This window comes from Microbacterium sp. NPDC055665, assembly GCF_053618035.1.
The window spans coordinates 675903-732659 of the sequence record NZ_JBSHGY010000001.1 but is presented as its reverse complement, the minus strand read 5'-3'; the positions used below and the strand labels follow the sequence as shown (position 1 = coordinate 732659).

The following is a 56757-nucleotide window of genomic DNA, read 5'->3' as shown; positions in this document are numbered from 1 at the left end:
TCACCTGCTACGGAGGTCCCGCTCGCGCGCGACAACCGCGTGCCCGCGCCGGCAGGGATGAGGAGCCGAAGGCCCCGACGGGTCTGCGGGACATGACCGCGATCCGCGACCGGTGGGAGAGTGCCTCCGCCACGGCGGACGCCCCGATCCGCCGCAGTTGGGACCTTCCTGCCCTCATCGCGCTCGGTGTGATCGTCGTCTGGGCCGTGCTGGCCGTGCTCGTCGCGAACGCGGGCTGACCGCGAACCTTCGGCTCAGCCGGGGAGCCCGAACAGGTCGGGCCACATCGCCGCCGCCCACGGGTAGCCCACGAACGCGGCGGCATCGATCAGGAAGTGCGCCACCAGGAACGGCATCAGGCGTCCTGATCGCTGATACAGCCAGCCGAACAGCAGCCCCATGGCGAGATTCCCGAAGAACGCTGGATAGCCCTGGTAGAGGTGGTAGCTGGCGCGCAGAACAGATGTGCCGACGATGATCGACCACGGTCCCCAGCCGAGCTGCTTCAGCCGGGTGAAGAGATAGCCGAGCAGGACGAACTCCTCCTGCAGGGAGGCGCGCGCCGCGGCGAGCAGCAGCACGGGCACCGTCCACCAGTACGCGTCGATGCCGGCGGGGTCGATCGCGACGGTCATCCCGAGCGCGCGGCCGGCGAGGTAGAGACCGATTCCGGGCACACCGATCGCCAGGACCAGCAGGATGCCGCGGCCGACATCGCGCCCCGTCCGGGTGCCGTCGAGCCCCAGCTGCTCCAGATGCGGGCGGCGCGACTGCCAGAGCAGGAAGCACACCAGCAGCACGGGGACGAGGGAGAACCCGATCGCGAGCACCTGGTAGATGAGGTCGAAGACCTCCCGGTCGCTGCGGGAGGGATTCAGCTTCGCGACCTGATCGGCGATCGGGATCTCGTCCGTGAGGCGGTAGGCGAGCTGCACGATCGCGTACACGGCGGACTGGCCGAGCCCGAGCGCCAGGACGATCGCGATCTCCCACCACAGCCGTGCGCGGGAGGGCGCGGGGGAGAGGTCGGGGAGTTCTCCGGAGGCCTGCGGTCGGGTCACGATCTCGATGCTACGACCTGTTTTCAGGAACACGCCCTGAGCTTGCGTTATCCTGGAACGTCGGCTTCCCGGCGAAACCCCACACTCTTTTAGGACACCTGCATGGCGCACGCCCTTCGCTCTGACCTCCGCAACGTCGCAATCGTCGCCCACGTCGACCACGGCAAGACGACTCTCGTCGACGCCATGCTGCGTCAGACGGGCTCCTTCGGCGAGCACGCCCACGTCGATGAGCGCGCCATGGACTCCAACGACCTGGAGCGTGAGAAGGGCATCACGATCCTCGCCAAGAACACGGCGATCACGTACAAGGGCAAGCACGCCGGCGGCAAGGAGATCACGATCAACGTGATCGACACCCCCGGCCACGCCGACTTCGGTGGCGAGGTCGAGCGCGGCCTGTCCATGGTCGACGGTGTCGTGCTGCTGGTCGACGCCAGTGAGGGCCCGCTGCCGCAGACGCGCTTCGTGCTGCGCAAGGCGCTCGAGTCGAAGCTGCCTGTCATCCTGCTGGTCAACAAGACCGACCGTCCCGACGCGCGCATCGCCGAGGTCGAGGAGGAGGCGCACGACCTGCTGCTGGGTCTCGCCTCCGACCTGGTCGACGACGTGCCCGACCTCGACGTCGACGCACTTCTCGACGTGCCGGTGGTCTACGCCTCCGGTCGTGCCGGCGCCGCATCGCAGAACCGTCCTGCGGACGGCTCGCTGCCCGACAACGACGACCTCGAGCCGCTGTTCGAGGCGATCCTCGAGCACGTGCCCGCTCCGGCCTACGACGACGAGCACCCGCTGCAGGCCTGGGTCACGAACCTCGACTCCAGCCCGTTCCTCGGCCGTCTCGCACTGCTGCGCGTCTTCAACGGCACGCTCAAGAAGGGCCAGACCGTGGCCTGGGTCCGCGCCGACGGCACGCACCAGAACGCGCGCATCACCGAACTCCTGAAGACCCGTGCCCTGGAGCGCTACCCGGCCGACTCCGCCGGCCCCGGCGACATCGTCGCCATCGCCGGCTTCGAGAACATCACGATCGGCGAGACCATCGCCGACCCCGAGGACGTGCGTCCGCTGCCGGCCATCACGGTCGACGACCCCGCCATCTCGATGACGATCGGTACCAACACCTCGCCGCTGATGGGCAAGGTCAAGGGCCACAAGCTCACGGCTCGAATGGTGAAGGACCGCCTCGACAAGGAGCTCATCGGCAACGTCTCGCTCAAGGTCGTCGACATCGGACGCCCGGATGCTTGGGAGGTGCAGGGCCGCGGAGAGCTCGCCCTCGCCATCCTCGTCGAGAACATGCGCCGCGAGGGCTTCGAGCTCACCGTCGGCAAGCCGCAGGTGGTCACGAAGAAGATCGACGGCAAGACCTACGAGCCGTTCGAGCACCTCACGATCGACACGCCGGAGGAGCACCTCGGCGCGATCACCCAGCTGCTGGCGAACCGCAAGGGCCGCATGGAGAACATGACGAACCACGGCACCGGCTGGGTCCGCATGGAGTTCATCGTGCCGTCGCGCGGCCTGATCGGCTTCCGCAGCGAGTTCCTCACCACCACCCGCGGCACCGGAATCGCGAACGCGATCTCCCACGGCTACGAGCCGTGGGCCGGCTCCATCACGACGCGTCAGAACGGCTCGATCGTGGCTGACCGTCAGGGTGTCGTCACCCCGTTCGCCATGATCGCCCTGCAGGAGCGCATGTCGTTCTTCGTGCAGCCCACGCAGGAGGTCTACGAGGGCATGGTCATCGGCGAGAACTCCCGCGCCGACGACATGGACGTGAACATCACCAAGGAGAAGAAGCTCACCAACATGCGTGCGGCGAGCTCCGACACCTTCGAGTCGATGACGCCTCCGCGCCAGCTGACGCTGGAGGAGAGCCTCGAGTTCGCGCGTGACGACGAATGCGTCGAGGTCACGCCCGAGGTCGTCCGCATCCGCAAGGTCAACCTCGACGCGAACACCCGCGCCCGCGAGACCGCGCGTCTGAAGCGCCAGGACGCCAGCGCCTGAGTCTGGGCCTGCTCCGAGAAGAGGGCCTCGTGTCGCCGAAAGGCGTGCACGAGGCCCTCTTCTCATGTAAATCCCAGGTCAGGGATTGTTTTCACTCAGGTTGATGGTGCAGACTCGTTGGCTTGCGCCCGGGACGAGCTCCCGATGAGTCTCCTGCAAGGGCGTACGACAACCCGAAAGTCGAACCCGATGCTTCAGAAAACCCGTGCGCTTCGGCGCGCCTCGGACGCGGCGTCCGCCCGCGCCGCCGTCACCGCCCGCCGCCCGATGACCATCCTCGGAGTGACCGCCGCCACCCTGGTCGGTATCACGCTCAGCGTGGGCCTGGCATCCACCTCTGCTGCGGCCGCCATGAGTCCGGCCATCGCCGTCGCCGCGCCCGCACTGTCGGGTGCCGAGCCCCTGGCGCAGATCACCCGAGACGCCTCGTCCACGCGCGTGGAGGCTCGGAGCGCTGTCGCGGCAGCCGAGGCGGTGACTGCCGACGTCGCGGCATCCGGCCTCGACGTCGGCGCCTCGACCTCGGTGGAAACGGCCGAGCTGGAGCGCGGCATCGACAAGCTCGCCGACAGCGAGGTGACGCCGTTGCTCCTCGTAGGCATCGTCACCGACGACGTGGAGACGGAACTGGCGAAGGTCGTCTCGGACACGGAGGATCTCCGCAGCGCGCTGACCGCGGCACAGGAGAAGCGAGCAGCGGAGGAAGCAGCCGCAGCGGCAGCCAAAGCTGCGGCAGAGCATGCGGCCGCCGAGCGCGCAGCCGCCGCGGCGCTCGCGTCCGCGAACACCGTCGAGGGTGCGAAGGCCTCCGCTCAGCAGCAAATGTCGAGTCGGTACGGCTGGGGCGGGGATCAGTTCTCGTGCCTGGACTCGCTGTGGACCAAGGAATCCGGCTGGAACTACCAGGCGTACAACGCCGACGGCGGGGCCACCGGCATTCCGCAGGCTCTTCCCGGCAGCAAGATGGCATCGGCTGGCGCCGACTGGCAGACCAGCGCCGCCACGCAGATCGCCTGGGGACTCGAGTACATCTCGGCGGCCTATGGAACCCCGTGCAGCGCCTGGTCGCACTCGCAGGCGATGAACTGGTACTGACGACGGTCGAGCATCCGAGGATCCTCTAGGCAGCGGTGATGTCGAGCGCTACGGTGACTCTGACGGCTGGGGGCGTCACCGATCCGTGGAGGAAGATGTGCTCGACCCGACCGCATGGCGAGATGTCCCGCAGATCGCCTCGACCGGCACCCTGCCGGCGTGGGATCGCGTGGAGGAGATCGTGCGGGACGCGCACTCCCGTTACGAGCAGGAGCGTGGGGGTCGAGTCGCCGACTACATCCCCGTGCTCGCGGAGGTCGACCCCGAGCTCTTCGGCCTGGCGGTGATCGAAGTCGGCGGCGGGTTGCACGATGCCGGCGACGCCCTGCACCCCTTCTCCATCCAGTCGATCTCGAAGATGTTCGTCTACGCTCTCGCGATCCAGGAACACGGACACGAGCGTGTGCGCGAGATCGTCGGCGTGAACAACACCGGGCTCCCCTTCAACTCCGTGATGGCGTTGGAGCTCAACGACGGCCACCCGATGAACCCGATGGTCAATGCGGGAGCAATCGCCACCACCGCGCTCGTGCCGGGGAGCACTTCGGTCGAGCAGTGGGAACGTGTCCGGGAGGGACTGTCGGCGTTCGCAGGTCGTCCGCTGAGGCTCGACGGCGTCGTGTACGCGTCGGAAGCGGAGACGAACGACCGCAATCGTGCGCTCGGTCGTCTGCTGCGAAGCTACGGGCGGCTGACGGGCGACCCGGACGAGGTGGTCGATGTCTACACCCGCCAATGCGCCCTCAGCGTGACCGCCCATGACCTGGCGGTGATGGGAGCGACGCTCGCCGACGGGGGAGTGAACCCGGTCACCGGGGAGCGCGTGGTCTCGGCGGAGGTGTGCCGCGACACGCTCGCGGTCGTCGCATCGACAGGCCTGTACGAACGCTCCGGCGACTGGCTGTTCGAGATCGGGCTGCCCGCGAAGTCCGGCGTCTCCGGAGGCATCGTCGCCGTCGCCCCGGGCAAGGGCGCTGCGGCTGGATTCTCCCCGCGTCTCGACGAGGCCGGCAACTCCATCCGATCCCAGATGGCCATCGGCTACCTGTCGCGTGTGCTCGGGCTCAACCTGTTCGCCTCCGCACCGGCTCAGAGCAACCCCGCCACGATCGCACCCTCATCCGCAACCCGGGAGCAGCCATGACCCAGACGCAGCAGAGCCCGACCAAGACCTCGTGGTTGCCGATGGTCAGCCTGTTCCTCGCGCAGGTGCTGATGTCGTTCAACGTCGCGGCGCTGCCGATCTCGCTCGGCGGCATGGTGAGCGAGTTCGGCGTGCCGCCGACCGTGGCGAGCACCACCATCGTCATGTACGGTCTCGCCGTCGCCGCGCTCGTGATGACCGGCGCGAAACTCGGACAGCGAATCGGCTGGGTCGTCATCTTCCGGATCGTGATCGCGCTGTTCGCGGCCTCGTCCGTCATGATGATCCTCGCACCCACGGTGTGGTGGGCCATCGCCGGGCAGGCGGTCGCGGGAGCCGCGGCGGCGATCATCGTCCCGTCGATCGTCGCGCTCATCGCCGAGAACTACCGCGGCGCGCAGCAGGCGACGGCCATCGGGGCGATCGGCTCGGCGCGCGCGATCTCCGGTGTCAGCGCCTTCCTGATCGGCGGCACTCTGGGAACGTTGGTGGGCTGGCGGCCGATGTTCTTCATCGTGTTCGGGATCGCCGTCGTCGTGTTCGCACTGAGCTTCACCCTGCGCGGAGACCGTGGCGACGCGTCGATCCGGATCGATCTGGTGGCGTCGCTGCTCATCGGCGCCGGCATCGTCCTGCTGACCCTCGGATTCAACAACCTGAATTCCTGGGGTGCGGTCGCGGCGACCGCCGACGCCCCGTTCTCCGTGCTGGGGCTCTCTCCGGCGCCGATCTTCATCGTGGTGGGACTGGTCCTCGGACAGGCGTTCTTCCTCTGGACCAGGAAGCGGATGGCAGAGGGGAAGGTGCCGCTCATCGACCTGAGCGTCCTCGGCTCCTCGCGGGAACGGGCAGCCGTGTACGCGATGTTCATCGTGGTCGCGCTGGAAGCGTGCGTGAACTTCACGATCCCGCTCTACATCCAGATCGTGCAGGGACGCACTCCGTTCGACACCTCCATCGCGATGATGCCGTTCAATCTCACGGTCTTCGTCACGGCCACGCTCGTGGTGCGGCTGTACAAGCGCTTCCCGCCCCGCACGATCGGCGTCGCCGGCTTCATCCTCACCACGATGGCACTCGTGTGGCTGTCGTTCGTCGTGACCAACAACTGGGAGACGGTCCCCACGATCGCAGGCCTCATCGTCTTCGGCATCGGACAGGGCGCACTCGTCACGCTGGTCTTCAACGTGCTCGTGACCGCAGCGCCCGCCGAACTCGCCGGTGACGTCGGATCGCTGCGCGGCACCACACAGAACCTCGCGTCGGCAGTCGGCACGGCCCTCGCCGGCGCGCTTCTGGTCTCGCTCCTCGGGCTCAGCATCGGCCGGGCCGTGGTGGAGCACCCCGAGCTGCCGCCGTCGCTCGTCGCCCAGGTCGACATGGACAACCTCAACTTCGTCAGCAACGACGACCTCCGCGCCGCCCTCGAGGACACCGATGCGACACCGGCTCAGGTCGACGCGGCCGTCGCCATCAACGAGGAGTCTCGGTTGGGGACGCTCAAGCTCGGCCTGCTCCTCCTCGCCGGGATCAGTGCGCTGGCGATCCTCCCGGCCTCGCGGCTGCCGCAGTACCGACCGCACGAGATCCCCGACCCGTCGCCTGCGGCCGGCGGGGAGTGAGACTCAGCGGAGTTCGGAGATGAGCACGGCGCTCGTGCCGGGGGCGGCCGCCTCGAAGATGTGCGGTGCGTCGCCGGCGTACGTCAGGTAGTCGCCGGGGTTGAGGAGTACCGGCTCGTCGACCGGTCCGATCCGGGCCTGGCCGGAGATCAGGATGACGTGCTCGATCGTCCCGGCGTGGTGCGGGTCGGAGCGTCTTGCGTCGCCCGGTTCGGCCCGGATGAGGTAGACGTCGCGGCGGGCGCCGGGAGGGCTGGCCGACAGCAGCGTGGCGCTGTACGCGGCTGCGGAGGAGGGGACGCCGGCGAGGTCGTCGGCGCGGATCAGAGTGGGAGCGTTCGTCTGCTGGTCGACGAGCACCGCGAACGGTACTCCGAGCGCGACGCCGAGCGCCCACAGAGTCTCGACGCTCGGATTGCCTGCGCCGCTCTCGAGCTGCGACACCGTCGCCTTGGATACGTCGGCGCGGCGCGCGAGCTCGGAGATAGACAGGCCGACGGCCTCTCGTTCTCGGCGCAGAGTGCGGGCGATGCGCGTGCGGAGGTCTTCCATGCGTTCATCATGTCAAACGTTCGTTCGCTTGACTATCCGTACCTCGGTGTTCAGAATTATCATCATGTGTTCAGCGAAGCGAACAAGGGCGCGCCGGGTGAGCGATGACCGCCGAGCGTGAGGTCTGGCGCGAGGCGCTCGGCGTGGTGCTCGCGACCAGCGCTTATGGCGTCTCGTTCGGCGCGTTGGCCGTGGCGTCCGGGCTCGATGTCTGGCAGACCTGCGTCCTCAGCCTTTTGATGTTCACCGGGGGATCCCAGTTCGCCTTCGTCGGCGTCTTCACCGCCGGCGGTCTGGCCGCGCTGCCATCCGCAGTCGCATCCGCCGCCCTGCTCGGGGTGCGCAACGTCGCCTACGGAATGCGCATGTCGCCGATCGTGGGCGGGGGACCGGTGCGCAAGGCCGCCGCTGCGCACTTAACGATCGACGAGTCGACAGCTGTGGCGATCTCGCAAGGGAACCCGCGACTGCGGCAGGTGGGCTTCTGGGTGACCGGCATCGGCATCTTCGTGGGCTGGAACATCACGACGCTCGTCGGCGCGCTCGTCGGTGACGTGCTCGGCGATCCCCGGACCTGGGGATTGGATGCCGCGGCCGCAGCCGCCTTCCTCGCGCTGCTGTGGCCGCGGCTCCGGCAGCGGCAGGCCATCGCGGTGGGGGTGGCGGCCGCCGTGGTCGCCGCGGCGTTCACTCCGCTCCTCATGCCCGGCCTGCCGGTGTTGGTCGCGGCCGTCGTCGCGATCGCCGTCGGCTGGTTCAACTGGCTAGGCGGGCGCGGGACGACGCCGGATGATCGCGCCCGGGGCGCATCGGAGGGAGCATCATGAGCCTCTGGAGTGCGATCCTCCTCGCGGCCCTCATCTGCGTCGCGCTCAAAGCCGCCGGGTACCTGGTGCCGCCCAAGGTCCTCGAAGCACCTCGTACTGCTCGCATCTCCGACCTGCTGACCGTCGCGCTGCTGGCAGCGCTCGTCGCGGTGCAGACCCTCGGCGACGGTCAGGCGATCACGGTGGACGCGCGCGTGCCCGCCCTGCTGGTCGCGGGAGGGCTCCTGTGGCTCCGGCAATCGTTCCTCGTGGTCGTGGCAGCGGCCGCACTGGTCGCGGCGCTTCTGCGGCTCTTCGGCCTCGCCTCGTGACGGACTGCTCCGTCACAGGGGGCGCCGGTAGGATCGACGGGTGCGCGTGAGCTGGGTGTCGAGAGTGTTGTCGTGGGTCGCTGCGGCCCTGGTGGGCGGCGTCTACGGCATCGCCGGCACGATCGCGCACAGCGTGATGTGGGGGCCGATCCCGGTCGGTCTCATCGTGGCCGCCATCGCCTGCGCGGCGATCCTCGTCGCGGTGCGCGCTCTCACCCACGACCGGGGAGCGGCAGTCGCAGCCGGCCTCGGCATGATCGGCATGCTGGTGCTGATCTCGGGTGTGGGGCCCGGCGGATCCGTCGTCGTCCCGGACTCTCTCAGCGGACAGATCTGGACCTACCTGGTCGCGGGAATCGTCCTGCTCGTGATCGCCTGGCCCTCCTTTTCACGCGTCCCCGTGCGCACGGTCGCGCCTGCCGCGCAGGAACCCGAGCGCCACGAGTCGTAGACTGGAGGGGTGACGTATGTGATCGCCCTCCCGTGCGTCGATGTCAAGGATCGCGCCTGCATCGACGAGTGCCCCGTTGACTGCATCTACGAGGGTGAACGCTCGTTGTACATCCACCCCGATGAGTGTGTGGACTGCGGTGCCTGCGAACCGGTGTGCCCGGTCGAGGCCATCTACTACGAGGATGATCTGCCCGACGAGTGGCAGGACTACTACAAGGCGAACGTCGAGTTCTTCGACGAGATCGGCTCGCCCGGCGGCGCCGCCAAGGTCGGCGTCTACGACTTCGATCACCCGATCATCGCCGCCCTCCCGCCCCAGGGCGAGTAGGCGTCTTCTGTGAGCGTCCGCGACCTCGCCGACTACCCGTGGGATGCCGTCGTCCCGTTCCGTGAGCGCGCCGCGCAGCATCCGGAGGGTCTCGTGGATCTCTCCGTGGGGTCGCCGGTGGATCCGACGCCGGAACTCATCCGCCGTGCTCTGGCCGAGGCCACCGACGCACACGCCTATCCGCAGACGGTCGGCACGCCGACGCTGCGGGAGGCCATCGTCGACTGGTACGCGCGGCGCAGGGGAGTGCCCGATCTCCGGGTCGACAACGTCCTGCCGACGATCGGCTCCAAGGAGCTCGTCGCCCTGCTGCCCACGCTCCTCGGCCTCGGCGACGGCGACATCGTCGTGCACCCGCGAGTGGCCTACCCGACCTACGAGGTCGGCGCGCGAGTGGTCGGCGCGACGCCCCTGCCGGCCGACGACCCCGCGGAGTGGCCGGAGGGCACCAAGCTCATCTGGATCAACACTCCGGGCAATCCGGACGGCCGCACCTGGACGGTCGATGAGCTCGCTGCAGCCGTGCGCCGTGCGCGTGAGCTGGGGGCCGTCCTCGCGAGCGACGAGTGTTACGCCGAGCTGGGATGGGACGGAATCTGGGCGACCGAGCCGATTCCCTCGATCCTCGACCCTCGGGTGACCGGCGGCAGCAGGGCGAACCTGCTCAGCGTGTACTCGCTGAGCAAGCAGTCGAATCTCGCCGGCTATCGCGCCGCGTTCGTCGCCGGCTGCGCGCGCGTCGTCGGAGAACTGCTCACCGCGCGCAAGCACCTCGGACTCATGCCGCCCGCCCCCGTGCAGCACGCCATGGCGGTCGCGCTCGGCGACGACGAGCACGTCGCCGTCCAGAAGGAGCTGTACCGCACCAGGCGCGAAGCGCTGCGTCCCGCGCTCGAGGCCGCCGGCTTCCGCATCGACGGTTCGGAGGCCGGGCTGTACCTCTGGGCGACGGAAGGGCGCGATGCCTGGGAGTCGATGGGCCGCCTCGCAGACCTCGGCATCCTCGCCGGTCCCGGTCCGTTCTACGGTGCGAATTCCTCGCAGCATGTGCGCCTCGCGCTGACCGCTCCCACCGAGCGGGTGCGAGAAGGCGCGCGCCGGCTCAACGCCGCGGCTCTGTAGGTTTTCTCCGTGAAGAGGGCATCTGTTTGGCGGATGTCACAGTAGGCCTGTGTGCCTACTAGGCTGTAAAGGCGATTCGGTCGTGTCTCGACCTGGTGCCACAGCGCCGTGAGATCGCCAGTTCCGACTTGATCAAGATCTTGTCCGATACCACCGCGACCAGCGGGGTCGGACGCCAGGAGGAGGACCGCGTGAGCGCAGCGGCAGAGCAGACGGCGAAGCTGACGATCGGCGATACGACCGCCGAATTCCCGGTACTGCGCGGCACGGCAGGGCACGACAGCATCGACTTCTCGACGCTGACCCGGCAGACCGGCTACACGGGCCTCGACTACGGCTTCGTCAACACCGCGTCCACCAAGTCCGACATCACCTTCATCGACGGTGACAAGGGAATCCTGCGCTACCGCGGATATCCGATCGAGCAGCTGGCAGGGTCCACGAGCTACCTCGAGGTCGCGTGGCTCCTGATCTACGGCGAACTGCCCTCGGCCTCCGAGCTCGCGGAGTTCGACGAGAAGATCCGTCGCCACACGCTGCTGCACGAAGACCTCAAGCGCTTCTTCTCGGCGCTGCCGCACACCGCACACCCCATGTCGGTGCTCTCGTCGGCGGTCGCCGCCCTCTCGACGTACTACGAGGGGCAGACAGACCCGCACAACCCCGAGCACGTCGAGCTCAACATGGTGCGTATGCTCGCCAAGCTGCCCGTGATCGCGGCGTACGCGCACAAGAAGAGCGTCGGCCAGGCCTTCCTGTACCCCGACAACTCGCTGAGCTTCGTCGACAACTTCCTCAAGCTCAACTTCGGTGTGCACAGCGAGGAGTACGAGGTCAACCCGGTCATGTCGAAGGCGCTCGAGCTGCTCCTCATCCTCCACGAGGACCACGAGCAGAACGCCTCCACCTCGACCGTCCGCCTCGTGGGCTCCACCGGTGCGAACCAGTTCGCCTCGGTCTCCGCCGGTATCCAGGCACTCTCCGGCCCTCTGCACGGTGGCGCCAACGAGGCCGTCCTCACGATGCTGGGACAGATCCGCGACTCCGGCCAGAGCGTCTCGCGTTTCGTGGAGCGGGTGAAGAACAAGGAAGAGGGCGTGAAGCTCATGGGCTTCGGGCACCGCGTCTACAAGAACTACGACCCGCGCGCCAAGCTGGTCAAGGACGCAGCCGATGAGGTGCTCTCGTCGCTGGGCGTCACCGACCCGCTGCTCGACCTCGCGAAGGAGCTCGAGGAGCTCGCCCTCGCCGACGACTACTTCCGCGAGCGACGCCTGTACCCCAACGTCGACTTCTACACGGGCGTCATCTACAAGGCGATGGGCTTCCCGACCCGGATGTTCACGGTGCTGTTCGCCATCGGTCGTCTGCCCGGCTGGCTGGCGCAGTGGCGCGAGCTGCAGCTCGACCCGCAGACCAAGATCGGGCGCCCGCAGCAGCTCTACACGGGCTCTCCCGAGCGGTCGTTCCCGACTCGCTGAGCGCTGAACGAGAAAGCGCCCCTTCCGCCGAAGCGGAAGGGGCGCTTTTCTGTCTAGTGGAGTCCGCGGGTCAGCGACCCTGCGAGGTCCGGCCGCCACCCTGACGGGACTGACCGCTCTGCGTGGAGTAGCCACTGCCCTGGTAGCCGCCGCCCTGGCCGCCGGAGCCACCGGCGCGGGGACGGCGACGACGACGTGCGGGCGGGTTCGCCGCACCGCTCTTCTCGCCGCCGGCGGGACGCTGCTTGGACGACTGGCGCTGCTGCTGCTGCTGCGGAGCCTGCACCGGGGCCGGGCGCACGTGCGGTGCGCGCTCGGGAACCAGTGCGGTGATCGCCGCCGTGGTGACGTCTTCGAGGGGAGCGGTGATCGCGGCCTTGCGGAGCAGGTCCTTCACATCGCGGCGCTGCTCGGGCAGCACGACGGTCACGACGGTGCCGGCCGCACCGGCACGGGCCGTACGTCCGGAACGGTGCAGGTACGCCTTGTGCTCGACGGGCGGGTCGACATGGACGACCAGGTCGACGTTGTCGACGTGCACGCCGCGGGCTGCGACGTCGGTCGCGACGAGGACGCGCACGCCACCGTCTTCCGGGGCGGCCGAGAAGGCGCCGAGGTTGCGCTCACGCGCGTTCTGCGAGAGGTTGCCGTGCAGGTCGACGGCCGGGATCCCGGCTGCCGTGAGCTGCTTCGCGAGCTTCTTCGCCTGGTGCTTGGTGCGGGTGAAGAGGATGCGGCGACCGGTGCCGGAGGCGAGCTCCTTCACGAGAGCGGTCTTGTTGTCGGTGGAGTCGACGACCAGCACGCGGTGGGTCATCTCGCCGACGGGCACGCTCTCCTCGTCGACCTCGTGGCTGACCGCGTTCGAGAGGAAGCGGCGGGCGAGGGTGTCGATGCCGCGGTCCAGCGTCGCGCTGAACAGGAGGCGCTGGCCACCGGCCGGCGTCGCTGTGAGGATGCGGGTGACACCGGGGAGGAAGCCGAGGTCGGCCATGTGGTCGGCCTCGTCGAGCACCGTGACCTCGATCGCGCTGAGGCGCACGACCTGCTGCTTCATGAGGTCTTCGAGTCGACCGGGGCAGGCCACGACGATGTCGACGCCGCCGCGCAGCGCCTGCTCCTGCGGACGCTGGCTGACGCCGCCGAAGACGGTCGTGACGCGCAGGCCGGCGGCCTCGGCGAGCGGGGCGATGGTCGCGGCGATCTGCGTCGCGAGCTCGCGGGTCGGGGCGAGGACGAGTCCGCGCGGGAGGCCGGCGCGGCGCTGTCCGCCGGAAGCGGCGAGGCGCGCCACGAGCGGCAGGGCGAAGGCGATGGTCTTGCCGCTGCCCGTGCGTCCGCGACCGAGGAGGTCGCGTCCTGCGAGGGAGTCGGGAAGGGTGTCGCGCTGGATCGCGAAGGCCTCGGTCTTGCCGGAATCGGCGAGAACGGCGGCGAGCTCGGCGGGAACGCCGAGTTCAAGGAAAGTAGACATGCAGAAACTCCGTCAGCGCACGAGTGATCGGCGCGAGATAAGGGGTGAGGTGGGCGACGGCGCAGGAATTGCGCATCGGTTCGCCGTTCGAAATGCCAGCTCATGCTGGTGGTGGGAGCAGCTTCTGCTCGCTTTGGTCCTCGGAGACCCCATGACGACGACGATGTTGCAGCACCGGCGGTGCAGACAACGGTGTCAGTCTAACAGTGCGCGTATGTGATCAGCTGCATGTCGACTGCGGACGCGGGTCGAGCCTGCCGGCTGAGGCGACTCTCAGGCGTGGAGAGCCTCGTTGAGCGTCACGCCCACGCCGGCGCGGCGCACGGCCTCGACGGCGCCGCTGAGGGAGTTCCGGCGGAAGAGCAACCCGTCCTGGCCGGAGAGATCTCCGCCCTTCACGGTCTTCCGCCCGCCGTCCGGAGTCACCGGGCCGTCGACCAGCACGACCTTCGTCCCGGCGGTCACGTAGAGGCCGGCTTCCACGACGCAGTCGTCGCCGAGCGAGATGCCGATGCCCGCGTTGGCCCCGAGCAGGGTGCGCGCGCCGATCGACACCCGATGCGTGCCTCCGCCCGACAGCGTGCCCATGATCGAGGAACCGCCGCCGATGTCGCTGCCGTCGCCGACGACGACCCCCTGCGAGATGCGGCCCTCGACCATCGAGGAGCCGAGCGTCCCGGCGTTGAAGTTGACGAAACCCTCGTGCATGACGGTGGTGCCGGGGGAGAGGTGTGCGCCGAGCCGCACGCGCGAGGCGTCGGCGATCCGGACGCCCGCGGGCTGGACGTAGTCGGTGAGGCGGGGGAACTTGTCCAGGCCCTGCACCTGGATGCCGGCGCGCTGGAGGTGCGGTCGCAGACGGGCGGCGTCGGCGGGGAGCACCGGGCCGGCGTTCGTCCAGGCGACGTTCGGCAGGTGGCCGAAGATGCCGTCCAGGTTCAACTCGTTGGGGCGCACGACGAGGTGCGAGAGAGCGTGCAGGCGGAGGTACGCGTCGGCCGTGGAAGCGGGAGCTTCGTCGAGGTCGATCTGGAGCTGGATGATCTCGACGGTCACGTTCCGTCGTTCATCGGCACCGACGAGGGGCTCGAGGGCGGAGACGGCGGCATCGTCTGCCGTGAGGATTCCCGCGCGCACGTCCGGGAACCACGCATCGAGAACCGTGCCATCGCCGGCGATCGTGGTCAGGCCGATACCCCATACAGTGCGTGCGTCGCTCATGCCTCCACGCTATCGCGCCGTGGGGTGGGGGACTTCACGCATGACGGGGTAAGTAGGCTTGACCCATGGTGCTCGATCTGACCGCGTCCTCCGTCGACCTCACTCGTGCGATCTGCGACATCCCGAGCGTGTCCGGCGACGAGAAGACGCTCGCCGACGCAATCGAGGCGGCGATCACCCCGCTGTCCCACCTCGAGGTGTTCCGTCACGGGAACACGATCGTCGCCCGCACCGATCTCGGTCGTGCCCAGCGCGTCGCCATCGCCGGACACATCGACACCGTGCCGATCAACGCGAACCTGCCGACCAGGGACATGGAGATCGACGGCGTGCCCTACCTCTGGGGGCGCGGAACCGTCGACATGAAGGCGGGCACGGCCGTGCAGCTCAAGCTCGCGGCAGAGCTCACCGATCCCGCGATCGACATCACCTGGATGTGGTACGACAACGAAGAGATCGAGGCGTCCAAGAACGGTCTCGGCCTGCTCGCCGCCGTACGACCCGACCTGTTCCAGGCGGACTTCGCGATCCTCGGCGAACCGTCCAACGGCGAGGTCGAGGGCGGGTGCAACGGCACGCTGCGCGCGATCGTGCGCACCACCGGCGTTCGCGCGCACAGCGCACGCGCCTGGATCGGCGAGAACGCGATCCACCGTGCAGCGCCGATCCTGACCCGGCTCGCGGAGTACCGGGCCAAAGAGGTGCCGGTCGAGGGGTTGCTGTACCGGGAGAGCCTGAGCGCCGTGCGCATCGCCGGTGGTGTCGCGGGCAATGTCATCCCCGACGCGTGCGAGGTCGAGGTCAACTACCGCTTCGCTCCCAGCAAGTCCGCCGCAGATGCTGAAGCGCACCTCCGCGGGGTACTCGCCGGCTTCGATATCGAGATCACCGATGCCGCCGAGGGCGCGCGCCCCGGACTCGACGCCGAGATCGCGAAGCAGTTCGTGGCGGCTGTGGGCGCGGAGCCGCGCCCGAAGTACGGCTGGACTGACGTCGCCCGGTTCTCGGCGCTCGGCATCCCGGCGGTGAACTACGGCCCGGGCGACCCGCATCTCGCGCACCACGATGAGGAGCGGGTGCCGCTCGCGCAGATCGACGCCGTGGAGCGGGGCCTGCGCGCATGGCTCACCTCGCGCTGAGCGCGGTCCGCCGGTGGACGCAGACGCCTGTCCCGCTGAAAATCGCGGTCATCTACCTCGCCGCGCGGGCGACGACCACGATCTTCCTGCTCATCGCCGCGTCGCTGTCGACGTCGTTCTCGCGCTTCGGCGCCGACGCCGGACTCGACGACTTCGTCCTCGGGTGGGACGCCCAGTGGTACTGGCTGGTCGCCGAAGCCGGCTATCCCGCCGAGCTTCCTCGGACGGAGTCGGGCGAGGTCGCCGAGAATGCCTGGGCTTTCATGCCGGTGTTCGCATATGCGGCGAAGGCGGTGGGCTTCGTCTTCGGATCGTGGGGAGTCGGCGCTCTCCTGATCTCGTTGGCGGCCGGATACCTGGCCTGTCTCGCTCTTCATCGTCTGCTCCGTGACCGTATCGGCGCGTCCGCCGCTCTCTGGGCGGTCGTGTTCTTCGCCGCCGGGCCCATCGCGGCGATGTTCCAGGTCGGCTACGCCGAGACCCTCTTCCTGCTTCTGCTGTTCCTCGCGCTCGACGCGACGATCAGACACGAGTACGGCCGGCTCTACCTCCTGATCCCGGTGATGGCCTTCACGCGCCCGGGGATCCTCGCGTTCGCCCTCTACCTCGGGCTGCACGGCGTCGTGCGCTGGTTCCGTCGCAGAGCGGAACCGCTCTCCGGGCGGGAGGTCGGGCACATCATCGCGCTCGGGGCGCTCGCGACCGCGGCGGGCTTCGCCTGGCAAGTGATCGCGGGCATCGTCACGCGCGATCCCGGTGCCTACCTCGCGACCGAACTCGCGTGGCGCCGGCACTGGGTCACCGGAGGGGTCGACGGGTTCGTCCCGTTCGAGGGGTGGGTTCAGGCCTCGGAGTTCTGGTTCGCCCTCTGGGGCATGCCGCAGTGGTGGGGGCCGGTGGCGCTCGTGCTGCTGGTCGCGGCCGCCGCAGCTGCTCTCCTCCTGTCACCCCAGGTGCGTGCGCTCGGCAGCGACGTGCGTCTGTGGAGCGCGAGTTACCTGCTGTACCTCCTTGCGGTGTTCTTCCCGCAGTCGAGCACCTTCCGCCTGCTGCTACCGCTCAGTCCGCTCTGGGGGGCCGTCGCGGTTCCGCGGTCGCGGTGGTGGCGCGTGGGGGTGGTGGCCCTCTGTCTCCTGGGCCAATGGTTCTGGATCTACCACGTGTATGCGCTCGGGAGCACGTTCTGGCAGGTGCCCTGACGTCGCCGGGCGACCTAATTGTTGCCCGGTGACCTCCAGGTCCCGGTGACACCCGATAAACTCATTCCATACCACCGGAGGAAAGGGAGCCACGATGGCAGCGATGAAGCCGAGGACCGGAGACGGACCTATGGAGGCCGTGAAAGAAGGACGACTCATCATCGTGCGCGTTCCGCTCGAAGGCGGCGGCCGTCTGGTCGTCTCCGTGAACGACGCCGAGGCCAAGGAGCTTCACGACGTGCTTGCCGCCGTCGTGGCACCGGCCTGATCGATCTGGGGTCCGCATCCGCGGATCCGGAAGGGCGGCGGATCTTCGGATCCGCCGCCCTTCGTCGACTCCGGGGAGCACCCGGAGCGAGGTTCTCGTCAGTCGCTGTCGGCGAGTCTGATCAGCTGGAGCAGTCCTTCACCCGCGGGTGACACGGTCGCCAGGACGGCCGAGGATTCCTGGGTCTCCTGCACCAGCGAGCGGTAGGCCGACGTGACCTCATCGCGCTGCACGGGGTCGGCGACGCGGCCGCCGCCGAGGATCCGCGGGACCAGGACCATGCCGCCCGTGCGGGCGAGGCGGAGTCCGTGCTCGACGTACTCGATGATGTGGTCGGGGTCCGCGTCGACGAGCACGATGTCGTACGAGGACTCATTCATGCGGGGGAGCACGTCTATCGCGCGACCGGTGATGAACCGCACCTTGGTGGACGGCACCTTCGCGTCGGCGAAAGCCTGTCGTGCGGCTGCGAGATGCTCGGGCTCGTTGTCGATCGAGGTGAGCACGGCCTGCGGAGCTCCGCGCAGCAGCCAGAGTCCGGAGACTCCCGCACCGGTGCCGATCTCGACGATCGATCGTGCACCGGTTGCTGCGGCGAGAACGGCGATCTGGGAACCGACGACGGTGCTGATCGGCATCGCGCCGAGTTCGACCGCGTGTGCGCGCGCCCGTGCGATGGAGTCGGGTTCCACGATGGACTCGCGAAGGAATCGCGCGTTCGCGTCGTGCTCGCTCATGGCCTGTCTCTCCCTGCCTGCCCGGTGATTCCCTCCAGAGTATTCGCTCGGTGTACCTGCGCACGGCAGGCGCGACGGTAGCCTGTAGAGATGACGTTCGGGCTCACCTTCGAGAAGCTGTTGCTGATCGGTCTCATCGCGGTCCTCATCATCGGCCCTGAGCGTCTTCCGCGAGCAGCCGAGGGCTTCTCCCGCATGGTCCGCAAGGCCGGCGAGTACCTGCGCTCGACCAAGTCCCGCATGCGCGAGGAGATGGGCCCGGAGCTCGACGATGTGGACTGGCGCAAGCTCGACCCGCGTCAGTACGATCCCCGACGGATCATCCGCGACGCGCTCTTCGAGGAGCCGCAGCCGGCGACTCCCGCCCAGGCGAAGGAGACGATCGCCGAGCCGATCGCTCCCCGTGCGCTCCCGCAGGAGTTCAGCGCGAGCAACCGGCCTCCGTTCGATCCCGAAGCCACGTGACGCGAGGGCGGCTCGCCGATCGCGACGCCGTGGCATTCGGGTTCTCCGCTCTGTGCGCGTGCATCGGCGTCCTGATCTGGACGCTGTGGGTGATGCCTGTCGCAGCATCCGTGGGAGAGGCGGACCCGCTTCCGCTCGGACGAGGGCAGACGGTCGAGCTGAATGCGGGCGAACGCGTCGGCATCTGGGGCAGCGGTGTCTCCGCGATGCTCGGGACGCTGGAGTGCTCGGTGTCGGGTTCGGACGGAGACCTGCTCGCTCAGCGCGGAGGCCCCTCGCTGTCCTGGGATGACACGCTCTGGTGGATGACCCCGAAGCGCGGGTTCGAACAGCACACCCAGTTCACGAGCGTGGATGCGGGTGTTCACACCGTCACCTGCAGTGACTCGCTCGACACGTATGACGGCGAGTTCCTCATCGCCGGTGACACCTTCGGAAGCGGCTCCATCGGGCTCGGCCGCACCGGTGGGAGCGACTTCGCCACGGGGACGCTCCTGGCGTTCGGCGCGGTGTTCTGTCTCCCCGTCGCCGTCCTGCTGCCCGTCGTCATCCTGATCCGACGACTGGTCACCAGACGCAGGAGCGCACGGAATTCGCAGCGCGCCGGCGCATCCTGGACAGCGCCGCCGGGGTCTTAGACCACCTGCACCCTCAGCCGATCGTCATCGGCAGTGAGCGGCCGGAAAGGCCCCGGCCCTGTCGAGCGAGCGAGCGTGCGAGGTCGCGGATCGTCGTGGCTGCGGAATCCGTCGTCTCACCGGCGACGATCGGGAGGCCGGCGTCGCCACCCTCGCGGAGCGCGGGACTCAGCGGGATCGAGGCCAGCAGCGGGACCGTCGCCCCCGGCTCGGAGAGAGCCTCGGCGACCGCCGCCCCTCCGCCCGAGCCGAACAGATCGATGACCGTGCCGTCGGGGAGCGTGTACGCCGCCATGTTCTCGATGACGCCGATCACCCGCTGCCCCGTCTGCCGTGCGACGAGTCCGCTGCGGATGGCCACCTCTGCGGCAGCGGTCTGCGGGGTCGTCACGACCAGCACCTCCGCATGCGGGAGGAGCTGGCCGATCGAGATGGCGATGTCGCCGGTGCCGGGCGGCATGTCGATGAGCAGCACATCGAGGTCGCCGAAGAACACATCGGTGAGGAACTGCTGCACCGTGCGGTGCAGCATCGGTCCCCGCCACGCCACCACGGACTCCCCGTCGCGGAGGAACATGCCGATCGAGATGGTCTTCACGCCGTGCGCGACCGGGGGCAGCATGAGGTCGTCGATACGCGTCGGCTGCGTGCCCGCCGGGATGCCGAGGAGCCCCGGGATCGAGAATCCGTGCACGTCGGCATCGACCAGGCCGACCGACAGCCCCTGGTCGGCGAGAGCCACGGCGAGATTCGCGGTCACGGTCGACTTGCCGACGCCGCCCTTGCCACTGGAGACGAGGATCACGCGGGTGAGCGAGTCCGGGCCGAACGGCATGTGACGGGCCGGCCTGCCGTCGCGGAGCTTCTCGGTGAGAGCCTTGCGCTCTGCCGGAGTCATCACGCCCACCTCGACGTCGACCGACGTGATGCCGGGCACGGAGGCGGCAGCCTCGCGCACGTCGGACTCGATGCGCGTCGCGGCCGGGCAGCCCACGATGGTCAGCACGATGCCGACCTGAGCCCGGTCGCCGTCCACAGCGATCTCGCGGACCATGTCGAGCTCGCCGATCGGGCGGCGCAGCTCCGGATCCGTCACCGCGGAGACGGCGGCGCGGACGAGGTCGGCCTCGGTCACGAGGCGGCGCCTGCGGTCGGTTTGTCCCCGTCGTCCTCGAGCTCGGCGAGGAGGGCCTTCAGCTCCTGCCGCAGCACGTCGCGCGTCACGGCCTGCGCGTTGCGTTCCTCGAGCGCCATGCGCAGCGCCACGATCTCACGGGCGAGGTACTCGGTGTCGGCGAGGTTGCGCTCCGCGCGCTGCCGGTCCTGCTCGATCTGCACCCGGTCGCGGTCGTCCTGGCGGTTCTGCGCGAGGAGGATGAGCGGTGCGGCGTACGAGGCCTGCAGCGAGAGCATGAGCGTCAGCGCGGTGAAGCCGAGGGCCGCATCGTCGAAGCGCAGGTTCTCGGGCATCAGCGTGTTCCAGACGATCCAGACCACGCAGAACAGGCTGAGGATGACCAGGAACGCGGGGGTGCCCATCGCGCGGGCGACCCACTCGGTGAAGCGGCCGAACCGGTCGCGCGAGGTCGCCCGGGGCCGTGTCGTGGTGCGGCCCGGCGCGTCGAGGCGCGGGGAGCGGGGCATCAGCGCGCCTCCTTCGCGGGAGAGGGTGTGTCGTCGCTGTCGTGCGATCGCCAGTCGTCGGGGAGCAGGTAGTCGAGCACGTCGTCGATGCTGATCGCGCCCACCAGGCGGTGGGCTGCGTCGATCACCGGCAGTGAGACGAGGTCGTAGCTCGCCAGCAGCCGCGCCACCTCGGCGGCGGATGCGGTGACGGGAACGGGTTCGAGGCTGTCGTCGAGGATCGCGCCGAGTCGCTCGTGCGGCGGGTAGCGCAGCATCCGCTGGAAGTGCACGAGGCCGAGCAGGCGTCCGGTCGGCGTCTCGAACGGCGGCAGGGTCACGAAGACCGCAGCGGCCAGCGCGGGGTGCAGTTCGTGGCGGCGGATCAGGGCCAGCGCCTCCGCGACGGTCGCGTCGGCGGAGAGGATGATCGGCTCCGGGGTCATCAGACCGCCCGCCGTGTCGGGACCGTAACGCAGCAGCATCCGCACGTCTTCGGCCTCTTCCGGTTCCATCAGCTCGAGCAGCTGCTCGAGCCGGTCCGGTGCCAGTTGGGCGAGCAGATCGGCGGCGTCGTCGGGTTCCATCTGGTCGAGGATGTCGGCTGCGCGCTCGTCACCCAGACGATCGAGGATGTGCACCTGCTCGTCCTCGGGCATCTCCTCGAGGGCGTCGGCGAGACGGTCGTCCGACAACTCTTCGGCCACCTCGATCATGCGCTGCTGCGGAAGATCGAGCAGGGTGTTGGCGAGGTCGGCGGCGTGCAGTTCGGAGTATGAGGCGACGAGCTGCTCGGCGGACTGCGATTCACCCGGTGCGCGCTGCTCGGCCACCTCGCTCCAGGCGGCGAACGTGGTCGGGCCCTTCGCGAACGGCGAGGCACTGGTCTTCGGGCGGCGGAGGAACAGCTGGCTGATCGCCCATTCGCCGAGGCGGTTGGGCTCGATCGCGACGTCTTCGATGACGGCCGTGCCGCTGCCGTCCACGAAGCTCACGCGTCGTCCGAGCATCTCGGCGAGAACACGCACCTCGCCGGCGCGGGGAGAGAAGCGGCGCACGTTGATCAGGCCGGTGGTGATGACCTGTCCGGAACGGATCGAGGTGACCCGGCCGATCGAGAGGAACACATGGCGTCGTCCCGGGATCTCCACGACCAGACCGATCACGCGGGGCGCCGCGGTACTTCGGTACACGACGACGACATCCCGGACTTTGCCGAGCCGGTCGCCGAGGGGGTCGAAGACGGCGCACCCGGCGAGGCGCGCGGCGAAAACCCGTTGTGTGCTCACTTCTCCAGAGTAGTCGGCGGGTCCGGTCGGCGGCGGGATGGTCGCGTCTCGGGCTCCCGAGCGGTGCGCATGGAAGAATAGCCGGATGAGCATGCTGAACCGCCCCGCGAGCGGCACCGAGACCGGCGAGATGGTCGCTTCGACGCGCGACTACGAGAGCGCGCAGAAGACGGTGTCGAAGCTGATCGCGGGGGAGGTGCCGGCACGGGACATCGCGATCGTCGGGCAGAGCGTCCGCACGGTCGAGCGCGTGACCGGGAAGCTGGGGTATGCGGCTGCCGCGCGTTCGGGTGCCATCAACGGCGTCCTGATCGGACTGTTCCTCTCGGCCATCCTCGTGATCGGCAACCCCGAGGTGCCGATCCAGCTCTTCGTCGGGTTCGTCTTCATCGGCGTCGCACTCGGCATGCTCCTGAGTCTCGTCACCTATGCGATCGTGCGTCGTCGGCGCGACTTCGCGAGCGTCACGCAGTTCGCTGCCGACCACTACGAGGTCACCGTGCAGGCGGCATCGCTCGCCAAGGCCCGGCAGGTGCTCGGATCGACGAAGGTCGCGCCGGTGCGGCCGCCGGTGAACCTCGACGAGCCGCCGCGCTACGGCGAGCGGATCACCCCCGGAGCGACGGCACCCGCTCCCGCGCCTGAGGAGCCGGTCATCCCGCCGCGTCCCGCCGACCCGCAGCCAGGGGCCGACGCCATGCCGGAGCCCGACGCCACGCCGGAAGAGCCCGTGTCGCCCCCGGCAGCCGAGCCGGAGAGTGCCCCCGGCACGGAAGGCCTCGAGGGCGGACGAGCGTGACGCTCCGGTCGCCGCTCGCCGCCTGATGGTCCAGATCTCGGTCGATCTGCCCACGGGGACCACGACGGTCTCGGCGGATTGGACAGCCGGCGTGAACGGCACGGTCATCGCCATCGCGCACGGTGCGGGCACCGGCAAGGACCATCCGTTCCTCACCGGCTTCGCGGCAGCGCTCGGCGAACTCGGTTTCTCGACGCTGCGCTTCAACTTTCCCTACGTCGAGCAGGGCAGGAAGATGCCGGGCCCCGCGGCACACGCGATCGCGACGTGGAACGCCGTCGTGGAGTTCGCGCGGGCGAGCGAGCCGTCCGCGAGCGTCTGGGCGGCCGGCAAGTCCTACGGGGGACGCATGGCGTCCATGGCCGTCGCAGAAGGTCTCGTCGTCGACGGCCTGGCGTACCTCGGCTATCCGCTGCACCCACCAGGACGGCCGGAGAAGCCACGGGTGGAGCATCTGCCGGCCATCTCGATTCCGCAGCTGTTCGTCGAGGGGACGAACGACCCCTTCATCCAGCCGATCTCGCAGTTCGACGAAGCGGTCGCCACCTGCCAGGATGCCCGAGTCGTGTGGGTCGAGGGCGGAGGCCACACCTTCGAGGTGAAGGGACAGAAGCGTTCCGCTTCCGAGATCGGCTCATCCCTCGCGCCGATCGTGGCCGAGTTCGCCCGCCGCTAGATGAAGGCCGACAGCTCCTCGTCGGTGAGCAGCCGGCGCAGCGTCGAGAGACCCAGGGCGCTCATCGTGGGGTTCGACTCCTCGTAGTACCAGGCGAGTCCTATCGCCTGTTGGAACGCCCATGCGGCGCCCCGCAGCCACTCCACGTCCTCGGCACCGACACTGGAGCGGAGAACCTGTCGTGCGGGAGCGTCGAAGTGGTGCCACGCGGCGACCAGATCGAGCCCGGGATCGGCTGGTCCGAAGCTGCCGCCGTCGAGCACCCCCGAGAGTCGGGTCTCGCCGTCCCGAACGTCGATGAGCAGGTTGAACGGTGTCAGGTCACGGTGGCTCATGACATCGGGCCCCGACCGAGGGAGCACCCGCAGTGCCTCCCACAGCCTGGCCGCTTCGGGAACGTCGAGCAGGTGTGCGCCTCTGTCCAAGCACTCGGCGACCCACTCGTCATGGTCCGGGAGGATGCCTCCTCGCCCGCGGCCGTCGAAGACACGTCCAGCGGGATCGACGGCGCGCAGCGCCCGGACCAGCGCTGCCAGATCCTGTGCGAGTGACACCGAACCCGCGTGCGCATCGAAATGCGCGGTGATTCCGGGCAACCAGGTCTGCATCGACCATGCCGACGAGTACGTCTCTCCGCCATGGGCGAGACCGTACGGCAGCGGCGCCCGGACCGGACATGCGTCCGCCAGCGCCGTCATGGCCGCTGCTTCGCTCTTCAGCTCCTCGTACGAGGCCGGGAGGAGAGGGAACCGTGCGACCAGGTCGTTTCCGACGCGAACGATCGAGTTCACCGTGGCGGCGGTGCGGACTCGGCGCAGTTCTCGCTCGTCGAGCTCCGGGAACGACTCGGTGACCAGCGCCCGTGCGAGCGCATCGTCGACTGCGAACTCGCCGTCGTGCATACGTCAGAAGGGCCGGGACCGGCCTGGTTTCCCCTGGTCCACCCAGCGCGTGTGCGACTTGAGTGCGAGCAGCACGGCGAAGTAGATCACCGCGCCCGCGATGAGTGCCGCGACGGCGTAGATCAGGACGATGGCGAAGAAGCTGACGACTCCGAACACGGCGTCAGCCCTGCAGTCGGGCGATCCAGGCCTCGACCTCGTCGGCCGTGCGCGGGATGTCCGCCGACAGGTTGACCGGGCCGTCCTCCGTCATCAGGATGTCGTCCTCGATGCGCACGCCGATCCCGCGGAGCTCTGCCGGAACCGTCAGATCGTCGATCTGGAAGTACAGACCCGGCTCGATGGTGAACACCATGCCGGGGGCGAGGATGCCGTCGTAGTACATCTCGCGGCGCGCCTGCGCACAGTCGTGCACGTCGATGCCGAGGTGATGCGACGTGCCGTGCACCATGTACCGGCGGTGCTGGCCGCCCTTGTCGGCGTCGAGGGCCTCCTCGGCCGTGACGGGCAGCAGGCCCCACTCCGCCGTGCGTTCGGCGATGACCTTCATGGCGGCACCGTGCACGTCGCGGAACCGCACGCCGATCCGCGCCGCAGCGAAGGCCGCGTCCGCCGCTTCGCGCACCGTCTCGTAGACGCGGCGCTGCACCTCGGTGAACGTGCCCGACACGGGAAGCGTGCGGGTGATGTCGGCCGTGTACAGGCTGTCGGCTTCGACACCGGCATCGACCAGGATCAGGTCGCCGGGAACGACCGTGCCGTCGTTGCGCGTCCAGTGCAGGTAGCAGGCGTGCGGGCCGGAGGCCGCGATCGTGTCGTAGCCCTCGCCGTTGCCGTCTTCGCGTGCCCGGCGGTGGAAGACCCCCTCCACGACGCGCTCGCCGCGGGCGTGGGCGACGGCGGCGGGAAGCTCGCGGATGATGTCGTCGAACCCGTCGGCCGTGATCTCGACCGCACGGCGCATCTCGGCGATCTCGAACTCGTCCTTGATGAGGCGCAGCTCGGAGACGAAGCGGGTCAGCGCGTCGTCGTCGTCGAGCACCAGTTCGCCTTCCACGGCCTCGAGCTCGTCGAGGTGAGCGGTCGCGATGTCGAGGTCGGCAGCGACACCGGCCAGCGACGGACGGGGGCCGATCCAGAACTCCCCGACCGTGGCGTCGGCGTAGAACTCGGTCGTCGTCCGGTCGGCGCGCTCGCGGAAGAAGAGCGTGATGTCATGTCCCGCGTCGGTCGGTGCGAAGACCAGTACCGAATCGGGCTCCGCATCCGACGCCCATCCGGTGAGGTGCGCGAAGGCGGAGTGCGCGCGGAACACGTAGTCGGTGTCGTTGCTGCGCTGCTTGAGGGACCCGGCGGGGATCACCAGGCGCTTGCCGGGGAATGCAGCCGAGACGGCAGCTCGTCGGGCGGCGGCGTAGGCGGCCTGCTCGCGCGGACTCGGCAGAGTCTCCGGACGCTCGGCCCAGCCGGTGGAGATGGTGTCGAGGAAGCCCTGGGGGAACGGCTGCTTGCGGTTCGTGGTGCTGTTCTCGGCCGATGCTTCGACGGTGGGTTCTGCGATCGTGTCGCGCTCTCCGGTGCTCATCCCTCCAGTCTGTCATCTGGAGAGGATGCACGGGAGCTCAGCCGGCCGGCTCGAGCTGCACGACCAGCGCGCGGTGGTCGCTGCCGCCGGCATCGTCGAGCACGACGGAGCCGGTCGGCGTCCAGTTCTGCGATGCCATGACGTGGTCGATCGGTGCGCCCGCGAGCGTCGGGAGCGAGCTCGGCCAGGTGCCGGTGACACCGTTGCCGGTGCGCGCCGCCACGTCACGGCAGTAGCCGATGTCGCCGCCCTCCACGCCGAGACCGGCCATGTGGTCGATCGTCGCGTTGAAATCACCGGCCAGGATGAAGTCGCCCTGCGGGCACTGGTCGGCGATCCACTGCAGGTCGCTCTGCCACTGCTGCATCTCTTCCATACGCGGTGCGACCGCGTGCACGGCCACGATCGTGGGGCCTTCGCCGTCGATCGGCATCAGGACGACGCTGGGCACGGAACCCGTGTTGCTGGTGCCGTCCTTCGCCGACTCGATCACCGAGTACTCGCCGAGGTCGGGGGCGACCAGGACAGTGGTCTGCCAGGACTGGGGCCCGTCCTGCACATCGGGACGGAATTGCACATGGTGCACCCACATCGGGTGGCCCTGCTCCCGCAGCATGATCGCGATGCGCTCGCCGACCTCCTCGGTCGTCTCGGGAAGTGCGACCACGTCGGCGCCCTGGTCGAGGATGCGCTGCGCGATCACGTCGGCCGACACAGCCTCGCCCGCGGTGTTCCAGGTGAGCACCCGCACGCTGCTCTCGGTCTTCTCCGGAAGGGCGGTAGCCCCGAAGCCCCTGCTCGCTCCGATCAGTGCGGTGGCGCCGGCGCCCAGCAGAGCGACGATCAGCACGGAGGCGGCGAAACCCCGCAGCGGCCGCGCGAACAGCAGCAGGAGGGCGAGCACGACGACGATGAGGAACCCGCCGAGGACCAGGCCTCGCACCGAGACGAGCTGCGCGAAGGGATAGGTCTGCTCGAGGTGGAAGAACTGCGGCCACACCACGATCGCCGTCGCGATCGCGAGCAGGACGGTGAAGAGGATCCCCAGTAGTCGAAACATCCCCTCCAGCCTAGAAGCGGCGCCTGTGAAGTCCCTGCCCCGACATCCCGTCCGTGCGCCTCCGCGCCCGGTACGGGTGACGCTCGGTACGCTCGGAGGATGGCCACTCCGTCCGCCGGGTTCGCCGGTCCCGCCGACCTGCACCTGCACTCGAACCAATCCGACGGTACGGAGTCCCCGGCCGAGGTGATGCGGCAGGCCCACGCGCACGGAATTCGCACGGCCGCCCTCACCGACCACGACCGCTCCACCGGGTGGGCCGAGGCGGGCGATGCGGCGGTCGCCCTGGGGATGACCTTCATTCCCGGCATGGAGCTCTCTGCCAAGCACGAATGGCGCAGCGTGCACGTGCTGGGGTACCTCTTCGACCCCGAGAACGAGGCTCTGCGCGCCGAGACGGATCGTATCCGCGGCGACAGGATCGGCCGTGCCGAACGGATCGTTCGGAACATCGGCCGGGACTACGACCTGGAGTGGGAGGACGTCGTCGCGCAGACGACCCTGGATGCCACGGTGGGTCGGCCGCACATCGCCGACGCACTCATCGCCCGCGGCATCGTGCGCGACCGGACAGAGGCGTTCGACGGCATCCTGCACCCGCGCGAGGGGTACTACGAGCCGCATTACGCGCCGGACCCCCTCACTGCCGTGCGGTTGATCACCGAGGCCGGGGGAGTGGCCGTCATCGCGCACCCCGTGACATCGGGCCGCGACCGGATGATGCCTCTGCCGTTCATCGAGCGGCTGATCGCCGCCGGCCTCGGCGGCTTCGAGATCGACCATCGCGAGAACACCGAGCCGGGCAAGCGGAGGCTGCGCGAGATCGCCGCCGAGCACGACCTCATCATCACGGGCTCCAGCGACTACCACGGCAGCGGCAAGCCGAACCGTCCGGGCGAGAACACCACGTCCGACGAGATGGTCGCGCGGCTCCTAGCACGCGCCACCGGCAGTTCTCCGCGGTATCCCTGATCCTCGGCATTCTGTCGGTCATCTCCCGGCGGGCTGTCGACGGCGACCGATACCTTCCGAGGCATGCAGCGAGCGACTTCTCTGGAGCAGCGGGTCGATGCGGTCGCGCACCGCGTGCTGTTCGGTGCCCCGGCGAACGGCGTCCGCGCGGGCCTGATCGAGTTCGCGGTGTTCGTGCTCAAACAGGCATGGGCGTGCATCTTCGGAGCGGCGCTGCTCGTCGTGATCGTCGCAGCGCATCTCTGGTATCCCGATGATGCGGCGCTCGCCCGCAACGATGCCCTCACGATCGCCGCGGTGCTCATCCAGCTCGCGATGCTGGCCTTCCGACTGGAGAGCGGTCGTGAGCTCTGGGTCATCGTGCTGTTCCACATCACCGGCACCGTGATGGAGCTGTTCAAGACCGATGTCGGATCGTGGGCCTATGCCGCGGACGGATTCCTGCGCATCGGTGGGGTGCCGCTGTTCAGCGGGTTCATGTACGCGGCCGTCGGGTCATACATGGTGCGCGTCTACCGGCTGTTCGATCTCGGCTTCGAGAGGTATCCGCGACGTTGGTTGACGGCGATCCTCGCGGTGGCGATCTATGCCAACTTCTTCACACACCACTGGTGGTGGGACGCGCGATGGGTGCTGCTGGCCGGCGTCGTGATGCTGTGGCTGCCCACGGTCATGCATGCCCGCATCTGGAGGCGCACGATCAGACTTCCTCTTCTGGCGGTGTTCGTCGGCGTCGCCGTGTTCATCTATCTCGCCGAGAACATCGGCACCTGGGCGGGCGCCTGGGCCTATCCCGACCAGGCCGAGGGCTGGCAGCCGGTGTCGCCGAGCAAGCTGACCTCGTGGTTCCTCTTGATGATCATCTCGGTCGTGCTCGTGGCGTGGGTGTATCCGCCGAAGGTCCCGGCAGCGTTGCTGCAACGGGTGCAAGCCGCTCAGGCGCCGCTCTGACCACGCGTGCGCGACGAAGGGCGCGAGATGCAGACGATCGTCCGCTTCTCGCGCCCTTCGTGAGGTGCTGAGGTCTGTCAGGCCCCGGCGACCGGGGCCGCTCCCGCGCCGGAACCGCCGCGGCGACGCCGGCGACGACGTGCCGGGGCCGGCTTGCCGTCGTGGTGCTCCTTGCCCGCACCGTCGTGCGTGCCGGCGCCCTCGGCGTTGCGGTCGGCTGCCGGAGCAGACTGGCCGTCCGCGGAAGCCGTCTCGGCAGCGCCCTCGGCGAAGGTCGATCCGACCGGGGTCGTGCTGTTGCGGCGACGGCGGCGACGGCGCGTGCCGCCCTCGTCGGTGCCTTCAGCCGCGGCATCCGCCGCACGCTCGAGACGACGGGTGCGCTCGGTCTTGACCGACTCCGTCTTCGGCGCCGACACCAGACGGCCCTTGGTGCCCTGGGGGATGTCGAGGTCCTCGAACAGGTGCGGGCTCGACGAGTAGGTCTCGATCGGCTCCGGCTGACCGAACTCGAGGGCGCGGTTGATGAGGGCCCACTTGTGCAGGTCCTCCCAGTCGACGAAGGTGACCGCGATACCGGTCTTGCCCGCACGGCCGGTGCGGCCCGCGCGGTGCAGGTACGTCTTGTCCTCGTCCGGGATCGTGTGGTTGATCACGTGCGTGACATCGTCGACGTCGATGCCGCGGGCGGCGACGTCGGTCGCGACCAGGACGTCGCGCTTTCCGGCCTTGAACGCCGCCATCGAGCGTTCGCGCTGATCCTGTCCCATGTCGCCGTGCACGCCGCCGACGTTGAAGCCGCGGTCGCTCAGCTCGTCGACGAGGCGCTGGGCTGCACGCTTCGTGCGGGTAAAGATCACGGTCTTGCCGCGGCCCTCGGCCTGCAGGATGCGGGCGATGATCTCGTCCTTGTCCATCGAGTGCGCGCGGTAGACGAGGTGCTTGATGTTCGCCTGCGTGAGGCCCTCATCGGGGTCGTTCGCCCGGATGTGGATCGGGTTGGACATGAAACGACGGGCGAGTGCCACGATCGGGCCGGGCATGGTCGCCGAGAACAGCTGCGTGTGGCGGACGGCCGGGACCTTCTGGAAGATCTTCTCGATGTCGGCGAGGAAGCCGAGGTCGAGCATCTTGTCGGCCTCGTCGAGCACGACCTCGGTCGCGTTCGAGAGGTCGAGCAGCCGCTGGCCCGCGAGGTCGATCAGACGCCCAGGGGTTCCGACGACGATCTGCGCGCCGGCCTTGAGCTGGTCGATCTGCCCCTCGTACGCCTTGCCGCCGTAGATGGCGACGACGCTGGTAGAACGGTTGCTGGTGAGCAGGTCGATGTCTTCGTAGACCTGCACCGCGAGCTCGCGGGTCGGCACCACGATGAGGGCCTTGACGCCGTGCTCCGGGTCTTTGCCGAGGCGCTGGACGACGGGGATGCCGAAGCCGAAGGTCTTGCCGGTTCCCGTCTTGGCCTGACCGATGATGTCCTGGCCGGGAAGGCCGAGGGGAATGGTCTGCTCTTGGATGGGGAACGCGTCGACGATGCCTTTGGCGGCGAGTGCGTCGACGATGTCCTGGTCGATGCCGAGATCGGCGAAAGTTGTCACTTTATTCAGATTGCCTGTCCGGCGAGCCTGGGGGATCGCCACGTTAACGGATCCACGCCGTCTCTTGTGCCACAGGCGCGGGGCCCCGCTCCGACGGCGGGGACACGCCCAGCCTACCCGAGGGGCCGTCGAGACCCGGAAGGAGGTCCGGGCGCGGGTATTGTGAACGACGTGGCGGACTCGGGAGGAAGACCTCGTGGTTAAGTGGTTCTGGCAGCGCGAAGACGCGCCGCGGCGTACCCTCGCCCTGCGCAGTCGAGGGGAACAGGGCGATGCCACGCGCATCGACTTCGCCGAACTCGCCCCCGAACTCGATCGCTTCCTCGGCCAGGCGGCCTACCTGCAGCTGGGGTATTTCGAGACGCTCACCCGACTCATCCGAGCGACGCCGGAGCTGTCCGAGAAGGAGTCGCTGTCGCGCGCGGCGGGTGCTGCACTGACCAAGCACCGCGGCATCGTCGAGGTCATCGCCGAGCGCGGCGGGGATCCGACGCAGGTGATGCTGCCGTTCCGCGAGCACCTTGACGCGTTCCGGCGCAAGACCATCGGCGCGCGTCCGCGAGAGACCCTGCTGGCGGTCTACATCACGGCCGGCATGCTCGACGACTTCTACCTCGCTCTCGCCTCGAGCTACGGGGAGACCGGCCGTCGGGTCGCGCAGATACTGCGGGAGGATGACGCCGGCCATGAGATCGTCGCGATCATCCAGGAGACGATCGAGAGCGACGAGGAGTGGCGTTCGCTGCTGTCGATGTGGGCTCGCCGACTGGTCGGAGACACGATCCTCGTCTGCCGTTCCGCCCTGCGGCCCGAGCTGCTCGACGTCGATGACGCGCGCATCGAGCCGGTGTACACCGAGCTGATGGGCGCGCACGCGCGACGCATGGATGCGATGGGCCTCGCGTCGTAGACGCCGACGCGCATCCTCGCGATCAGATGCCCAGTGCCGCCTTGGCGGCGGTGTCGGAGCGCTTGCGCATCCCCGTGATCGCGAACGTCGCGAGAGCGGCGATCGCGGCGGCGCCGAGGACGCTCGCGAGCCACAGCCAGATGCTGTCCTCGCCGACGCCCAGCCACTGCAGGCCCGTGTAGAGGATCGCCGACACGGCGGTCGCGATGGCAGGTGCGAGGGCGACCCCGCGCAGCTCGCGGTCGGCGATCAGGAAGTGCACCGCGATTCCCAGCGCGCACGCCCCGACGAGTGCGAGGAGGATGTACATCGTCGGATTAGGCGACGAAGCCGACGCGGCGCGATTCCTCGGAGCCCAGCTCGATGTAGGCGAGGTTCGCGGTCGGGACGATGTAGGAGTTGCCCTTCACATCGGCGAAGCTCACGTGCGTCGCGTTCTGCTCCAGCGCCGTGGCGACCTGGGTGCGGACCTCGTCCGCGCTCGCGCCGGTGTCGAAGCTCAGTTCACGGCCGGTGTTGATGATGCCGATGCGGATTTCCACGCGTGCTCCTTGAAGTTCGGGGACTGGCCCAACTCTACCCCGCGCGCCTCGCACCGGATCGGCCGACGGCTGCCGTTTCGCCCTGAGCGCACAGCGGGGACGCACGCCGATGTCCGCGCGTCCGGATAGCGTGGATGACATGACATCGGATGCTGCGCAGCGAGCTGTGATCGCCGCGGAGCCGTCGGCATCCGGCGTCATCATCGGAGCACCGGGAACGGGGAAGACCCGTACCCTCGTCGACCGCGTCGTGCATCTGCTGGACGCGCAGGGGCTGCGACCGGAAGAGGTGCTCGCGCTCACTCCGAGTCGCCAGGCGGCTACGGCGCTGCGAGATCGGATCGGCGTGCGCATCGGTCAGGCCACACCCGGGCCCCTGGCGCGATCCCTCGGGTCCTTCGCCTTCCAGCTCGTGCGCGGCGCGATGGTGCGACAGGGGGCGGAGCCGCCCGCGCTGCTCACCGGTGCGGATCAGGACCGCATCATCGCGGAACTGCTCGCCGGCGACGCGGAAGACGGGCGTATTCCGTGGCCGGACGCTCTCAGCGCTTCCGTTCGCGCCTCGAAGGGATTCCGTTCCGAGCTCCGAGCCTTCCTGGCGGAGTGCACCGAGATCGGCGTCCACCCCGACGAGCTCCGCGCGTCGGGCAACGATGTGTGGGCCGCGACGGCGGAGTTCCTCGTCGAGTATCGAACGGTGCTCGATGCACTGCGATCCGCACACCGGGACGCCGCTGATCTCCTGAGTGAGGCGAGCACGATCCTGCAGGGGGCGGACGCGGCGACGCTCGGCCCGCTGGCGCCCCTGCGGGTGGTGCTGATCGACGATGCGCAAGAGCTCACACGCGGCGGTATCGCGATGGTCCAGGGCCTGCGTGAGCGAGGCATCGCCGTCCTGGCCTTCGGGGACCCCGACATCTCGTCCGGCTCCTTCCGCGGGGCGAGCCCGGAACTGTTCGCCCAGCTCGCAGGCGCGCTCGGGGAGGTGCATGTGCTCGACGGTGCACATCGCCAGCAGCCGGCGCTCACCGCTCTCACCAGGACGGTCACGCAGGCGATCGGCGTCTCCGGGCGGGTGGAGCACCGGCGTGCTCCCGTGCCGGTGGCGTCGGAGGAGATCGAGGCCCGGGTCTCGACATTCGTCGCTCCCTCGCCGTACGAGGAGCTCGATCGCATCGCGGGCGTGATGCGGGAATGGCATCTCTCGGAGGGGATCCGCTGGGATCGGATGGCTGTCGTCGCACACGACACACGACAGGTGACCACGCTGGAGACCGAGCTCGCGGCCCGCGAGATCCCCACGCGGGCCGCCGGAGTGCAGCGCCCGCTCGGCAGCGAGGGCATCGTGCGCGACATCGTCGGCATCGTGCGCCTGGCACTGACCCCGACGGAGGAACGCACATCCGACGCGCTCGAAGAGGCCATGCGCACCCCGTTCGGAGGGATGGACGCGATCGGACTGCGCCGCCTCCGTGCCCGGCTCCGGCACATCGAGCTCGAGCAGGGCGGCGCGACGCCCGCACGAGAGCTGCTGCGACAGGCCATGGCCAACCCTGCGCACCTGACCCTCATCGACGCTCCGGAGTCGCGTACGGCCGAGCGCTTCGCCGAGACGATCGAAGCCACAGCCAGAGCGGCCGCCGAAGGTGAGACGATCCACGATCTGCTGTGGCGGGTGTGGGATCAGGCCCGCGCCGTGGACGGACGCCGGCTGCAGGTCGCCTGGCGCGAGATCTCGCAGCTGCCGACCGGTGCCGAGACGGCCCGCGCACTCGATGCTCTCGTCGCCCTCTTCGACGCCGCGAAGAGGTTCGTCGAGCGCACCCCCAACGAGAAACCGCATACTTTCGTGCGCGACATCCTCGACAGCGAGGTCCCCGAGGACTCGCTTTCGACTCCTGATCGCCCGGGCAAGGTCACGCTCCTGACTCCAGCCACCGCGCTCGGCACGGAGTTCGACGCGGTCGTGGTCGCGGGGGTGCAGGACGGCATCTGGCCGAACGTTCGTCTGCGCGGCGGACTGCTGCAGACCTGGCGGCTGGCAGATGCGATCCACGCGTCACGCACCAGCATCAGCACCGAGCCTCCGGGCGTGCTGGATCGGCGGCGCGCGGCGCTGCACGACGAGCTCCGGCTGTTCGTCCGGGCGGTTTCGCGTGCGCGTGATCGCCTGCTGATCACGGCGGTCGACGACGACGATCTCACGCCGAGTCCCTTCTTCGGGTTCCTGCCCGCCCCGGAACCGCCCGAACGGCACGCGTCCGCCGAGCATCCCCTCACCCTGCGCGGGCTGGTCGCCCGGCATCGTCGCGCCCTCACCGCCGCGCATGCGGAGCCGATCAGACGTGAGGCCGCCGGGCAGCTCGCCGTGCTGGCCGGGGAGGGTGTTCCCGGCGCGGATCCAGCCGAGTGGTACGGCGTGACCCCGACCTCGACCGATGCGCCGCTGCGAGATCTCGCGGTCACCGGCGCACGGGTCTCGCCATCGAAGATGGAGTCCTATGAGGAGTGCGGTCTGAACTGGGTCGTCTCCGCGCTCGGCGGCGACACGGTGATGCCGCCGACCGCCGGCATCGGCACGATCGTGCACGAGGCGATGGAGCGTGTTCCCGACGGCGACCTGGAGCGCATGCGCGCGATCGTCGCCGAGCACTGGCCGGAACTGGACTTCGAGACCGAGTGGATCGGCCGCAAGGAGCGGCGGCGGGCCGACGTGCTGGTGGATCGCCTGCACACCTATCTCGGCGACGTGCGCCGCGAGGGCGGTCGGGTGATCGGCAGCGAGATGGAGTTCCGCTTCGCCGTCGACGTGGCCCCCGACGCGGGAGTCGCGACCGTGCCGACGGTACATCCGGTCGGGGAAGACCGGGCGAACAAGGCGGTCATCCACGGGTACATCGACCGGGTCGAGGCGTATCCGCCCGAGGCCGGCGAGCACTCCCATGCTCGGGGACGCGGTTGGGAGCGGATGGCGGGCGGAACGGAAGGGCCCGTGGTCGTCGTCGACCTGAAGACCGGAAAGAACGATCCGGAATCCGACTCCGGCGTCGCCGAGCACGCGCAGCTGGCCGCCTATCAGGTCGCCGTCCAGGAGGGCCTCGTCGAGGGTGCCCCGCCGACGTCGCTGGCGGGGGCGCGGCTGGTGATCGTCTCGAAGACGCTCGCGAAGAGCGACTATCGCATCGCGCATCAGCACACGCTGAGCGACGAGTCGCGCTCCGCCTTCCTCCGGCGGGTGTCGGATGCGGCGCGCGGCATGTCGGCATCGAGCTTCACCGCGCAGGTGGAGTCGCACTGCGCGGACACGCAGCGCCGCGTGCATCCGTGTCGCATCCACACGGTGCCGGCGGTGAGCTCGTGACGGGGTGGAGCGGCGGCGAGGGTATCTCCGCCACCGACATCGCCGCCGCCCTCGGCCAGCCGTCGCCCACAGCCGCCCAGCAGCGGGTGATCGAGGCCCCACCGGAGCCGGCCCTGGTCGTGGCCGGCGCCGGCAGCGGCAAGACCGAGACGATGTCGGGGCGTGTGGTGTGGCTGGTCGCGAACGGACACGTGCGCAGAGATGAGATCCTCGGCCTGACGTTCACGCGGAAGGCGGCGGGCGAGCTCGCAGAGCGGATCGGTCATCGGCTCGCGGTCATCGACGAGTACGGTCGCCGTGGTCTCCTGCCGCATCTGCCCGAGATCGTGCGGACCGGCGCGCTGCGCCGTGTCGACGAGGCGGCGCAGGGCCGCCAGCGCGAGCTCGTGCGCACCCACGTCCTCGACGAGCTGGCCGCGCGCGTCGGCACCGGGTGGGATCCGGCGACGCCGCGATCGGCGGAAGACCTCATGGTCCGGCCGCGCGTCTCGACGTACAACGCGTTCGCCGACGGCATCGTCCGCGAACACGCGGCGCGGATCGGGCGGGATCCCGACGTCGCGATGCTCAGTCAGGCAGCCTCCTGGATGCTCGCGCGGGAAGTCGTGCTCCGCAGCGATCTGCCGGAGCTCGAGAACATCGACTACGCGCTCGGAACGATCATCGACGCTGTGCAGCGGCTTGCGGGGGACGCCCTCGACCATCGTGTCGACCTCGATTCGGCCGAACGGATCGCGCGGGAGCAGGCGCTCGCCTTCGAGCCGTATCGCAGCAACGCCGATGTGGAGAAGGCGGCGGTCAACCTGCTCAGTCTGCCGACGCTCGCGCGCCTGGTGCGCGACTACATCGACGCGAAGGAACGCCGTGGCGTGCTGGACTTCGCCGATCAGGTCAGCGGGGCCTACGACATCGTCGAGTCCGCGCCCGATGTCCGCGCGGAGCTCCGTGAGCAGCACCGAGTCGTGCTCCTCGACGAGTATCAGGACACCTCGGTGATCCAGACGCGGTTCCTCGCCGAGCTCTTCCGTGATTCCGCAGTGATGGCGGTCGGCGACCCTCATCAGTCCATCTACGGCTGGCGGGGCGCGAGCGCCGACAACCTGTACGCCTTCGCGGAGACGTTCTCGGGCACGGGAACAGCGACGACCTACAGCCTCATGACGAGCTGGCGGAACGATCGGGGCATCCTCGGCATCGCGAACCGTGTGCTCGAACCGTTGCAGCGGCCCGGGCTCGACGTGCCGCCTCTCGAACCTCGCCCCGGAGCGGGCGAAGGCACGGTCGCCGTGCGATTCCCGTTCACGGTCGACGAGGAGGCCGCAGCCGTCGCGGACTGGTTCGCCGACCGGCGGGCGGAGCACGATGCCGGTGCGGCCGGTGCGGCCGGTGCGGCCGGTGCGGCCGGTGCGGGACAGGCGCAGACGCCCCACACCGGAGCGATCCTCTTCCGCTCCAAGCGGCATATGCAGACGTTCGCGGCTGCGCTCGCCGGACGAGGCATCCCGCACCGCATCCTCGGCCTCGGCGGACTCCTGGCGACACCGGAAGTGGTAGACGTCGTCTCGACCCTTCGCGTCGTGCACGACCCCACGGCCGGGTCCGCGCTGATCCGCCTGCTCACCGGTCCCCGGTTCGGCGTCGGTGTCGCCGACATGGCTGCCCTCTACGATCTCGGCCGCACCCTGTCGGAGCGCGACACCGCGATGGCGCCGCTGCCGGAGGAGGTGCGTGCACGGCTGCGCTCTTCCCGCGGCGCGGACGAGGCGGTGTCGATCATCGACGCGGTCGACGTGGTGCGAGCAGTGCGCGACGACTACCGGCTGCTCGAATCGATCACCCCTGACGGCCGTGCGCGGGTCAGAGCAGCGGGGGAGATGCTGGAACGGCTCCGACGCGCCTCGTCCCAGCCGATCCCCGAGCTGATCCGGCTCATCGAGCTCGAACTCCGCCTGGACATCGAGCTCGCCGCGAACGAGACGAGGGGTCCCGCGCGCATCGCGGCCACGCAGCTGCGCGCCTTCGCCGACGAAGTTCGTGCGTTCCTCGCCGCCGACGAGCGGGGGAGCATCGGCAGCCTGCTCGCCTGGCTCGACAAGGCCGAGAGCACGGATGAGCTGATGCCGCGCCCGGAGCCGCCCGAGGCCGGTGTCGTCCAGCTGCTGACCATCCATGGATCGAAGGGTTTGGAGTGGGATGCGGTCGCGGTGGTCCGACTGGTGGCCGATGAGCTCCCGAGCAGGGTCTCCGACACGTCCGGGTGGTTCGGGTTCGGCGTCGTGCCGTTCGCGCTGCGCGGGGATCGGGACGCGTTGCCGCGCTTCGAGTGGGACCCCGTCGAGGCCATGGGGGGCGAGGCCGATCCCGTGAAGCGGCAGAAGCTCGCGCAGGCGTCGCTCTCGGGCGGGGCGACGAAGGCGAATCCACACGGGGGCGCACTCAAGCGGTTCAAAGACGCCTACCGCGCCTACCAGCAGCAGGAGGAGCGACGCCTCGCGTACGTCGCGGTGACCCGTGCGCGGACGGATCTGCTCCTCAGTGGTGCGCACTGGGCCGGTCAGAAGGCTCCGCGCACACCGAGCCCCTTCCTCGTCGAGGCGATCGAGGTGCGCGGCCTCGAGCCGATCGAACCAGTCGACCCGGACGACAACCCGTACGACGGCCCCGGTTCCACCCTTCGATGGCCCCTCGATCCGCTGGGAGCCCGGAGGCACGTCGTCACCGCGGCAGCCGCCGCCGTCGAGGATGCGATCCGTGCCGGGACGTCCCAACCGACCATCGAGCTCGAACGACTCCTGGCCGAGCGCGCCGCCCGCCAGCGCGGGACGGATGTCGAGGCCCCGACCCGTGTGCCCGCTTCGCGGTTCAAGGACTACGTCACCGATTTCTCGGGAACGCTGTCGTCGATCGTGCGCCCCATGCCGGAGCGACCCTATCGGCAGACGCGCCTCGGCACCCTGTTCCACGCCTGGGTGGAGCAGCGGTCCGAACTCGTCGGAGTCGGTAGCGGGGTCGACGAGGCACTCTGGGAGATCGACGAGGACGAGGTCGCGTCAGATCTCGTGCGAGAAGGATCGGGTGCTGCCGCTGACGCCGCCGACCTCGACGCCCTGCAGAAGACGTTCGAGCGCAGCGAATGGGGCGGGTTGAAGCCGATCGCCGTGGAGATCGAGATCGACTTCGCGCTCGGGGCCGGCCTGCCCGGGGCGGACGAGCGCGGAGGGGCTCACATTGTGATCTGCAAGCTCGACGCGGTGTACCGGCGCGCCGACCGCGGCGACCGCATCGAGATCGTGGACTGGAAGACCGGCCGGGCGCCGCGCACAGCGCAGGAGCGCGACGAGCGGATGCTGCAGCTCGCGCTCTACCGCCTGGCCTATCACCGGCGCTTCGAAGTGCCGCTCGACGAGATCGACGTGGCGTTGTACTACGTGGCCGACGATCTGATCATCCGCGGCGACCGCGTCTATTCGGAGGAAGAACTCTTCCATCGCTGGAGTGCTGCTCGCGCGGCGCGCTGAGCCTCGTCGGAATCGTCCCCGTCGTCGTCGTCGGCGTGCGCGCGCGGGGCGAGCGGATGCGAATCCTCGCGCGCTCCGGCGGCTCCGCTGGTGCCGGCGAACAGGCTCGCGACACCGGAGAGGTCTTCGGTCTCGATGTTCAGCATCTGGGCCCGGTGCGCGCTCTCGTTGGTCCGACGGTCGGTTCCGGCTCCCGTTCCGGGCAGGGGGTCGTGGGGCGCGGTCTCGCTCTGCGCGGGGTCCGACTCATCCGGGGTGGTCGCCCACAGCTCTTCCGGGTTGTACGCGTCGGTGTGCATCGACGTGTCGATCTCGGCGGCGGCGTCCTGGGGAACCCGGTCGAGCGCGTCGAGGGCGGAGTCGACAGCGTCCCCGCGGGCATCGACGATGTTCAGGTCGTCGTCGCGGATGCCTTCGGCGAGTGCATCGAGCAGGGCGGCCGCATCGTCGACGATGTCCGGTCGGTGCATCGAATCGCCGTGGACCAGCCACCGGGCGAACTCGAGCTCGGCCAGCAGGCGTGCTCGTACTTCCAGGCCGCCGTCCGGGGCGCGGTCGACCGCGCGTGCGTACGACGCGTGCACATCGCCGGCGGCATCCGGGGCTGCCGAAAGCCACGAGAGGTCGAGAGCCGGATCGCCGACCGAGAGTCCGTGCCATCCGACGAGTCCGACCACTTCGGGGCCGCGCTCGGGGTCGTCCTCGAACAGGAACGAGGTCGCCTGGACGCCGCCCAGGATGACGGTGGATTCGAAACGCCACAGCTCGTCGTCGGCGACGGCATCGCGCCAGCGGACCGTGAGCCGGGCCGGCACGCGACCGGTGGCGGCAGCGGTGTCGATCAGGCGTTCCAACTCCGCACGGCTCTCCTCGGCGCTGCGAGTGGCGAGCCCGGCGCCGCGGACGACCGAGGTCGGAAGGCCGTGCACGGCGGCGATCGACGCCCCCATCGATTCCGCGGCGCCACGCCCGGCCGGCACCAGGGCGGCCTCGATCTGGAATCCGGGAAGGAGCTCGGTGACAAGGGCGCGTGCGTCGCCGAGACGCGTCTCCCCGATGTAGGCGGGTGCGCGGAACGGAAGCATCGCCCGTGCGCCGTCGGTCAGTGCGCGCAGTGCGAGCGCCTCGGCGGCGAGCTCACGCGCGGTCTCGTCGTCGTCTGCGACGCGGATCGCTAGCTCGCGACCGTCGGCGAGCGAGGCCACCGCCGAGTCGAACCGCGCGTCGCCATCCGCGCTCAAGCTGCGGGCGCCCGTGACCTCCGCCCCGGGCAGAGCAGCGGTCACTGCCGCGGCTAGAGTGAAAGGAGAGCGTCCCATGCCCCCAGGGTAGGTCGGCTCAGGGGCGGTCCCGCCTCCGCCACGCCCGTGAAAGAGGGAGTCGATGACCATTCAGCGCCCGTCCCTCGACCGTGCAGCCGAACTCCGCGATGAGCCGGACGTCATCGGCCGCCTCCGTGACGACCCGGCCACCCGGGCGATCGTCGTCCGCGAAGGACGTGTCAGAGTCGTCGATTCGGCGCTCCTGCGAGTACCCGTGGCAGCCGTGGTCGAGGCGACCTGGGCCCTCCTCGGACGCGACGCCGACGGCACCGTGCTGCTCCTCGCCGCCGCCCCGCCCGAGACCGATGCGCTCGACACCGCGCCCGACGAGGTCTGGCTCGGGCTGCGCGATCTCGGCGGCCGCATCGACGGTCAGGAATCGGAGTTGCTCACCGGTGCCATCGCGCTGGCCGGGTGGCTCCGCGATGCGCCGTTCTGTCCCACGTGCGGCGGGGGGACCGAACTGCGCAACGCCGGGTGGTCGCGGCGCTGCCTGGTGTGCGGGCGCGAGCACTTCCCGCGCACCGACCCGGCCGTCATCGTCGCTGTCGAGAGCCGTGACGGGGAACGTCTGCTGCTCGGCGCCAACGCGAACTGGGGCGGCCGCATGTACTCGTGCTTCGCCGGCTTCACCGAGGCGGGAGAGTCGCTGGAGTCGACGGTCCACCGCGAGATCGAGGAGGAGTCCGGCGTACGCCTGTCGTCGCTGCGCTACATCTCGTCGCAGGCCTGGCCGTTCCCGAGGTCGCTCATGGTGGGTTTCCGCGCGGTCGTGGACGACGAGACCGCAGCGCTCGCCGACGGCGAGGAGATCGTCGATGTGCGCTGGTTCACCCGCGCGGAGATCGGATCCGCGCTCGCCGGGGACGGTCCGGTCGGGCTTCCGGGGCACGCGTCGATCGCCCGCGCACTGATCGTCGACTGGTACGAGGAGCACGCGTGAGCGCACTCGATGCCCTCGACGAGCGGCAGCGGGCTGCAGCATCCGTCCTTCGTGGTCCCGTCGTCGTGCTGGCCGGAGCCGGTACCGGGAAGACACGTGTCATCACGCATCGCATCGCGCACGGCGTCGACACCGGTGCCTACTCGCCCTCGCGCGTCATGGCGGTCACCTTCACCGCCAAGGCGGCGGGGGAGCTGCGGGGGCGACTGCGGGCGCTCGGGGTCGATGGGGTCGCTGCTCGAACCTTCCACGCGACCGCGCTCGCGCAGCTCAACTTCTTCTGGCCGACGCTCGCCGGCTCGCCGGCACCGTCGATCATCGACAACAAGGTGCGGATGCTCGGTCAGGCCGCTGATGCGATCCGGCTCCGCCCGAGCACGGCCACCCTTCGCGACATCGCATCCGAGATCGAGTGGCGCAAGGTCTCGATGCTGTCGATCGACCAGTACGCCGCGCTCGGGCGACCGATCAGCGGTGTCGACGCCGGTCAACTGGTCGAGCTCATGCGCGGCTACGAAGCACTGAAGGACGACCGTCGGCAGCTCGACTTCGAAGACGTGCTGCTCGCATGCGCGGGCATGCTGGAGGCGGAGCCGCGGGTCGCGGCATCCGTCCACGAGCAGTACCGTCATTTCACGGTCGACGAGTTCCAAGACGTCTCGCCGCTGCAGAACAGGCTCCTGGAGCTGTGGCTCGGCGACCGGCACGACATCTGCGTCGTCGGCGACGCCAGCCAGACCATCTACTCCTTCGCCGGCGCGGAGCAGCGGTTCCTGCTCGAGTTCGAACGCCGTCACCCCGATGCCACCGTCGTACGGCTCGAGACCAACTACCGATCCCAGCCGCCGATCCTCACGGTCGCCAATGCGCTCATGCAGGGCCGTCCCGGAGCGCTGGAGCTCGTGCCGGCGCGCGAGCAGTTCACCGCCGACGCCCCCACCGTCACCGCCTACGACACCGAGGGCGAAGAGGCCGCGGGCATCGCTGCCGCCATCTCCGCTCAGATCGCGGCGGGAGCGTCGCCCTCGGAGATCGCCGTGCTCTACCGTGCCCACGCGCAGTCCGCGATGCTGCAGCAGGCGCTCGCCGCGGAGGGCATCGCGACGACGGTACTGGGCGGGACCCGCTTCTTCGCGATGCCGGAGGTGCGACAGGCGATCCTGGCCCTGCGTGCGGCGGCGGTCGCACCCACGGAGCAGGGCTTCCTTCCCGGTGTGCAGCGAGTGCTGCGCGAGCTCGGACTCACCGACGAGCCGCCCGCGGCCGGCGGGGCTCAACGCGGCGGGTGGGAGGCCCGACGCGCCATCCTGCGGCTTGCCGAGGAGGCAGGGCCTGACGCGAACCTCCGCAGCTTCAGCGACGCGCTGATGGCGCGAGCGAAGGACCAGCATGAGCCCACGATGCGCACGGTGACTCTCTCGACCCTTCATGCGGCGAAGGGCCTCGAATGGCCCCATGTGCATCTCGCCGGCTGGGCCGAGGGCTCCCTCCCGATCTCCTACGCGACGAGCTTCGAGTCGATCGATGAAGAGCGGCGTCTGGCCTACGTGGGGGTCACGCGGGCCGCGCGAACGCTCTCGCTGTCCTGGTCGCGATCGGCGGGACGGGGCGAGCGTGCTCCGTCGCGATTCCTCGCTGAGATGGGGACCACGGGCCGCGGCACCGGCATTCTTCGTGAAACGTCACCGAACGCCACACGCGGGAACCGTCCGCGCTGACACGCACGACGCGACCCGCAGCGCCGCCGTCGTCGGCGAGGAGCCCGGCGGCGAGCCGGCCGGCCTCGGCGACCTGCGCGGCGCGGATCGGGCCGGGGTCGCGCCCGATCATCTGCGTGTGCAGCAGCGGCCACGCCGGGTCGAGGGCGGTTGCATGCGCATCTCGGCACGCGAGGCAGGCGGTTTCGCCGGGGATCACCAGCGGCCCGACGGTCACTCTGCCCGGCTCGAAGGAGACGGGCAGATGCGGGGTGTCTTCGCGGAGGTGGCGTGCGAACTGCAGTGCCGCCGCCGCACCTCGCACGAGCACGACGCTCACGCCCGGTCGCCGGCCCGGATCGACGAGGGAGACGCCCTCATCGGTGAGCGCCTCGCGGATGCGGTATTCGCTGCGCCCGTCGTCGATGCCGATGCTCTCGACCCACGCCGGGCGGGGCGTGGTGGGCTCGTCGACGAGGACCGGCTCCAGGCGCGCGAGCAGATCTCTGGCCGCCTCGCGCGGTGCTCCGGCCGCGTGTGCGATCACGTCGAACGATCCCCGGCGGAAACCCGTGCGTAGGCGGCTGAGCAGGAGCTCCACCCACGCGGCATCCGCCTCGATGCGCAGTCCGTCGACGTCGCCGAGCTGCAGTGTGCGCTCGTCCCGCCACAGCAGGGGCGTACTCGGATCGAGGCGCGTGAGGATCGGCGGTGTGAGGGGCATCTCTCCGATTCTGGAGGGACGCCGGAGTCTGCGGGGTGCTCTCGAAGCATCCGTGGACAACTGCCGGCCGTGCCCCCGACGGGGGAGGAGAGGTGTGGACCTCCTCCCGCTCCGGCTGACGGCGGATCCTCAGACGGGGCGGTCGCCTTCCGGGGCGCCACCGTCGTCCGCGGTCCCACCGTCGGCTTCGGTCCCATCGTCGGCCCCGCTCCCACCGTCGGCTCTCTCGGCCGGCGTCTCTTCCGAGAAGTCGTCGCCGTCGAGCAACCGGGCGAGCGCCTCGTCGAACTCGTCCGCGACGGGCTGTTCGCCGCGCTCCACGGCCTGCAGGCGGGCGACGAGTGCGCTCGGATCGTCGATGTCCTCGGCCGTCGGCATCAGGTCGGGGTAGTCCCAGAGCGAGTCGCGGGCGCTGATGCCCACGGCATCGGTCACCGCCTGCCACATCGCAGATGCTTCGCGCATTCGCCGCGGCCGCAGCTTGAGCCCGACCAGCGCACCGAGCGCGTCCTCGGCGGGACCGCCGACCGCCCGGCGTCGACGGGCGGCCTCTGCGATCCGCGCGCCGTCGGGGAGGCGCGAGGTCGCCTGTGCGGTCACCACGTCGACCCAGCCGTCGATCGTCGCGATGAGGTTCTCGAGTCGGGTCAGGGCCTCGCGCTGCGCTTCGCTCTGCACGGGTAGGAGCGCGCCTCCCTCGATGGCCGCACGCAGCTCCTCAGGGTTCGAGGGGTCCAGCCGGCTCGCGACGTCTTCGAGCGCGTCCACGTCGACGGTCACACCGCGGGCGAAGTCCGTGATCTGCGCCATCACGTGCAGGTGCAGCCACTTCGCGTGCCGGTAGAGCCGGGCGTAAGCGAGCTCTCGGGTGGCGAGATAGAGCGCGATCTGGTCTTCCGGGATCTCGAGGCCCTCGCCGAACGCCGTGAGGTTCTGCGGGATGACGGCGGCTGTGCCTGCGGGCAGCACGGGGATCCCGACGTCGCCGCCGGAGACCACCTCGAGCGACAGGTTGCCGAGCACCTGGCCGAATTGAGCGGCGAACACCGAGCCGCCGAGGCCGCGCATGAGCTTGCCCGCGCCTTGGACGACATCGCGCATCTCCTCGGGGACCTGCGTATCGAGCGCGGAGGTGAGCGCGTCGGCGATGCTGGTCGACACCGGATCGGCGATCTCCTTCCACACCGGCAGCGTCTTCTCGACCCATTCCCCGCGGGTCATCGCGGTGGGCGTCTCGGCGAGCTCGGAGATCGTGGTGGCCTCGCCGAGCCACAGGTTCGCGAGGGCGAAGGAATCAGCGAGCGAGGTGCGGGAGCCGTCGGTGATGCCCTGGCCGTCGCGGTTGGCGATGAACAGCGCCTGCCGCAGGGCGTTCTCCCACGGGTCGCCGCCGAAGGCGCCCTGGAGCTGCGACATGATCGTCTGCATCATCGCGGGGTCGAGGGTGAAGCCGTCCATGCCTTCGAAGGCGCCTCGAAGCGCCTCGGGGTCGATGTCACCGCCGCCCTGATTCGCGAGCATCCTTCGCAGGAACTCCTGGAAGTCCTCGGGGGTGGGGTCGTTGTCTGCCATGTCGCTCGCCTCTCAGCAGGTCTGAAGCCGTGGCCTCTACGCTAGTCACAGGTTTCTGCGCGCGAACCCGATGCGGGCAGATCGGTGTACGCCGCCCGCGAACGACGGAGGAATGCAGTGGATCGAACGCGGTCTGGAAAGCTCGGACTCGGAGTCTGGGCGCTGATCGTCGCACTCGTCGCCCTGGTCGTGCTGACCTTCCTGCCTTCGCCGTATGTGATCCAGCGGCCGGGTCCGGTCTACGACACCCTCGGCACCGCGACGGACAAGGACGGCGATGAGGTTCCCCTGATCAAGGTCGAAGGCGCTGAGACCTTCGAGACCGCGGGCACGCTCGACCTCACCACCGTGCAGGTCGTCGGCAACCGCGAGCGCACCCCGAGCTGGTTCGAGCTGGCACTGGCCTGGATGGACTCGTCGCGCGCGGTCGTGCCGCTGGACTCGGTGTTCCCTGAGGGCGTCACGACCGAGCAGCGCGATGAGCGCAACGCCACGCTGATGGTCGACTCGCAGCACGAGGCGACGGCGGCCGCCCTGAACGAACTCGGCTACGACACGGGCGCAGAAGTCGTGGTCGTGGAGGCGGTCGCGGACTCACCGGCCGACGGCGCATTGGAAGCCGATGACGTGATCACGGCGATCGACGGCACGGCGGTCGAGTCGGCGACCGAGCTTCGCGCCGCTATCCAGGAGGCCGCGGGCGACCCGGTGACCCTGACGGTGCGCCGCGACGGCGAGGAGCAGACCGTCGAAGTGACGCCCGAAGAGCACACCGAGGGCGGGGTGACGACCTGGCTCATCGGCGTCACGCTCCGCACCGACTACGACTTCGAGATCGATGTGACGATCCAGCTCGACAACGTCGGCGGCCCGAGCGCCGGGATGATGTTCGCGCTCGGCATCATCGACACCCTCACCGAGGGCGAGCTCAACGGAGGGGAGAACGTGGCCGGCACCGGCACGATCGACGCCGCCGGCACGGTCGGGCCGATCGGCGGGATACGACAGAAGCTGTACGGCGCGCGTGACGCCGGAGCCGAGTACTTCCTCGCCCCGGAGGCCAACTGCGACGAGGTCGTCGGGCATGTCCCCGACGGGCTGCAGGTGATCCGCACGGGAACGCTCGACGAGTCGCTCGACGCGCTCGAAGTCATCGCCGACGACGGCGACGTCGCCTCGCTGCCCACCTGCGAATCCGCCGCCCGCTGATCCGCGGAGCGGCCGTGACCTCGCCGTGATCGGGATGACAGCCTGCGCACAGTGAGCGATGCCTAGGATGGAAGGGTGACCTCACCCTCAGCTCCGAATCCGGCCACGCCTCGAACGTCCCGACGTATTCTCGGCATCTCCCTGGTGATCATCGCCGCCCTGATCGCGGTGTTCTTCGTGTTCGCCTCCCTGTACACCGAATTCCTCTGGTTCGACCAGGTGGGCTTCACCGGCGTTCTCACGACGCAGTGGATCGCCACGGCGGTGATGTTCGTCGTCGGTTTCCTCGGGATGGCCGTCCCGCTGTTCGTCGCCATCCAGCTCGCGTACCGGCTGCGCCCGGTATACGTGCGGCTCAGCTCGCAGCTGGATCGGTACCAGGAGGTCATCGAGCCCCTGCGCCGCCTCGCGATGTGGGGAATGCCGATCTTCTTCGGCCTGTTCGCCGGATTCGCCGCCGCGGGGCAGTGGAAGACCGTGTGGCTCTGGGCCAACGGCGTCGCCACCTCGAGTGTCGACCCGCAGTTCGGCATCGACACCGGCTTCTACATGTTCGCGATGCCGTTCTACTCGATCCTGCTCGCGTTCGTGTCGGCCGTCCTCCTGCTGGCGCTGCTGGTCACGGCCCTCGTGTCGTACCTCTACGGCTCGGTACGCATCGGCCAGGGTGAGCTCCGCATCTCCAAGCCCGCGCGCATCCAGCTCGCGGTCATCGCGGGTCTGTACCTGCTCGTGCAGGCGGCCAGCCTGTGGCTCGACCAGTACAAGACCCTCGTCGAGCCCGACGACCGCATCACCGGTGCCGCGTACACGGGTGTGAACGCGACGATCCCGGGTCTCGCGATCCTCGCGATCATCGCCGCCGTCGTGGCGATCCTCTTCTTCGTCACCGCGGTCATCGGTCGCTGGCGCTTCCCGCTCGCAGCCACGGCGCTGCTGATCGTCGCCGCACTGGTCGTGGGCGTCGGCTACCCCTGGGTGGTCACCACCTTCCAGGTGAAGCCCAACCAGAACGCCTACCAGGCCGAGTACTACCAGCGGAACATCGACGGCACGAAGGAGGCGTACGGGGTCGCGAACCTCGAGACGACGCCGTTCGCCGCGAAGACCGATGCCGAGGCCGGCCAGCTGCGCGCCGACGCGGAGACCACGGCGTCCACTCGCATCATGGACCCGAAGGTCATCCCGCCGACGGTCCGCCAGCTCGAGCAGTACCGCGGGTACTACCAGTTCCAGAAGACGATGGACGTCGACCGGTACGAGATCGACGGGAAGATGCAGGACACCGTGGTGTCCGTGCGCGACCTCGACATGTCGGGCCTCGGCGACGGAGACAACTGGAACAACCGCGTCGCGGTCTACACCCACGGCTACGGCCTCGTGGCCGCCGCGGGCAACCAGCGCACCACCGACGGCGAGCCCGTGTTCCTCGAGCGCGGCATCCCCACTTCCGGGTTCCTCTCCGACCGCGAGAACTTCGAGCCGCGGGTCTACTTCGGTGAGAACTCGCCCGAGTACTCGATCGTGGGTGCTCCCGGGGGCGCCGAGCCGGCGGAGATCGACTACCCGCGTGGCAAGGACGGCTCGAGCGAGACGAAGACCACGTTCGAGGGCAGCGGCGGTCCGAAGATCGGCGACACGTTCACGAAGCTGCTCTACGCGCTGAAGTTCCAGTCGGAGCAGATCCTGTTCTCCAACCTGGTGAACGAGGACTCGCAGATCCTGTACGACCGCGATCCCAAGACGCGCGTGCAGAAGGTCGCTCCGTACCTCGAGCTCGACAGCGACCCGTACCCGAGCGTGGTGGACGGTCGGATCGTGTGGATCGTCGACGGTTACACGACCAGCTCGACCTACCCGTACTCGACGAGCGTCAGCCTGTCCGACGCGATCGCGGATTCCAACGTCCCGTCGCCGACAATCGCCATCGATGACATCAACTACATCCGCAACTCGGTCAAGGCCACGGTCGACGCCTACGACGGTTCCGTGACGCTGTACGCGTGGGACGACGAAGACCCGGTGCTCAAGACCTGGCAGAAGATCTACCCGTCGACCCTGAAGCCGATCAGCGACATGTCGGGCGAGCTCATGAGCCACGTGCGCTACCCGACCGACCTGTTCAAGGTGCAGCGCGATGTGCTCGGCGTCTACCACGTCGACAAGGCAGGCTCCTTCGCTCAGCAGGACAACCGCTGGCAGACGCCGAACGACCCGCGCAGTGAGTCGATGCTGCAGCCGCCGTACTACCTGACCATGCAGATGCCCGGCCAGGATTCGCCACGGTTCTCGATGTTCTCGACGTTCATCCCGAACTCGCAGGGTGCAGGCGGAAGCCGTGACGTGCTGATGGGCTACCTCGCGGTGGATTCGGATGCCGGCTCAGAGAAGGGCAAGAAGGCAGAGGGCTACGGCCAGCTGCGCATGCTCGAGATCGACACCGATACGACGGTGCCCGGACCCGGCCAGGTGCAGAACACCTACAACTCGGATACGGCTGTCGTGCCGCAGCTCAACCTGCTGCAGCAGGGTGAGTCCGAGGTGATCTACGGCAACCTGCTGACGCTGCCCGTCGGTGGCGGTCTGCTGTACGTGCAGCCCGTGTACGTGCAGTCGTCCGAGGGCACGCAGCTGCCGCGTCTGCAGAAGGTACTGGTCGCCTTCGGTGACCGTGTCGCGTTCGAGAACACTCTTACCGAGGCGTTGGACACCCTCTTCGGAGGCGACTCCGGTGCGACCGGTGGTGACGACGAGGTCGAACCCACCGAACCCGGAACTGAGGATCCGGAGACCGGAGAGACGCCGACAGAGCCCACGCAGCCGACGAACGCCGAGGCCGAGGCCCTGGCCTCCGCGCAGGAGGCCCTGATCGACCGTGAAGCGGCACTGAAGGCCGGTGACCTCGCCAAGTTCGCCGAGGCCGACGAACGACTCACCGCGGCCGTCGAGAGGCTACTGCAGTTGGAGTCCGCAGCGGGGGAGTGACCACCCCTTCGCTACGGTGAACAGAATGGGCGCCCCCTCGGGGGCGCCCATTCTGCTCGCGCTCGATCTGTCCCGTTCCTTCGTCGGATACGTCCGGGCCGAGCGGGACGCCTCTCACGTGGAGATCCCCTGGAGCGGGCTCACGCGGCCGGGTCGCCAGTCCTCTGCTCGCAGACGGTACAGCACGCTCCGGCCCAACGGGTGGCCGAGGGGAATCGAGGGGTGGTCGAAGTCGCCGTGGAGATCGCGGGTCATACCGATGCGACGCATGACGGCCTGAGACCGTTCGTTGGGTACCGCTGTGAACGAGACGACTTCGTCCAGGCCGAGTTCGCTGAAGGCGACCTCAAGAGCGGCTCGCGCGGCTTCGGACGCGTATCCACGCCCCCAGGCCCATCGGGCCAGGCGCCAACCGATCTCCACGCAGGGGGTGAAGGCTGCGTCCCAAGAGGGGACGCCGAGGCCGGTGAATCCAGCGAAGCGACCGCGATCCTCACCGTCCGCGACCTCAAGGGCCCACAGGCCCCAGCCCCGCTCCGCGAGCTGGGCGTCGGCGCGGGCCGCCAGGGCGTCACTGTCGGTCCGGGCGAGCACTCCGGGGAAGAACTCCATGACCTCGCCATCGCCGTTCATCTCGGCGAATGGGTGGCGGTCCGATGCCCGCCAGCGGCGCATCAGCAGGCGTTCGGTCAGTATCTGGTCCGGCACCCAAACATTATCTTGCCTGCCTGCCCTTCGCGCTACATCGGGATCGGCGCCGTCGCGGCGCTCTCCTCCGACGGGTCAGCCACCGGCGAGACCCCTTTCTCGCCAAAGGCATGATTTGTCTCTGGCAAAGCGAAAGGCCCTCTGACCTGGATTTCTCCGAGTCAGAGGGCCTTTCATTTGTTGCGGGGACAGGATTTGAACCTGCGACCTCCGGGTTATGAGCCCGGCGAGCTACCGAACTGCTCCACCCCGCGGCACAAGAAGTAACCTATCACGGATCCCAGGGTCGAGCCAATCGGGGCCGCCCTGCGCGACGCCCCGGGCGTGTCGATGCGCGAGGATGGGGATATGCCTGAAACCCCTGCCATCGCCGTCGCCGTGTGCCAGTTCGCGCCGACGGCGTCCCGTGCCGACAACCTCGCGCAGATCGCGGAGCTGACCGCCGATGCCGCCGCGCGGGGCGCGAAGCTGATCGTCTTCCCCGAGTACTCGAGCTACTTCGTCGACCCGATGGACGACACCCTGGCCGCGAACGCAGAAGACCTCGACGGCGACTTCGTCGAAGCTCTGACCGCGCTGGCCGCCGACCGTGCGGTGGTGATCGTCGCCGGCCTCGTCGAGCGCGCCTCCGACGGGCATCGCGTGCGGAACACGGTGGTGGCGGTGCGGGGCGACGGCATCCTCGCCGTCTATCGCAAACAGCATCTCTACGACGCATTCGGGCAGACCGAGTCCGACTGGATCGAGCCCGGAGAAGTGGGGGAGGCGTCGACGTTCGAGCTCGGGGGGCTCCGGTTCGGGCTCATGACCTGCTACGACCTGAGGTTCCCCGAGGTCGCCCGCTCGCTCGTCGATGCGCACGCCGACGCCCTCGTCGTCCCCGCCGAATGGGTGAGGGGTCCGCTCAAGGAGCACCACTGGACGACGCTGCTCGCCGCGCGTGCGATCGAGAACACCGTTTACGTGGTCGCGGCCGATCACCCCACGCCGATCGGCGTCGGCCACTCGCAGATCGTCGATCCGCAGGGTGTGGTCCTTGCAGGGGTCGGGACAGCCCCCGGCATGGCGGTCGCGGTCGTGGAGGCCGCGGCGATCGAGCGGGTGCGACGGAGCAACCCCTCGCTGCGTGCGCGCAGATACGCGGTCGTACCGCGCTGAGGACGGGATCCGGTGCGGGCCGAGCCGGTCAGGCGGGGAACCGCGCCAGGCGCGATGCCGCCTCTTCGAGCACATCGACGCGCTTGCACGCGGCGAAGCGCACCAGGCCCGAGTACTCGTTCCGACGGGCCTCGGAAACGAACGCGCTCAGGGGGATCGCCACGACCCCGGCGCGTTCCGGCAGCTCGCGGCAGAACGCGGCGGCATCCGTGCCTCCGAGCGCGGTCGCATCCGCGACCGTGAAGTAGCCACCCTGCGGGGCGAACACCGTGAACCCGGCCGTGCGCAGTCCGTCGCCGAGGATCTCGTGCTTGTGCGCGAGCGTCGCCGCGGCATCGGTGAAGTACGAATCGGGCAGCCGCAGGCCGACGGCGACAGCGGGTTGGAAGGCGGAACCGTTCACGTAGGTGAGGTACTGCTTCACGGTGAGGACAGCCGTGATGAGGGCGGCTGGTCCGTGCACCCAGCCGATCTTCCATCCCGTCGCGGAGAAGGTCTTGCCCGCCGAGGAGATCGTGAGCGTGCGCTCGGCTGCTCCGGGGAGCGCGGCGATCGGCGTATGGGGAGCATGGAAGGCGAGGTGCTCGTACACCTCGTCGGTGACGATGACGGCATCGTGTCGTGCGGCCAGCCGGACGACCTCCTCGAGCACGTCGCGTCCGAAGACCGCGCCGGTCGGATTGTGCGGATCGTTGACCAGGATGATGCGGGTGCGGTCGGTCACGCTCGCTGCGAGCTGATCGAGGTCGGGCTGGAAGTCGGGAGCGCGAAGGGGGACCGTGCGCAGTCGGGCGCCCGCCAGTGCCACCGCCGCGGCGTACGAGTCGTAGTACGGCTCGAAGACGACCACTTCGTCGTCGGGGCCGTCGATCAGCGCGAGCAGTGTCGCCGTCAGAGCCTCGGTGGCGCCGGCCGTCACGATCACTTCGCTGGCCGGGTCCACCTCGAGGCCGTAGAAGCGCCGCTGGTGCTCGCTGATGGCGTCGAGCAGGTCCGGGATGCCGCGCCCCGGCGGATACTGATTGGCGCCGTGCGCGATCGCGCTGCGGGCGGCCTCGAGCACCTCCGACGGTCCGTCCTCGTCGGGGAAGCCCTGTCCGAGATTGATCGCCCCGGTGCGGGCTGCTGCTGCGGACATCTCTGCGAAGATGGTGGGCGCGACGGTTCCGTCTGCGGCGAGCAGGCCTGCACCGGCCGCCGTGCGCCGCCATGCGCCGGGAATGACACTCATGAAGAACAGGCTAAGGCCATAGCGGAAACTCATCTTCGACATAAGGAACACACAGACACAGGCGTCATTCTGAAGTGGTCGTTGAAGGAGCACACCATGAACGAGAACGAACCCCAGGACCACTCGGCATCCGCGTCGAACGACGCCGTGCCGTCCACCGAGGCCGCAGAGGTCGCCGCTCAGCCGGCGACGGCTGCCGCCGCTGACAAGACCGAGTCGGCATCCGCCGGGCCAGTCGCGCCCGCCGCGCCGACGTCCGCTGCGCCGGTGCAGGGCCATGAGGTGCCGTCGACGTTCACGTCGCACGTGCCGCCCGCACCGCAGGTCGCGCCGGTGCCGCATGCATTCGCCGCGCCGGCCGTCGGCACCGCTTCGGGCGCCGCTTTCGGCATCCCGTCGGCGGCGCCGCACGCACAGCCGACCCAGCCGCTCGGCTCTGAGCCGCTCGCGGGTGCCGGCGTCAAGGCCAAGGAGCAGAAGACACGAGGCGGCACGAAGTTCGCGGCCCTCATCGTCGCGGCCGCGCTCGTCGGCGGCGTCGCCGGATTCGGCGGCGGTGCGCTGTTGAACGGACTCCAGGACACCCCGTCATCCGGTACGGCGACCGGGCCGCAGACCGTGACGGTCAACAACCCCGGCTCGGTCAACGAGACCACCGCGGTCGCGACCTCCGCCCTGCCGTCCGTCGTCACGATCGAGGTCGCCGGCTCGCAGGAGGCCGGCAGCGGCTCCGGCGTGATCATCAGCGACGACGGCTACGTGCTCACCAACACGCACGTGGTGACCCTCGGCGGCGCCGCGGCCGATCCCACCATCCGCGTGACGGCGTCCGACGGAAAGATCTACGAGGCCACAATCGTCGGCACCGATCCGATCTACGATCTCGCCGTGATCAAGCTGAAGGACGCGGAAGGGCTCACGCCCATCGACTTCGCCGACTCGTCGAAGCTCAACGTCGGGGACACGACCGTTGCGCTCGGCGCCCCGCTGGGCCTGGCGAACTCGGTGACCACCGGCATCGTGAGCGCGCTCAACCGGAGCATCCAGATCGCCTCCTCCGCGCTGCCGGATTCCTCCAGCGAAGACGCTCCGCAGGAGCAGTCTCCCGAGGAGGGTCAGGGCCAGGGGCCGTTCCAGTTCGACATCCCCGGCAGCGGCCAGCAGCAGACCTCGGAATCGATCTCCATCGCCGTCATCCAGACGGATGCCGCGATCAACCACGGCAACTCGGGCGGCGCCCTCGTGAACAGCAAGGGCGAGTTGATCGGCATCAACGTGGCGATCGCGAGCTCGGGCAACTCCGAGGAGTCCGGATCGATCGGAATCGGCTTCGCCATTCCCTCGAACATCGCCAAGCGCGTCTCCGAGGAGATCATCGCCGACGGCGCGGCCACGCACGGTCTGCTGAACGCCTCCGTCCAGGATGCATCGAGCATCGAGGGCGCGACCGTCGCCGGCGCCTACATCGCCAAGGCCAACGAGGGCGGGGCTGCTGCCGCCGCAGGTATCGAGAAGGGCGACATCGTCACCTCCTTCAACGGAGTGCCGATCACCAGCGCCACCGACCTCACCGCGCAGGTGCGCGCGGCGGCGGCCGGTAGCGAGGCCAAGGTCACATACGTCCGCAACGGCAAGGACTACGACGTCGAGGTGACGCTCGGCGAACTGGCCGGCTGACCCCGCGCGTCACAGAGAAGGACGCCACCCCGCGATAGGCTCGCGGGGTGGCGTCCTTCTCTTTCGGCACCGGCAACGCGGCCAAACTGCTCCGGATCCCGCTGTATGCCGTCGGACGCATCGGTACGCTCCTCGTCCCGCGAGGGCGACGCTGGGTGTTCGGCTGCGGTGCGGGGATCGGCGACGGGGCGCTCGCGTTGCGACAGCATGCCGCGGCTGCAGGACACGACACGCTCTGGCTCACGTCCTCCGCACGGGAGGACCGAGAGGCCGCCGCCCGCGGCATCCGATTCGTGCGCAAGAGCGGTCTGCGCGGCTGGTGGGCGACCGCCAGAGCCGGCGCCCTGGTGGTCACTCACGGCCTGGGCGACGTCAACCGCTACGCGAACGGCGGCGCATTCGTCGTCCAGCTCTGGCACGGCATCCCGCTCAAGCGGATCGGACTGGACTCGCCGGCGACGACCGAGGTGCCGAACGTCCCCGGTGCACCGCTGCTGCGTCGTGCGATCGCGGTGCTCTACCGCTCCGCCGCGCAGCGGATCCGGGTGCTGCCCGCCGCCTCCCATCGCGCGCGGGGAAGGCTGGAGTCTGCGTTCGGTCTCGGCGACGAGCGGGTCGTGGTGACCGGCGAGCCGCGCGTCGATGTCCTCTCCGCAGGTTCGCAGGGAGAGCGTCGCAGTGCTGCGTCGGAGCTTCTCCGGGAGGCCGTGGGTGACCTCCCGGAGTCAGCACGCACGATCCTTTACGCCCCGACCTGGCGGGACGGGGCTCCCGACCCCGCGGTTCCGACTGCGACGGAGTGGATCCAGATCATCCGCCTCCTCGAAGCACAGGATGCGGTCCTCCTGGTGCGCTCGCACCCGCTGGGGGAAGGCGGCTACGCGCCTCCGCTGCCGAGCAGGCGGGTCCGCGCGCTGGGCTCGTCCGTCATCGCCGACGTCACCCCGGTGCTCGCGGCGGTGGACGTGCTCATCACCGACTACTCCTCCCTTGCATACGATGTCGGGCTCCTGTCGATGCCGGTGCTCTTCCTGGCACCGGATGCGCAGCAGTACGCGCGCACTCGCGGCTTCTACGGCCGGTACGACGAGGTCGCGGGCCCCGATGCGGCCGCTGATTGGGCAGGGCTGCTCGTGCAGCTGGAGCATCTGCTCTCCGACCGCCGCGTGTACGACGCGGCGTCCGAGCGGTCCGCTACGCTCAGCGCGGGGATGCACGCGTATCGGGACGGACGCAACACCGAACGCGTCTATGACGTGATCCGCGCACGGGGGATTCCCGCGCCGAAGGGAGCAGCATGACAACGGCCCGAATCGACGACGCGGCAGAGGCGCTGGTCGTCGCAGGGACCGGAGCGCGACCGGCGGATGCTGCGCTGGTCGGACCGCGCGCACGGGTCGAGGGCCGCATCAGCGGCGGTGGCAAGACGTGGAAGGCCACCTTCCCGCTGCAGGCGTCGCGCTGGGGTGGTCCGTCGCTTCCGCTGCCGACCGGAACGTACGAGCTGCGGATCCCGGATGCCGACCTGCAGGAGGCGAGGATCGATCCTGTCGTCCTGACCGGTGTGCGCATCGCCGTCGACGGCGCCACCGTCCGCATCGCCGCGCCGATCGAGCCGGTGTACGAGACGGCGGAGGGGAGGTCGACGCTCGAGGAGCGCTACGTCGCTCAGAGCGGTGGCACCGAGAACGCGGTCTTCTTCGAGAGCTTCTACGGCCGCACGGTCGGCTGCAATCCTCGTGCGATCGACCGTGAGCTGGCGGCGCGTGCTCCGCAGGTGCGTCGCTATTGGAGCGTCGTCGACCTCTCGGTCGAGGTTCCCGAAGGCGCGATCGCCGTCGTCGAGGGGAGTCCCCAGTGGTGGCACGCACGAGGAGCATCGCGTCTGCTCGTCGTGAACGACTGGCTACGGCGTCGGTTCGCCCGCAAGCCGGGGCAGAAAGTGCTGCAGACGTGGCACGGCACCCCGTTGAAGAGGCTCGCGCTGCACCGTCCCGGTTTCGATCCGCGTCGCATGGCCGCCGTGGTGAAGGAATCCCGCCGTTGGGACGTGCTCCTGGCGCAGAACACCTACTCCGAGCGCATCCTGCGGAAGGCCTACGCCTTCTTCGGGCGGCCGATCTGGGTGGAGGGCTACCCCCGGAATGACACGCTGATCACCGGAGACGCGGCCGCGATCCGTCGCTCTCTGGGCATCGGGGAAGAGGAGCGGGTGCTCCTGTACGCCCCGACGTGGCGCGACGACCGCGCGGAGATGGTCGACTTCGTCGACCCCGAGCTGTTGGCGCGTCAGGCCAACGCCGTGGTGCTCGTGCGCGGTCACTCCCGCACGCTGGAGCAGGGTCGCGACCGCGACGGCGCGCGTGTCATCGATGTGACGGGGTATCCGGAGACCGCGCGGCTGCTGCTCGCCGCCGACGCGCTGATCACGGACTACTCCTCCGTCATGTTCGATTTCAGCGTCACGGGCAAGCCGATGTACTTCCTGGTGCCCGACCTCGACCACTACCGCGGCCAGTTGCGCGGCTTCTACTTCGATCTCGCCGAACGCGCCCCGGGGCCCCTGGTGCGCACGCAGGAGGAGCTCGCCGC

Annotated in this window: 50 protein-coding genes and 1 tRNA gene (2 of these 51 running past the window's edge); 31 read left to right on the top strand and 20 right to left on the bottom strand. The window is 69.3% G+C overall.

All coding sequences use genetic code 11. The annotated features are described in order from the left end of the window. On the top strand, nt 1-239 hold the final stretch of the coding sequence (locus ACWGO6_RS03505) for a PH domain-containing protein (RefSeq protein ID WP_452325851.1). It extends 328 nt beyond the left edge of the window; the window shows 239 of its 567 coding nt (coding positions 329-567); the start codon falls outside the window, past its left edge; the stop codon is at nt 237-239. Between the two features lie 15 nt (nt 240-254). On the opposite strand, the gene ACWGO6_RS03500 is transcribed toward ACWGO6_RS03505, so the two are convergent. Beyond that, entirely contained in the window at nt 255-1061 is an 807-nt protein-coding gene (locus ACWGO6_RS03500; RefSeq protein WP_452325850.1) for a CPBP family intramembrane glutamic endopeptidase, read from the bottom strand. 102 nt (nt 1062-1163) lie between these two features. Between ACWGO6_RS03500 and typA the strand changes: the two genes are divergently transcribed. The 4 genes from typA to ACWGO6_RS03480 all read left to right on the top strand — a co-directional run bounded on the left by typA (nt 1164) and on the right by ACWGO6_RS03480 (nt 6938). Next, complete coding sequence (gene typA / locus ACWGO6_RS03495; protein WP_136043567.1) at nt 1164-3077, top strand: translational GTPase TypA; 1914 nt, start codon at nt 1164-1166, stop codon at nt 3075-3077. Between the two features lie 189 nt (nt 3078-3266). Beyond that, nucleotides 3267-4172 (top strand): aggregation-promoting factor C-terminal-like domain-containing protein, encoded by a 906-nt coding sequence (locus ACWGO6_RS03490; RefSeq protein ID WP_376104509.1) that lies wholly within the window; start codon nt 3267-3269, stop codon nt 4170-4172. A gap of 97 nt (nt 4173-4269) precedes the next feature. Beyond that, nucleotides 4270-5316, top strand: a complete 1047-nt coding sequence (glsA, locus tag ACWGO6_RS03485) for a glutaminase A (RefSeq protein WP_452325849.1) — start codon at nt 4270-4272, stop codon at nt 5314-5316. Next, the gene (locus ACWGO6_RS03480) at nt 5313-6938 is read left to right on the top strand and encodes an MFS transporter (protein ID WP_136043569.1); all 1626 of its coding nucleotides are present in this window, start codon (nt 5313-5315) and stop codon (nt 6936-6938) included. The genes glsA and ACWGO6_RS03480 overlap by 4 nt, the downstream gene beginning before the upstream one ends. A 3-nt stretch (nt 6939-6941) precedes the next feature. Here ACWGO6_RS03480 and ACWGO6_RS03475 read toward each other — a convergent pair whose 3' ends face one another. Continuing rightward, entirely contained in the window at nt 6942-7490 is a 549-nt protein-coding gene (locus tag ACWGO6_RS03475) for a helix-turn-helix domain-containing protein (RefSeq protein WP_136043570.1), read from the bottom strand. A 104-nt stretch (nt 7491-7594) separates the two neighbouring features. On the opposite strand from ACWGO6_RS03475, the gene ACWGO6_RS03470 reads away from it, so the two are divergent. The 6 genes from ACWGO6_RS03470 (at nt 7595) to ACWGO6_RS03445 (ending at nt 12012) form a co-directional block, all read left to right on the top strand. Continuing rightward, the gene (locus ACWGO6_RS03470; protein WP_452325848.1) at nt 7595-8317 is read left to right on the top strand and encodes an AzlC family ABC transporter permease; all 723 of its coding nucleotides are present in this window, start codon (nt 7595-7597) and stop codon (nt 8315-8317) included. After that, complete coding sequence (locus ACWGO6_RS03465; protein ID WP_029262903.1) at nt 8314-8628, top strand: AzlD domain-containing protein; 315 nt, start codon at nt 8314-8316, stop codon at nt 8626-8628. The genes ACWGO6_RS03470 and ACWGO6_RS03465 overlap by 4 nt, the downstream gene beginning before the upstream one ends. Nucleotides 8629-8668: 40 nt before the next feature. Continuing rightward, nucleotides 8669-9079, top strand: a complete 411-nt coding sequence (locus tag ACWGO6_RS03460; protein ID WP_029262902.1) for a hypothetical protein — start codon at nt 8669-8671, stop codon at nt 9077-9079. 9 nt (nt 9080-9088) lie between these two features. Continuing rightward, nucleotides 9089-9409, top strand: coding sequence for a ferredoxin (fdxA, locus tag ACWGO6_RS03455; protein WP_136043573.1), 321 nt, complete (start codon nt 9089-9091; stop codon nt 9407-9409). A 9-nt stretch (nt 9410-9418) separates the two neighbouring features. Beyond that, the gene (gene dapC / locus ACWGO6_RS03450) at nt 9419-10531 is read left to right on the top strand and encodes a succinyldiaminopimelate transaminase (protein ID WP_452325847.1); all 1113 of its coding nucleotides are present in this window, start codon (nt 9419-9421) and stop codon (nt 10529-10531) included. A 191-nt stretch (nt 10532-10722) separates the two neighbouring features. Beyond that, the gene (locus ACWGO6_RS03445) at nt 10723-12012 is read left to right on the top strand and encodes a citrate synthase (protein ID WP_081859847.1); all 1290 of its coding nucleotides are present in this window, start codon (nt 10723-10725) and stop codon (nt 12010-12012) included. Nucleotides 12013-12082: 70 nt separating this feature from the next. Here the strand turns inward: ACWGO6_RS03445 and ACWGO6_RS03440 are convergent, their stop codons facing one another. Beyond that, nucleotides 12083-13486, bottom strand: coding sequence for a DEAD/DEAH box helicase (locus tag ACWGO6_RS03440; protein ID WP_452325846.1), 1404 nt, complete (start codon nt 13484-13486; stop codon nt 12083-12085). A gap of 273 nt (nt 13487-13759) precedes the next feature. After that, complete coding sequence (dapD, locus tag ACWGO6_RS03435; protein WP_452325845.1) at nt 13760-14707, bottom strand: 2,3,4,5-tetrahydropyridine-2,6-dicarboxylate N-succinyltransferase; 948 nt, start codon at nt 14705-14707, stop codon at nt 13760-13762. Nucleotides 14708-14772: 65 nt separating this feature from the next. Here dapD and dapE point away from each other — a divergent pair, with 65 nt between their 5' ends. The 3 genes from dapE (at nt 14773) to ACWGO6_RS03420 (ending at nt 17313) form a co-directional block, all read left to right on the top strand. Beyond that, the gene (gene dapE / locus ACWGO6_RS03430; RefSeq protein WP_452325844.1) at nt 14773-15846 is read left to right on the top strand and encodes a succinyl-diaminopimelate desuccinylase; all 1074 of its coding nucleotides are present in this window, start codon (nt 14773-14775) and stop codon (nt 15844-15846) included. After that, entirely contained in the window at nt 15828-17045 is a 1218-nt protein-coding gene (locus ACWGO6_RS03425; protein ID WP_452325843.1) for a hypothetical protein, read from the top strand. The genes dapE and ACWGO6_RS03425 overlap by 19 nt, the downstream gene beginning before the upstream one ends. Nucleotides 17046-17139: 94 nt before the next feature. After that, the gene (locus ACWGO6_RS03420) at nt 17140-17313 is read left to right on the top strand and encodes a DUF3117 domain-containing protein (RefSeq protein ID WP_017203323.1); all 174 of its coding nucleotides are present in this window, start codon (nt 17140-17142) and stop codon (nt 17311-17313) included. A gap of 98 nt (nt 17314-17411) precedes the next feature. Here the strand turns inward: ACWGO6_RS03420 and ACWGO6_RS03415 are convergent, their stop codons facing one another. Beyond that, nucleotides 17412-18050, bottom strand: coding sequence for an O-methyltransferase (locus ACWGO6_RS03415; protein ID WP_136043579.1), 639 nt, complete (start codon nt 18048-18050; stop codon nt 17412-17414). 90 nt (nt 18051-18140) lie between these two features. On the opposite strand from ACWGO6_RS03415, the gene ACWGO6_RS03410 reads away from it, so the two are divergent. Both ACWGO6_RS03410 and ACWGO6_RS03405 read left to right on the top strand, forming a co-directional pair. After that, entirely contained in the window at nt 18141-18515 is a 375-nt protein-coding gene (locus ACWGO6_RS03410; protein ID WP_136043580.1) for a Sec-independent protein translocase family protein, read from the top strand. Then, nucleotides 18512-19153, top strand: coding sequence for a hypothetical protein (locus ACWGO6_RS03405; protein ID WP_136043581.1), 642 nt, complete (start codon nt 18512-18514; stop codon nt 19151-19153). Before ACWGO6_RS03410 ends, ACWGO6_RS03405 begins: the two co-directional genes overlap by 4 nt. Before the next feature lie 13 nt (nt 19154-19166). Here the strand turns inward: ACWGO6_RS03405 and ACWGO6_RS03400 are convergent, their stop codons facing one another. The 3 genes from ACWGO6_RS03400 to ACWGO6_RS03390 are packed head-to-tail and all read right to left on the bottom strand — an operon-like array spanning nt 19167 to nt 22065. Continuing rightward, nucleotides 19167-20288, bottom strand: coding sequence for an Mrp/NBP35 family ATP-binding protein (locus tag ACWGO6_RS03400; RefSeq protein WP_452325842.1), 1122 nt, complete (start codon nt 20286-20288; stop codon nt 19167-19169). Beyond that, nucleotides 20285-20797 carry a DUF1003 domain-containing protein gene (locus ACWGO6_RS03395; RefSeq protein WP_136043583.1) on the bottom strand — a complete coding sequence of 171 codons (513 nt, stop codon included), beginning with the start codon at nt 20795-20797 and terminating at the stop codon, nt 20285-20287. Before ACWGO6_RS03395 ends, ACWGO6_RS03400 begins: the two co-directional genes overlap by 4 nt. After that, nucleotides 20797-22065 (bottom strand): magnesium transporter MgtE N-terminal domain-containing protein, encoded by a 1269-nt coding sequence (locus ACWGO6_RS03390; protein ID WP_136043584.1) that lies wholly within the window; start codon nt 22063-22065, stop codon nt 20797-20799. The genes ACWGO6_RS03395 and ACWGO6_RS03390 overlap by 1 nt, the downstream gene beginning before the upstream one ends. Before the next feature lie 85 nt (nt 22066-22150). Between ACWGO6_RS03390 and ACWGO6_RS03385 the strand changes: the two genes are divergently transcribed. Continuing rightward, entirely contained in the window at nt 22151-22864 is a 714-nt protein-coding gene (locus ACWGO6_RS03385) for a general stress protein (RefSeq protein ID WP_452325841.1), read from the top strand. Nucleotides 22865-22889: 25 nt separating this feature from the next. Continuing rightward, the gene (locus tag ACWGO6_RS03380) at nt 22890-23540 is read left to right on the top strand and encodes an alpha/beta hydrolase family protein (protein WP_452326106.1); all 651 of its coding nucleotides are present in this window, start codon (nt 22890-22892) and stop codon (nt 23538-23540) included. Here the strand turns inward: ACWGO6_RS03380 and ACWGO6_RS03375 are convergent. From ACWGO6_RS03375 to ACWGO6_RS03360, 4 genes are read right to left on the bottom strand one after another with little or no spacing between them, the layout of a single operon-like run. Then, entirely contained in the window at nt 23537-24442 is a 906-nt protein-coding gene (locus ACWGO6_RS03375) for a phosphotransferase (RefSeq protein ID WP_452325840.1), read from the bottom strand. The two genes, ACWGO6_RS03380 and ACWGO6_RS03375, sit on opposite strands and share 4 nt — an antisense overlap. Before the next feature lie 3 nt (nt 24443-24445). Continuing rightward, on the bottom strand, nt 24446-24601 hold the full coding sequence (locus tag ACWGO6_RS03370) for a hypothetical protein (protein ID WP_167381614.1): 156 nt from the start codon (nt 24599-24601) through the stop codon (nt 24446-24448). Nucleotides 24602-24605: 4 nt separating this feature from the next. Further along, the gene (locus ACWGO6_RS03365; RefSeq protein ID WP_136043585.1) at nt 24606-26027 is read right to left on the bottom strand and encodes an aminopeptidase P family protein; all 1422 of its coding nucleotides are present in this window, start codon (nt 26025-26027) and stop codon (nt 24606-24608) included. A gap of 37 nt (nt 26028-26064) precedes the next feature. Further along, a complete protein-coding gene (locus ACWGO6_RS03360; protein WP_136043586.1) occupies nt 26065-27087 on the bottom strand; it encodes an endonuclease/exonuclease/phosphatase family protein in 1023 nt (340 codons plus the stop codon). Between the two features lie 99 nt (nt 27088-27186). Between ACWGO6_RS03360 and ACWGO6_RS03355 the strand changes: the two genes are divergently transcribed. Then, a complete protein-coding gene (locus tag ACWGO6_RS03355) occupies nt 27187-28059 on the top strand; it encodes a PHP domain-containing protein (protein ID WP_136043587.1) in 873 nt (290 codons plus the stop codon). 63 nt (nt 28060-28122) lie between these two features. Further along, nucleotides 28123-29010 carry a DUF817 domain-containing protein gene (locus tag ACWGO6_RS03350; protein ID WP_136043588.1) on the top strand — a complete coding sequence of 296 codons (888 nt, stop codon included), beginning with the start codon at nt 28123-28125 and terminating at the stop codon, nt 29008-29010. A 77-nt stretch (nt 29011-29087) separates the two neighbouring features. Here ACWGO6_RS03350 and ACWGO6_RS03345 read toward each other — a convergent pair whose 3' ends face one another. Beyond that, a complete protein-coding gene (locus ACWGO6_RS03345; protein WP_452325839.1) occupies nt 29088-30608 on the bottom strand; it encodes a DEAD/DEAH box helicase in 1521 nt (506 codons plus the stop codon). Nucleotides 30609-30804: 196 nt separating this feature from the next. Between ACWGO6_RS03345 and ACWGO6_RS03340 the strand changes: the two genes are divergently transcribed. Further along, nucleotides 30805-31518 (top strand): ferritin-like fold-containing protein, encoded by a 714-nt coding sequence (locus tag ACWGO6_RS03340; RefSeq protein ID WP_136043590.1) that lies wholly within the window; start codon nt 30805-30807, stop codon nt 31516-31518. 22 nt (nt 31519-31540) lie between these two features. Here the strand turns inward: ACWGO6_RS03340 and ACWGO6_RS03335 are convergent, their stop codons facing one another. Together ACWGO6_RS03335 and ACWGO6_RS03330 are read right to left on the bottom strand one after the other, a co-directional pair. Continuing rightward, entirely contained in the window at nt 31541-31828 is a 288-nt protein-coding gene (locus tag ACWGO6_RS03335) for a hypothetical protein (protein WP_136043591.1), read from the bottom strand. 7 nt (nt 31829-31835) lie between these two features. Continuing rightward, a complete protein-coding gene (locus ACWGO6_RS03330; RefSeq protein ID WP_136043592.1) occupies nt 31836-32060 on the bottom strand; it encodes a DUF3107 domain-containing protein in 225 nt (74 codons plus the stop codon). A 139-nt stretch (nt 32061-32199) separates the two neighbouring features. On the opposite strand from ACWGO6_RS03330, the gene ACWGO6_RS03325 reads away from it, so the two are divergent. Further along, nucleotides 32200-35421: an ATP-dependent helicase gene (locus ACWGO6_RS03325; protein ID WP_136043593.1), complete on the top strand. Its 3222-nt coding sequence runs from the start codon at nt 32200-32202 to the stop codon at nt 35419-35421. After that, nucleotides 35418-38939: an ATP-dependent DNA helicase gene (locus tag ACWGO6_RS03320; protein WP_452326105.1), complete on the top strand. Its 3522-nt coding sequence runs from the start codon at nt 35418-35420 to the stop codon at nt 38937-38939. The genes ACWGO6_RS03325 and ACWGO6_RS03320 overlap by 4 nt, the downstream gene beginning before the upstream one ends. On the opposite strand, the gene ACWGO6_RS03315 is transcribed toward ACWGO6_RS03320, so the two are convergent. Continuing rightward, nucleotides 38885-40258, bottom strand: coding sequence for a hypothetical protein (locus ACWGO6_RS03315; RefSeq protein ID WP_452325838.1), 1374 nt, complete (start codon nt 40256-40258; stop codon nt 38885-38887). The genes ACWGO6_RS03320 and ACWGO6_RS03315 overlap by 55 nt on opposite strands. 64 nt (nt 40259-40322) lie before the next feature. Here ACWGO6_RS03315 and nudC point away from each other — a divergent pair, with 64 nt between their 5' ends. After that, complete coding sequence (gene nudC, locus ACWGO6_RS03310) at nt 40323-41204, top strand: NAD(+) diphosphatase (RefSeq protein ID WP_452325837.1); 882 nt, start codon at nt 40323-40325, stop codon at nt 41202-41204. Then, nucleotides 41201-42922, top strand: coding sequence for an ATP-dependent helicase (locus tag ACWGO6_RS03305; protein WP_376104591.1), 1722 nt, complete (start codon nt 41201-41203; stop codon nt 42920-42922). Before nudC ends, ACWGO6_RS03305 begins: the two co-directional genes overlap by 4 nt. Before the next feature lie 832 nt (nt 42923-43754). On the opposite strand, the gene ACWGO6_RS03300 is transcribed toward ACWGO6_RS03305, so the two are convergent. Next, a complete protein-coding gene (locus ACWGO6_RS03300) occupies nt 43755-45197 on the bottom strand; it encodes a zinc-dependent metalloprotease (protein WP_452325836.1) in 1443 nt (480 codons plus the stop codon). A 117-nt stretch (nt 45198-45314) separates the two neighbouring features. Here ACWGO6_RS03300 and ACWGO6_RS03295 point away from each other — a divergent pair, with 117 nt between their 5' ends. After that, complete coding sequence (locus ACWGO6_RS03295; RefSeq protein WP_136043597.1) at nt 45315-46406, top strand: YlbL family protein; 1092 nt, start codon at nt 45315-45317, stop codon at nt 46404-46406. A gap of 75 nt (nt 46407-46481) precedes the next feature. After that, nucleotides 46482-49391, top strand: coding sequence for a UPF0182 family membrane protein (locus tag ACWGO6_RS03290; protein WP_452325835.1), 2910 nt, complete (start codon nt 46482-46484; stop codon nt 49389-49391). A 114-nt stretch (nt 49392-49505) separates the two neighbouring features. Here the strand turns inward: ACWGO6_RS03290 and ACWGO6_RS03285 are convergent, their stop codons facing one another. Together ACWGO6_RS03285 and ACWGO6_RS03280 are read right to left on the bottom strand one after the other, a co-directional pair. Continuing rightward, on the bottom strand, nt 49506-50099 hold the full coding sequence (locus tag ACWGO6_RS03285) for a GNAT family N-acetyltransferase (protein ID WP_452325834.1): 594 nt from the start codon (nt 50097-50099) through the stop codon (nt 49506-49508). 180 nt (nt 50100-50279) lie between these two features. Then, nucleotides 50280-50353: transfer RNA gene (locus tag ACWGO6_RS03280), tRNA-Met, on the bottom strand. 94 nt (nt 50354-50447) lie between these two features. Here ACWGO6_RS03280 and ACWGO6_RS03275 point away from each other — a divergent pair. After that, the gene (locus ACWGO6_RS03275; protein WP_452325833.1) at nt 50448-51257 is read left to right on the top strand and encodes a carbon-nitrogen hydrolase family protein; all 810 of its coding nucleotides are present in this window, start codon (nt 50448-50450) and stop codon (nt 51255-51257) included. Nucleotides 51258-51285: 28 nt separating this feature from the next. On the opposite strand, the gene ACWGO6_RS03270 is transcribed toward ACWGO6_RS03275, so the two are convergent. Further along, nucleotides 51286-52488 carry an aminotransferase class I/II-fold pyridoxal phosphate-dependent enzyme gene (locus ACWGO6_RS03270; protein WP_452325832.1) on the bottom strand — a complete coding sequence of 401 codons (1203 nt, stop codon included), beginning with the start codon at nt 52486-52488 and terminating at the stop codon, nt 51286-51288. 96 nt (nt 52489-52584) lie between these two features. Between ACWGO6_RS03270 and ACWGO6_RS03265 the strand changes: the two genes are divergently transcribed. The 3 genes in view from ACWGO6_RS03265 to ACWGO6_RS03255 are tightly spaced (at most 47 nt apart) and all read left to right on the top strand, a layout consistent with a single transcriptional unit that may run on beyond the window. Further along, complete coding sequence (locus ACWGO6_RS03265; protein WP_452325831.1) at nt 52585-54165, top strand: S1C family serine protease; 1581 nt, start codon at nt 52585-52587, stop codon at nt 54163-54165. 47 nt (nt 54166-54212) lie between these two features. Next, the gene (locus tag ACWGO6_RS03260) at nt 54213-55466 is read left to right on the top strand and encodes a CDP-glycerol glycerophosphotransferase family protein (RefSeq protein ID WP_452325830.1); all 1254 of its coding nucleotides are present in this window, start codon (nt 54213-54215) and stop codon (nt 55464-55466) included. Then, a protein-coding gene (locus ACWGO6_RS03255; protein WP_452325829.1) for a CDP-glycerol glycerophosphotransferase family protein crosses the window boundary here: on the top strand, nt 55463-56757 show its 5' portion. It continues 142 nt past the right edge of the window; only the first 1295 of its 1437 coding nucleotides appear in the window; its start codon is at nt 55463-55465; the stop codon falls past the right edge of the window. The genes ACWGO6_RS03260 and ACWGO6_RS03255 overlap by 4 nt, the downstream gene beginning before the upstream one ends.

Excerpts from the sequence above, each read along its gene's own strand:
- ACWGO6_RS03415 (WP_136043579.1), bottom strand. The coding sequence starts at position 18,050 with ATGAGCGAGCACGACGCGAACGCGCGATTCCTTCGCGAGTCCATCGTG.
- ACWGO6_RS03335 (WP_136043591.1), bottom strand. The coding sequence starts at position 31,828 with ATGTACATCCTCCTCGCACTCGTCGGGGCGTGCGCGCTGGGAATCGCG.
- ACWGO6_RS03350 (WP_136043588.1), top strand. The coding sequence starts at position 28,123 with ATGCAGCGAGCGACTTCTCTGGAGCAGCGGGTCGATGCGGTCGCGCAC.
- dapE (WP_452325844.1), top strand. The coding sequence starts at position 14,773 with ATGGTGCTCGATCTGACCGCGTCCTCCGTCGACCTCACTCGTGCGATC.
- ACWGO6_RS03480 (WP_136043569.1), top strand. The coding sequence starts at position 5,313 with ATGACCCAGACGCAGCAGAGCCCGACCAAGACCTCGTGGTTGCCGATG.
- ACWGO6_RS03265 (WP_452325831.1), top strand. The coding sequence starts at position 52,585 with ATGAACGAGAACGAACCCCAGGACCACTCGGCATCCGCGTCGAACGAC.
- ACWGO6_RS03385 (WP_452325841.1), top strand. The coding sequence starts at position 22,151 with ATGAGCATGCTGAACCGCCCCGCGAGCGGCACCGAGACCGGCGAGATG.
- ACWGO6_RS03440 (WP_452325846.1), bottom strand. The coding sequence starts at position 13,486 with ATGTCTACTTTCCTTGAACTCGGCGTTCCCGCCGAGCTCGCCGCCGTT.
- ACWGO6_RS03470 (WP_452325848.1), top strand. The coding sequence starts at position 7,595 with ATGACCGCCGAGCGTGAGGTCTGGCGCGAGGCGCTCGGCGTGGTGCTC.
- ACWGO6_RS03380 (WP_452326106.1), top strand. The coding sequence starts at position 22,890 with ATGGTCCAGATCTCGGTCGATCTGCCCACGGGGACCACGACGGTCTCG.
- ACWGO6_RS03270 (WP_452325832.1), bottom strand. The coding sequence starts at position 52,488 with ATGAGTGTCATTCCCGGCGCATGGCGGCGCACGGCGGCCGGTGCAGGC.
- ACWGO6_RS03325 (WP_136043593.1), top strand. The coding sequence starts at position 32,200 with ATGACATCGGATGCTGCGCAGCGAGCTGTGATCGCCGCGGAGCCGTCG.
- ACWGO6_RS03365 (WP_136043585.1), bottom strand. The coding sequence starts at position 26,027 with ATGAGCACCGGAGAGCGCGACACGATCGCAGAACCCACCGTCGAAGCA.
- ACWGO6_RS03360 (WP_136043586.1), bottom strand. The coding sequence starts at position 27,087 with ATGTTTCGACTACTGGGGATCCTCTTCACCGTCCTGCTCGCGATCGCG.
- ACWGO6_RS03355 (WP_136043587.1), top strand. The coding sequence starts at position 27,187 with ATGGCCACTCCGTCCGCCGGGTTCGCCGGTCCCGCCGACCTGCACCTG.
- ACWGO6_RS03420 (WP_017203323.1), top strand. The coding sequence starts at position 17,140 with ATGGCAGCGATGAAGCCGAGGACCGGAGACGGACCTATGGAGGCCGTG.
- ACWGO6_RS03490 (WP_376104509.1), top strand. The coding sequence starts at position 3,267 with ATGCTTCAGAAAACCCGTGCGCTTCGGCGCGCCTCGGACGCGGCGTCC.
- ACWGO6_RS03425 (WP_452325843.1), top strand. The coding sequence starts at position 15,828 with ATGGCTCACCTCGCGCTGAGCGCGGTCCGCCGGTGGACGCAGACGCCT.
- typA (WP_136043567.1), top strand. The coding sequence starts at position 1,164 with ATGGCGCACGCCCTTCGCTCTGACCTCCGCAACGTCGCAATCGTCGCC.
- dapD (WP_452325845.1), bottom strand. The coding sequence starts at position 14,707 with ATGAGCGACGCACGCACTGTATGGGGTATCGGCCTGACCACGATCGCC.
- ACWGO6_RS03375 (WP_452325840.1), bottom strand. The coding sequence starts at position 24,442 with ATGCACGACGGCGAGTTCGCAGTCGACGATGCGCTCGCACGGGCGCTG.
- ACWGO6_RS03315 (WP_452325838.1), bottom strand. The coding sequence starts at position 40,258 with ATGGGACGCTCTCCTTTCACTCTAGCCGCGGCAGTGACCGCTGCTCTG.
- ACWGO6_RS03395 (WP_136043583.1), bottom strand. The coding sequence starts at position 20,797 with ATGCCCCGCTCCCCGCGCCTCGACGCGCCGGGCCGCACCACGACACGG.
- ACWGO6_RS03410 (WP_136043580.1), top strand. The coding sequence starts at position 18,141 with ATGACGTTCGGGCTCACCTTCGAGAAGCTGTTGCTGATCGGTCTCATC.
- ACWGO6_RS03475 (WP_136043570.1), bottom strand. The coding sequence starts at position 7,490 with ATGGAAGACCTCCGCACGCGCATCGCCCGCACTCTGCGCCGAGAACGA.
- ACWGO6_RS03275 (WP_452325833.1), top strand. The coding sequence starts at position 50,448 with ATGCCTGAAACCCCTGCCATCGCCGTCGCCGTGTGCCAGTTCGCGCCG.
- ACWGO6_RS03300 (WP_452325836.1), bottom strand. The coding sequence starts at position 45,197 with ATGGCAGACAACGACCCCACCCCCGAGGACTTCCAGGAGTTCCTGCGA.
- ACWGO6_RS03465 (WP_029262903.1), top strand. The coding sequence starts at position 8,314 with ATGAGCCTCTGGAGTGCGATCCTCCTCGCGGCCCTCATCTGCGTCGCG.
- nudC (WP_452325837.1), top strand. The coding sequence starts at position 40,323 with ATGACCATTCAGCGCCCGTCCCTCGACCGTGCAGCCGAACTCCGCGAT.